Below are 56,533 nucleotides of genomic sequence, written 5' to 3' on the forward strand. Positions count from 1 at the left end.
CCAAAAATGAGCTATTACAGAGCGTACCTGGCATCGGAAAAATTGCGGCAGCCTCCATCATCAGTAACGTACCTGAGCTGGGCTACATCACCAACAAACAAGCGGCTTCATTAATCGGTGTCGCTCCTATTACTCGAGAAAGTGGCAGTTATAAGGGCAAACGAATGATCAAAGGCGGACGCATGCAAGTCAGGACGGTTTTGTACATGGCAATGATGTCTGCAATGCAATGTAACCCTGTTTTTAAACAGCACTATCAAAAGTTATTAGTCGCTGGCAAACCTAAAAAAGTAGCGATCATTGCTTGCGTCAGAAAGATGGTAGTTATCCTAAATTCTATGCTCAGAGACGGCTGCATGTGGGATGCAAACAACGCCAAAAATTAACTCTTGACGCCATAGTCTCTTGTTATATTTCAGTTCCATACAGCCACTGAAACACCAAACAACCTTTGAAAATAGTAAATAACATCAAAAGCTTAACGTCAGTTGAGCCAGATTTAGATACAAAAAAACAATTAATTTTGAAATCGAATCAAGCTTACCCATTGATTCTGATGATAAATATCAGAGAAATAAGCCATTAATGTTAACCCAATCGGAATAACTACCAAATGTGATTAAACGATAATATTTGTTAGTCATTGATATACATGATCAAACCAAGAGCTATCGGCAACCAGAAATCATCAACCAGCAAAACACTCACATTACCACTTAACTTTTAAATTTGTAGCACGTTGAATTTAAGAGAAACATAACGCCCTGTTAAGGTGTGAGCAACGCAATACCGATGCTACTGCATACCACCTTAATCACTTAAACCAACGCATAGTAAAAATGCCACGCGTTGCGAATCACTCTTAAACAGTTTGTTAAGCCTCTTATTCAGGAGACAAATAACCTCTCAGCAACTCTTCCAATTGCTCTTTTAAAACCTTTGATTTGGTTACTGTAAACTCATAAAAGTTTTGCTGCTTGTCATATACCTGATCAACGTGTTTCCCCTGTAAACCAGGCAACCTTGAGACATTCATAGCTCCTTGGTATTGGCGAACTTGTTTATCGATTTCTATAGCAAACTCTTCAATTTCTTTACTGACCGATGCATCCAGCCAAAGCTTTTCAGCCTCAAAACTATTACGAAACTCCTCCACAGCATCGTTGAATTCATTAAATTTGTTTTCATCAGCCGCCAAGAGGATTTTTCTCGAGCAACTCAACAAGTCTGCCAATTTAGAGTAAATTTTCTCAATCGCATCGATCTTTTTCTCATGATACTTAGACAGTTTAATTTGATACTCAATGGTGCCCTTTTCCAACTGACGTTTAATGCTTTCGGTCTCTGATGTAATCACTCGGTTCTGTTCTTTTATATCTTCAAAAGCAAGTTTAATAGCTGTTAATTCACCCGATTTTTTGAATAGAGCTACGCAATATACACAGACAACTGCAATCAAAAAGATAAAAAAATTGAGATATATGAGTTTATCGTTCGAATCTATAATTGCATTAGCTATAGCTTGTAATTCTTCGTATTTCATTATTTCTCCATTGAGGCTTAACGCCCGGTTAAGGGGCAACCAACGCTACTATCAACTTTCCGCACAACACCGTAGCCACAAAAACCAACGCATAGTAAAAATGCCACGCGTTGGTTGTCCCTCTTGAACCGTTTGTTATAAGTATTTTCTCTAGCGGTCCTTTCTTTTAAATAGTGACGTGATTCCTGCACCACCACCAACCGCAAGCGTTGACCCAAGTATGATTTTCACGAGTTCAAATTGCTTCAAGAGCATAGCGGTCATTAACAGAACGAATACCATACTGAGCAAACCAGACAAAACTAAAATCATACGTTTATGCTGCTTGTCTTCTAGCTCAAGATCTAACTGTTCTTGTTTTGCTTTGTTATCAACGTACTTCTCGGCAACAGAAAACCCTTTTTCGGCTACCATTTCCACTGTTTTTGCTATTTGCTCGATATGCTTCATTCGAGCATTTAACTGTTCAATATGCGCTGGCAAATCTTTTTCTATTTCTACAACATTGTTTTTACTCAAGTTACCTCCTTGTACTTATAACGCCCTGCTAAGGGGTGAGCAACGCAACTATCAACTCACCGCATAACACTGTAAACACTAAACCAAATGCATAACAAAAATGCTACGCGTTGCGAATCCCTCTTGAGCAGTTTGTTAGCCTACAAATGCCAATGAAAATGCTAAAATTATCCCTAGAACAATCAGAATTAGTTTCAGTGAAAAATTGTCTCTTAATGATTGATTCTTCTGTGCAGACTTATATAAATAATTATTCTGTAGGCTATCACTTTGATTTACATTGGAAAGCTCTTGTAAATTTCGTTCTCTTCTAGATTTGAGCTTATTTTCATATTCACACCATATCGAGTTATGAACTTCATGTAGCGTTTTATGGCTTTCTGGTTCTCCCCATTGTTCGATAAGCCATTTTATATCGGTCTTATTTAGAAGATTTAATTTTTTATAACCAAGACACTTATATGAAAATGGTAACGATTTAATTTTACCCCCCGGAATGGATTCAATTACGTTATAACCGGGTTCTTTTAAAACCTCAGAATAAGGAATAGAAAATGAGTCGATAGCAGCGAGCCAATATAGAAATGCAAGTTCTTCTTCATATGTGTTTTTTTGCTTTTTCTTTTCTCGTATTAAAGCTCGAATTGCTATAGCTGCCTCTTTAAAAGCTCCTGGTAACGGCAAATTTTCTACAGCTAAAGAAAGCCTTTTAACTGGTTCACCTCGTAGCTTCTTTATTCGAACAGCCCAAAAATCACCATTTTTCAAAGCTTCTCGATGTAGCAACCAAAAGTCCGTCGAAAAATATTCTGCCTCTGAGTCTGTTTCATTTTTATGCCAATTACTCATACGTTTCCTTGTTACTTTGTTGCTAATTTTTGTAGGCTAACGCCCGCTTAAGGGGCTGACAACGCTACTACCAACTTTCCGCATAACACCGTAACCACAAAAACCAACGCATAATAAAAATGCCACGCGTTGGAAGTCCCTCTTGAAGCGTTTGTTATGCTTTATTACTTATTGATTACATTGAACTTTTACAAAATTCATTTGTTCGCAGCAGTTTAACTCAAAATGACAAACCAGCCTACTTTCAGCAATCATTGTTGCCGATAAGATCCCAAACAAGTTGAAGCGAATTAGCCTGCGGAATCAAGGGGTCAACAACACCAAAGGAAGAGACCTTTCAGCAACAATCGAACCTTTTGCGTACACAATTTATCAGAGCAGAGCCGGAAAAAAAGCGCACAAACATCGATAAACTTGCGCTAACCAAACACGTTCAGCAAGCTAGATGCCAATTAAATCCCAAACATGCTGAAGCGAAATAGCCTGTGGAATCAAGGAGCAAACAACACCAAAGAAAGAGACCTTTCAGCAACAGTTGAATCTTTTGCGTACATAATTTATCAGGGCAAAGTTGGCCGAAAAAACAGAAGCCTCGTTCAACTTTCCATAGCCACAAAAAAGAACAATAAACTCATAATATCAATAAATTAGAATAGGAAAACTTCTAAATCAGACTGAGTTTTCCCATTAAAATTTATATATTGATTTTGCTGAGGTTCAATAAAGCATAACGCCGCGTTAAGGGGCAGCCAACGCTACTACCAACTTTCCGCATAACACCGTAACCACAAAAACCAACGCATAATAAAAATGCCACGCGTTGACTGTCCCTCTTGAACGCTTTGTTATAAGCAAATAACACATTGATTTAATTGATTTTCAATTGTTCTGCGCTATATAGAACCCATGCACTACTAAGAGCTTCAAAACCAATTTTCGGATAATAACCTTGTGCTTTCGGTGCTGACAGTAAAACCAATTTACAGCTTGGGCTCAGCTCTTCTTTGGTCACTAAGATTAGATATTTACCTATACCATTGGATTGAACACTTTCATCAACAGCTAAATCAGACAGATAGCAGCAATAATGGAAATCTGTCACTGAACGAGCAACACCGACAAGTTGATCGTTCAGCCATGCGGTCACAATTAAATTAGAGTTATCGAGCATACCCTGAATAGTTGACTCATTATCCAAAGGACGCCGCTCACCCAATGATGTTTTCTTCAGTAAACTCACGAATTGTTCAACTGAGATTGGATGGTTTACTTTGTACTCGATTTCCATTTTTCATCCTCTGGAGCTGAATTTGCTTATAACGCCGCATTAAGGGGCAACCAACGCTACTACCAACTTACCGCATAACACCGTAACCTCAAAAACCAACGCATAATAAAAGTGCCACGCGTTGGTTGTCCCTCTTAAATGCTTTGTTAGCTTACCTTTTCACACATTTCGTGCGATTTAATCATATTGACCGCTTTGTGTGATAAGCTATACTCCAATTAGACTTAAGACTGTGGAGAATAACCATGCATACATTAACAGCAAATGACGCTAAACGAAATTTTGGTGAATTGCTTCTTAATGCTCAACGCCAACCAATTAAGATCAGTAAAAACAGCAAAGACGCTGTTGTCGTGATGTCTATACATGACTACGAAGAGCTTGAAATGATGAAAACAGAATATCTTAAACATTGTTTCAACGCGGCTAAAGATGACTTGGCAAAAGGCAATGTCGTTGATGGTAAAGATTTTTTGAATGAGTTATAACAAACAATATGCACAATAAACAATATAAACTGAGTAGTTTGGCTCAAACTCATTTACGTAAAGTAAAAAATTATACCATCAACAATTTTTCCGAATTACAGTGGCAACGTTATAAAGAAACACTACTTTCTGGCTTTCAAATGCTCGCCGATAATCCTGATTTAGGACGAAGCTGCCATGAAATATATAGTAACGGCTTTTATTTTCCGATTGGAAAACACACTGCTTACTTCACAAAGGAAGAAAATTTCATCTTAATCGTAGCTGTATTGGGGCAATCTCAGTTACCGCAAAATCACCTGAAATAATTAACAATTATGGGCGATGCTTTCAATTGGTAAGCTAACGCCGCGTTAAGGGGTGAGCAACGCAACGACTAACCTTACCGCATTGCACTAAAAAACAATAAAATCAATGCATAACGAAAATGCCGCGCGTTGCGAATCCCTCTTGAACGCCTTGTTATAGCGTAGTTATTTGCTCTCTGTAGACAAAAAATGGGTTGCACAAAGTTTATTACCTGAAGGATCTCGTAAATAAGCCAAATAGAGCTTTCGGTCTCCACTGATTCGGATCCCTGGTGGATCCTCACAAGTAATGCCTCCATTCGCTATACCTGCTGCATGCCATGCATCAACTAATTCAGGACTACTAACTTTAAAACCAATCGTTATGCCATTACCATGAGTAGCTGGTTCACCATTTACTGGCTTCGTAATGCCTAAAGTACTTTCTTTATTACGATAGAAACAGCGGCCTTTCGCATCAATAAAACCATTCGAGTAACCAAGAACGGCCATAATGGCATCATAAAAAGCCTTTGATTTCTCTATATTATTTGAGCCGATCATTATATGACTAAACACAGTAATTCCCTTTCTTAAATGAAGTTATGACATACTCTGCAACATCGAATCATCTCTGTCTATGCCAAAATGAACAGTAAGCTATAACGCCGCGTTAAGGGGTGAGTAACGCAACGACCAACTAACCGCATTGCACTAAAAACTAATAAAATCAACGCATAATGAAAATGCTACGCGTTGCGAATCCCTCTTGAACGCTTTGTTATAGCGCATTAACTCCATATTTTTTCAAGTATATCTAACTCTGTTTGTAACTTTTTAACATGGTTATTTTTAATATCAAAGCGTTCTTTTTTCTTTTCATTGTAATCATTAGAAATTTTAACTGGACCATCGTGATTAATGTTTACTGAATTTAATTTTGAATCAAGAAAACATTTATGTTCATCAAAAATCACACGTAAACGATGAATATCAGATATTAATTTTTTACTATTTTGTGATGGTATAGAATCTAAGTTTAATGAATGAGTTTTTAATTCACTTAGTACATTATTTAAAGCTTCACAAGCATGAGAGTTTTGCATTCCCTTTAGATCAAGCGGATTTTGATATGAAGAATCCCAATTAATAAAATGATAGTCAAATTGACTCAACAGAGCTTTGCACTCCCAAATATGAGTTAAGTACTTGCCTGATTTTAACTGCTTTGCCCAAGTATCAATACCATATGCAGCAGCTGCTGCTGCGAAAATTGTACCAACTCCAGACAAGAAACTACCAAAGCTGCCTAAATCGGATAAGAGAGAGCTAAATGCCTCTCGATCGCTTACGAATAAAGACATTAACGTCATAATACCCATTGCAATAAATGCAGCAGTGAAAAATGAAAAACCATAAATAATAAATCTATACTTCACGCTAACTCCAATTTTACCCTGCGCTATAACGCTTATTACATTGAAACATGTCGTGTTTTCTTCAACGCTACCGCCACCTTTTGGGTTCAAAGGTTGAACAATCGTAGCATAATAACCATCTAATTCATCATGTTATACATCATCACATTGAGAAGCAGGTCTAAATAAACAGCAAAATGCCACTTAGTTATTGACAGCCCATAAAATCAACACCACTGTATATAAAAACAGCAAAGGATTGTCTTATGAAATCTCAATTTTTACTTAGCGTAAAGGAATATATGCAAGTCAGGTATTATGCTAACAAAACTATAGAATCTTATATACATTGGATAACGCAATATGTGGTCTTTCATAATAAAACTCACCCTAATCTATTAGGCTCTCGTGATGTCGAACGGTTTTTAACCTACTTAGCTGTTGAGAAAAAAGTAGCAACCAAAACACAATCATTAGCGTTGAATGCTCTGAGTTTTTTGTATAAAGAAATAATAAAAGAGCCATTGACACTGGAAATGAAATTCCAAAAATCTCAATTGGAAAGAAAGCTACCGATAGTCATGACGCGAGAAGAAATAAAACGCTTCTTCAATCATGTTGACCCTAAGTATCAGCTTCACATCAAACTACTTTATGGTTCAGGACTAAGATTGATGGAATGCGTTCGCTTGCGTATACAAGATATCGATTTTGATTATGGGGCATTAAGAATATGGCAGGGAAAAGGAGGAAAAAATCGAACAGTGACATTAGCCAAAGAATTACACCCTTTAATCAAGGAACAAATATCACTCGCAAAACGATACTACGATAAAGATATGGAAACGAAAGGTTATGGTGGCGTATGGTTGCCTAGCGCATTAAATAGTAAATATCCAACTGCACCATTCGAATTTCATTGGCATTACTTATTTCCATCTAACGCATTATCGGTTGATAAGGAAAGCAACTTATTACGTCGGCATCATATTAATGAAACCTCATTACAACGAACCGTAAAAAGAGCAGTAAAAGAAGCTGAAATTAAAAAATCGATTTCTTGTCATACACTAAGACACTCATTTGCGACCCATCTTCTCGAATCAGGAGCTGATATTAGAACGGTACAAGAGCAGCTTGGTCATTCTGACGTCTCAACGACACAAATTTATACCCATGTATTGGATAGAGGAGCAAACGGAGTATTGAGTCCTTTATCTCGCTTATAAAAAAGGAGAGCTTACAAGCTCTCCTTTCGATTAAACAGTTAAAACTCTATTACAGGGCAGCTTTCGCTTTCTCAACAAGAACAGAAAATGCTGCTTTGTCGAACACTGCGATATCTGCAAGGATCTTACGATCGATCTCGATAGATGCTTTCTTAAGACCATTGATGAAACGGCTGTAAGATAGACCATTTTGACGAGATGCAGCGTTAATACGCGCGATCCATAGCTGACGGAACTGGCGCTTTTTAGTGCGGCGGTCACGGTAAGCGTATTGACCTGCTTTAGTAACGGCTTGGAAAGCTACGCGGTAAACACGTGAACGTGCACCATAGTAACCTTTAGCTTGTTTTAGAACTTTCTTATGACGTGCACGAGCTTGTACACCACGTTTTACGCGAGGCATTATGTCTCTCCTAAACTAAACGATAAATAAACTAAAAAGAATTAAGCGTATGGCAACATGCGCATAACACCAGCCACTTCACATTTTGGAAGGATTGAGTTAGGGCGTAGTTGACGCTTGTTCTTAGTAGTACGCTTAGTCAGGATGTGACGTTTAGTAGCATGCTTGTACTTAATACCACCAGCTGTTTTCTTAAAACGCTTAGCAGCACCTTTGTTGGTTTTCATCTTAGGCATGATGAATAACTCCGCATTGTAGTAGTTTAATAACAATGTAATTAGGGCGAATAAAACCTAGCTTTTAAAGGCTAGATTTTATTACTTGTAATGCCGTTAATTACTTCTTTTTAGGGGCAAGCATCATGATCATCTGACGTGCTTCAATTCTGCTCGGGAAAGATTCTACTACCGCAATATCGGCGGTATCTTCTTTCAAACGATTCAAAACATCAACGCCGATTTCTTGGTGCGCCATCTCACGGCCACGAAAGCGAATAGTTACTTTCACTTTGTTGCCTTCTTCGAGGAAACCAGTCAGGTTGCGTAGTTTTACCTGATAGTCTCCAATATCAGTTCCAGGACGGAATTTAATTTCCTTAATCTGGACCTGTTTTTGCTTCTTCTTCTGCTCTTTAGCAGCTTTACTCTTTTCAAAGAGGAATTTGCCATAGTCCATCACACGACAAACTGGTGGCTCGGCGTTAGGGCTGATCTCTACAAGATCCATACCAGCTTCTACGGCCGCTTCTAGTGCTTCACTGATTGATACAACACCAACGGATTCACCATCTGCGCCAGTTAAACGAACTTCACGAACGCCACGAATTTCACCGTTTAAACGGTGCTGGTTTGGTTTGGCCGGCTGTTGGCCACGTCTTCCGCCTTTAATAGTTTATTCCTCCAGATTGAGCTGACGGCTAGAAACTTCGGCTTGGATGTGAGTGACGAAATCATCCAATTTAAATTTACCTAAGTCCTTGCCCTTTCGAGTACGTACTGCAATTTCACCGGCTTCCATTTCTTGGTCGCCACAAACGAGCATATACGGTACACGCTTTAAAGTATGTTCGCGGATTTTAAAGCCTATCTTCTCATTTCTCAAGTCCGCTTTCGCTCGAATGCCACATTTTTGTAGCTTTTGTACGACTTCTTGAGCGTAATCAGCCTGTTTATCGGTGATATTGACTACCACCGCTTGTTCAGGAGCTAACCACGTTGGGAAGAAACCAGCATATTCTTCGATGAGAATACCGATAAAACGTTCAAGAGAGCCTAAAATCGCACGATGAATCATAACCGGGACTAAGCGCTCATTACTTTCACCGACGTAAGTTGCACCTAAGCGTGATGGAAGATTGAAGTCCAATTGAACTGTGCCACATTGCCATGCTCTATCCAAGCAATCGTACAATGTGAATTCAATTTTAGGACCATAGAAAGCACCCTCACCTTCTTGAATCTCATAGGCAATGCCCATTGCTTCAAGCGAGTGTTTCAGAGCTTCTTCAGACTTATCCCAGATCTCGTCGCTGCCTACTCGTTTTTCAGGACGTGTAGATAGTTTAACCGCAATATTTTCAAAACCAAAGGTATTATACGTGTCGTACACCATTTGAATGCACGATGTTACTTCTTGCTGTATTTGATCTTCAGTACAGAAAATATGCGCATCATCTTGAGTGAATCCACGTACACGCATAATACCATGTAATGAACCTGAAGGTTCGTTACGATGACACGAACCAAATTCGGCCATGCGCAAGGGTAAATCACGATATGATTTCAAACCCTGATTAAAAATTTGTACGTGACCGGGGCAGTTCATCGGCTTAATCGCATATTCACGATTTTCTGATGATGTAGTAAACATTGCATCCGCGTATTTATCCCAGTGACCAGAACGCTCCCATAGAACGCGATCCATCATCAATGGACCTTTCACTTCTTGGTAGCCATACTCATTCAATTTATGACGAATAAATACTTCTAAATCACGGAAGATAGACCAGCCATTATGATGCCAGAAAACCATTCCCGGTGCTTCTTGCTGCATATGAAAGAGGTCAAGCTGCTTACCAATTTTACGATGATCACGCTTGGCCGCTTCTTCTAAACGAGTTAAATGTGCTTGTAGTGCTTTCTTATCATGAAAAGCCGTACCATAAACGCGTTGTAACATTTTGTTATCACTGTTACCACGCCAATACGCACCAGCAACACTGAGCAGTTTAAAATGCTGACAAAAACCCATATGAGGTACGTGTGGACCCCGACACATATCGATATATTCTTCGTGATGATAAAGACCAGGGCGATCATCACGAGCAACATTTTCGTCTAAGATTTCGATCTTATAAGGTTCACCACGAGACTCAAAAGTATCTCGTGCTTCCTGCCAACTGACTTTATGCTTAACAACCGCGTATTTGGTTTTAACCAAATCTTTCATCCGCTGTTCGATGCGTTCAAGATCTTCTTGTGAGAGTGAATGATCAAGATCGATATCGTAGTAAAAACCACTATCGATGGTTGGACCGATAGCCATTTTTGCTTGCGGATAAAGCTGCTTAAGAGCATGCCCTAATAAATGCGCGCAAGAGTGACGAACGATTTCTAATCCATCAGTCTCATCTTTAACAGTAATAATTTCAAGACTTGCATCATGTTCAATTAGATCACAAGCATCAACGCGTCGGCCATCGATACGGCCTGCGATGGTTGCTTTAGCAAGGCCAGGACCAATAGATCGAGCAACGTCCATGGTCGATACTGGATGGTCAAATTGACGCTGACTGCCGTCAGGAAGAGTAATAATAGGCATGAATAATCCTTACAGTGGTGTTGCACACCAAGCAACACATGTTTTTCTTTTGACTCTTAAAAATCAATACTTTACGTTGAAAGCTTAATATTTAAAACTGATTTGGTACAAATTTTGGTACAAATACGGATGTACCTGTTCTTTTGTACCGACGCATTCTAACGTATGCGACTTAGATCGCAATGTATTTCTTTTGATAAGTTCAACAGGATCTCAATGCCATATTAAAACATAAAGGCAAATTTTATCATAACTGATCGAACACTATTCTTTTGGCTGAATTAATGTAGCTATGTCAATTAGTGCTACTTTTAAAAGTCATGACGACAAACAGATAAACATGTAATTGCGCATAAAAGTTATATATACTTCGCAAAAATAGAACAGAATAAATAGTTAATAGTTGCGCGATATTCTCATAAGCCGTTAACTTGGCATCGACAGCTTTCGCTTGCACTGTCTGGAATTAGAAGTCCTCCAAATGGATGGCTTTTCTATAAAAACTAAACACCAAGTCTACGTAAGAAGTTTTCTCGCGCTCGCTCACTGTCAAACTCTCTGGTCAATGTTCGATGCCTACGCTCTTGTCTAGCCAGCTCATTTCTTCTTGATTTAGTCATCAAACCTGCTGCGGTCGCTGCGTCAACATAAGCGCGATCCATCTCTATCATTTTCTGATAGTCTGAATCCGTTAAGTTATCTTCAGCCCATTTTAAGAACTCCGCTCGCTCACGAATAGAAGGGCTTAAACTCACACGAATTGGCTGAGCTGAACGAACAGCCGATCGCATGCTTGTTAACGCACTCTGCACTTCTCCCGGAGTCTTTAAGCTTTCAAGATGCTTACGCATAATGGCTTTCATTCGCTCCGGTTGGCCGAGTAATGCTGCCTCAATTAATGCGCTATTAACTGGTGACATTTCTGTCTTGCCATAACGTTCTGGAGCTCTACGCTTACTTTCGAGACCAATATCATTGCTGTACCGGCGAATGTAACGGCGAATATCATTTCTATCTCGCCGAATGCCTTCTAATCGTACAACGTCAAACCCCAAACCCACATTATCAGCCGCACCTAAAACACCGCGTTTAGTGGTTCGATAAATAGAAATCGTATCGGCTAGTTTATCTATGTCTTTCTTAGTGATCGTACCTTGTTCGGCAAGAATTAATCCAAGTTCTGCAAAAGCTTTTACTGGCGCAAGCGCAGGCGGATCAATGGGAGATTTAACTCTTTGTCTATCAGCAACGTCTCTCGCCATTTGAATGTAGTTACCAAAGAAACCAAGTGCACCGGTTGCCATCATAGAGCTCCAAGCAAGGCTTGCAGATAGCGCAACCGCTTTTGCTGTATCATCGTTTGCTAATGCTTTTTCTATCTCATCTAAATTTGGAGATGGATCATCGTAACCAAAAATAGCCGCCCTTAAAGCATTAAGCCCTGCACCGGCTAATATTGCCCCACCAAAGAAATTCACCATAGGCATAAACGTTTTTACCCTAGCGGAATATTCCTTACCATCTTTAGTGTATTTCACCGTCTCGCCACCTTTGGTAACAGAATCAATAAAGGGCTTTAAATGGTTTATCCAAAACATACGAGACAACTGAGTGCCAAACTTTTGGTACTTAAATAAGAACTTACCGATCGGCGAGTCTACAAAGATAGGAGTTTGGTCGATTCGATAACTACCCTGAGTCGTGTTAACTATCTTGCGATAAAAGCGATTTGTCTCTGGCCCTTGGCCATTTTCAGCAATCAATGTATCAACATCAAAGCCATTTCGTTGATACCACGCCATCTCTTTGAGTGACTTCTTGCTATCAATTTGTTGATTCCATGCAGCCAAACTTTCACGAAGCATATTTTTTGCAATCACATGTGAATGAGTACGGATAAACAGTTCCATTGGCGTATAGCCGCCCCACTTCATCATATTGGTAGCAAACTTCTGCAAGCTTTCGTTTACCCCTGCCTGGGTTGCGTCTTGTTGGAGCATCAAGTAATCATCGATTAAGATCCCAACTTTTCGCGCGTCTTTGATATTTCCAGACAAATCTTTTAGCTCAGAAATCAATGCCTTGGTCGCTCTAACGGGACCGTAGGCCTGAAAGTTTAGCGCAGTACCACCAATAAGGTTCAGCAATGCCGTTGCCGGGTTACCTAACTGTAAGCCGGTAGCCAAGGTATTTAACGTTGCTGCTCCACGAATGTAGCTATCGTTTGGAACAAGGTTATAAATCCTGTCTTGAGTTGCCCTTAAATACTTAAGTGTATTTTGGTCTGTAATACTCTCAGCAGTGGTATCAATCAGATCTTGCCCCGTCACCGCTCTTTGACCTAACGACTGGATACGCGCAGTAGCTTCTGCCCATTTATCCTTATACTGCATAGCGGCATCCCAAGTATAATCATAAAAGAACGTTGGCAGCGCTACGCCACGAGCTTGCTCGGTACCCGCAAAGTAATCGTTATGGCTGTCTTTAGGTAGCTTGGCCTGCTCCTTACCGATGTACTCTGAGGCCTTTTGATAATCCACGCTATCAATCCGACCATCATCATAAAGTGCTTGGGCCATTGCTCGCCAAGTATCGTGATGATTTGCTGGGTCGGCTAAGGCTTGTTGAATTTCAGGACGCAGCTTACGTGGCCAGAAGTCTTTTGATAAAAACCCGATGTCTCGCCACTCTTTGGCAACAACGTCATAAACCTTAACGCCGACCTCTTTGTTGATCCGGCCAGTAACATCAGCAACCTGCTCCCACGTCTCCACCAATTCACGAGTCATGTTTGACAGTTTGGCTTTATCGGGTGTATTGCCACTCTCTTTAGCCCGCATGTAATCTTCAAACTCTTTATCGACAGCCTTTTTGTCGGCCTTGTTAAGCTTTCGATACTTGCTGAATGTAGGATCAATAATGGTATTAACGGTACCCATATGTTCGCGCGTTAAGTCATAAAAGTTATCAATAGCCTCTGCTACGGGTTTGGTTGCTTCGTTACGTCGTAACACATCACTAGCCGATTCCCACCATCCTCTTAGCTTGGCTAACTCTTTCCAACGAGGCGAAATTGCACCGGGATTGGTCACAAACGGCTGATCTAAGTTCGTAGAATCATCCATTCGTTTAGAAAACTTAATGCTCCCTGTATCATGCACCTCTGAAACATTATTGACACCACTGTCGTGCGTGGTTAATATTTCATCAGCTTCCGCAACTCTGCTAGTATTGTTATCGGGTTCTAGGGGAAGTAGGCGCGACCCAGAATCGTTGCCACCGGAAGCTAAAACATCTTTCTCGAAAGAGTGATCATAGTAAAATTTACCATCCGGCATCTCTCTTACATCAACAACTACATCGTGTACTTGACCTTCTAATTCGTATTTAATCCCAAAGTAATGATGAGCTTTAACATTAGCGTTTCCCTTGGCTTCGGGTTTGCTCCCAATATAAAGTGAATCTTCAATGATTCGATCTATATACTTCATTGATGAAAGCAAATGGTCGAACGCCTTTCTCGACGTGGTGTGTTTAACTCCTGTTCGTCCAACCATGATTTCAAGACCACTATCTTTGTTAATATAGATTCCGGCGCGACTAAATCCCTGCTGCTGGGCATAAAGGCGCTTTTCTTTCATTGTTGAGCCCTTAACTGGCTCCCCTTTAATGATTTCAGCATGCTCAGGAACTCGGCTTTTTTGAGAAAACAACGTTTGAGAGAGTCTGGTTTCAGTGTTTTTTGCCTCGGGCCTTGATTTGTCAGCCCACTGGTTGATTGACTTAATTCTATCGCTTAACGTATTGACGATGTTGTACATCTCAGCTTTGGTCATATCACCAGACGACATCAAGCCAACACGACGCAGCGCATGAGCTATCATCTCAACGATGTTATCAAACCAACGTTTAATGGCTGGCCGTTCTATTTCTGCAGCATGCGCCAGCACTTCTTCAACCTGATAAAGAGGCTCAAACCCTTTATAGTTTCTATCCACGGTATCCCAGAGTTCTTTGAGATGGGGTGAGTTTTTACCTCGCGCTATGCGCTCCATGATCTTCATGTATTCCATATCGCCAACTACCGCGCGAAGCCCGTGATGCACTAACACTTCATGGCGCAACTTTTGACGTAAATCTTTGGCGTTTTCAATGTTGTCAGCAACGACGACCACAAGCCGTCTTGCATCGCTATACAACGCGCTAACCACAGAGCCATCAAAGCTTGCGCCCATTATAGCCTCGGCTTCTGGTTGGGTTTTCACCACCTGAATTTTAACTCCAGCACCACCCTTGTAGTTTTTCAACCATTGATCGGCAGCGAGTTCAGCGCCTTTGACGGTCATTCCTTTTGCTGGCGCTTGCTGCAAAAAGCTCTCGCGGCTGTAAAGCAGGACACCATCACCGTCAGGTTTGTGCTTTAAGGTTTGGAAGAAGTGATCAAATGCTGGTTTAATCGTGTTTAATTCTGATTTGGTTGGATAGGCATAATCTAAGTCGGGATCTCTTCCATAACGAGACTGCCACTGCTCTTCCGAGAGAACATTAGCTAAATAATCGTTAGTAATATCCTTGCCCTTATTTTTATCTATCACATAAGATTCAAATGAACGCGCTAGCATCTCCACCATTGTTGACCAGTATGGCTTGCTTTTCATAGCGTCAAGCTTTGACGATCTGTCACGAATGCTTGTTGCGTCAATAGCGTCTCGCAGCAAGGAAAATGCTTCTGCCATTTCCTGTCGAATATCACCGCGCATATCGGATGGGCGACGCGCATCAGTGGCAAACTCGCTATAACGAATACCTGCATTTTTACCAAAATAGTTATCCAATGCATGGAACCACTCATGCGCCAGTGATCCTGATCCTTTGGTTTTGGTTAGATTTATGACAACACTGCCAGGCTCGTAATGCGCTTTCGCTTTACCGCTACCGCGAGCGCCAAATGCAAGGCCTAGTTTACCGTTAAGAGAGATGGCTTTAGGAGGAATATTAACCAATTCGGCCAAGTCCATGAGCGCATCATAAGCATCATTTAGCTCTGTTTGTCGCCTTGCACCTTCAACCCAGTTGCCAAATTGAACTCCGCGAAAACCGAAAGCATCAGAAAACTGCTCGGGAGAGACATCCCCTTTTCTGCGCTCAACGCCTTGCCGTTCACGGTTACTCTTATTTCGCTGCTCTTGTGATACTTTTTTTCGGATATCGCTAATTTTACTTTCTAGCGCCTCTCGGTTTGACTGCAAATACTCCCTCGCTGCATTACCACTATCAAATCCATCCTTTACTGTGACAACATTCTTACCAGCCTTAAGGCCAATAAAATACTCAGACTGACCATCCGGTGATCGGCGTCTATAAACATCGATATTGGCTTTTCTTTTCGAGGTTGTTGAGCTGTCGTGATCTGAGGTTAGCAATTCTTTTAGCGCCGCTACTGCCTCGGCCTCACTTTCAAAGCTCTTTCCCGTTATTTTTCGAGATGGAGGACCTACAATATCAAACAGCGTCTTTGGCGGATTGTATCTTTTGCCGTCGGCGAGAGAGTAACTTCCTGAGCGTATTGAATAGCTTGCCAACTTATCTATCTGCTCCGGCGTCAAGTCCTTTGCCAATTTCATGAGTGACTTGATATCATTTAAGGTGCTAGGGAGATCGGCTTGGGATAAATCGATGTCGCCATTAGCAATCATGCGCGACAAGTCTAAACCCGATTTCACGGCGCTAGACCATCGAGCCAGCTTGTGAGTATTCCTTGGTTTCGCTTGTGCCATTCGACTTCTGATTATGGATAAAGCCGCCACTGTTTCTGGGCTTACTCCCTCCTGGATCATTTTCTTTGCGTCCGGCTTTGGCCAGCTTTTAGAAAGTGGCTGAGATGTAATGTCCTCAGTGCTTTGGTTTTTCTCAAGGGCTCCACCTAGCGCCCCCATTATGTGCTTTTTTGCACCGTGAAGAACTTCGCCAAAGTCCTCAATTTTATTCGCTTTCGGAGATCTGCTTGATTCCTGTTTTAATTGCTCAGTTAATTGCTTTTTAATGGCATCTGTTTTTCTTTCTATTCCCTCAAAATCACGAACAGGCTTTTTGCCTTGCTCTCTAAGTTTCATGCTGTTGGGGCGATTAGAAAAGTTTGACTTACCGGCCTGTGGCTCAATACTGACATCGTCTTTGGAAAGCTTTCGATCTTGTTGAAACCGATTTTTAGTCGCCTCAAAATCCTTAGCTCTCAGCCTTTGCTTATCTCTTTCTTGCCGATCGCTTTCAAGTAGGAGTTGCCTAATATCAACGGCAGACTGATTAACATCAGATGGGCTAACTGGCTGTGCCTGAATAGGTTCCGAGCGCATTTCAAGATCATCCCTTAACGCAATACCTTGCTGCTCTCGAATTGCTTGCGCCTGTCTAGTTGGCTCATAGTCACGAGGCAAGCCATACTTATCTGCTATTTCTGCTGGTAACGTTTCTGGTTGTAATTCGGTTTGGATTTTCTGCTCTGTATGCTGACTAGACTCTGATTTAACAGACCGTTTTTTATTCGCTGCAAGCCTATCTTCAACAATGGCACTCACCGGATCGATATCCATTCGTCGAGCATTTTCAGCAAGATTAAAGTATTCAGCCTCAAGTTGATTCGCTCGTTCCTCGCTGATCGATTCGTCTTTCAACTCTGCTTCTATTTGCGCGGCTCTCTCTGGGTCAAGCGCTCTTGCAAGCTGAATAGTTTCTTGCAAATCATTTTGCTCGGGAAGCACACCCGATTCGACCAAGGACGATCGAGACTCATCAAACCTTGCTTTAATTTGCTCAGGAGCTGTCTGGCTGACGTTCTGATTAGAGATAGGGGCGTCAACACGCTCTTCTGAATTAAGCTCGGTTGTTTGATTATCCGATGGCGGCGTTTGGTCTAAAGGCGAATGTTGCTTACTTCCACGATAACCACCCACCGCGCCGATAGGAGCACCAACCATTCCACCAATGACACCGCCTTCTGCAGCGGCAGATTTAACACCCTGCCATGGATCGGTATCTGTTCCAGCAACGTCATTCAATGTGGTATTTATTGAATAAGCCTGACCACCAGACTCCATAGCCTCTGCAGCCATTTCACCAACCGCGCCTTTGATTGTCCCACCGGCTACTGATTTACCTAACTTGCCAGTGATGGCACCAAATAACATCTTATCGCCGAGTGCACCTGCCGCACTTGCCGCAATGGAGATAGGATTAGCCATCATTGACTGACTGGCGTGCTCTGCCGTTTCTTCTCTTGCAAGCTCCATTCTTTGCCTTGGTGATAGGTCTGCATATTTAGGATCGGTCATTATTCGATGCGCATTGTCACGAAAAGTATCTGAGTTTTCCGCTAGCCAGTTAAAATCCATATCCAAAACTGCTGCTTTTGCATCTAAAGCCCCGCCACCTAAAGAGCCAGCAAAGCCACCGCCTAAAGCCGCTGCTCCAGCAATATGCCCAACAGCTTTATCAGCCACTTGCTTTGCAGCTACTTCACTAAGGCCGCGCTTTATCATGTTATTAGTGATGGCTCGACCAAGTGTTACCCTTGCAGCCGCTCCTGCTGCTCCGCCAGGCAATACCGTGCCAGCAAGAGAGCCCAGACCCTGTGCAATCTTCATTGCCCACACGTCAATGTCGCTTGCACCATCACCAAGCGCAAGCCGGCCATTTTCATTTTCGGTAAATAGAGAGCGATTCAACGCGGCCTGACCATCAGGCGTCATGCTATCGATTAAGCTTTCTGATACCGACTGAGAAATGTCACGCAAACCTGCGCCAAGTCCTATGGTTTGATACCCAAGCTCACCAACACCTGCGAACATACTTGCGGCACCGCTACCCACAGCCTTTACCGCGTCCATAAAGGATACATCAAGGTTTTCTGACTCTTGCTTTTGTATGTATTTCTGTGGATTGAAGTTTTCAGGTAAAAAGCGCTTTGGCTTTTGCGTTGGCTGGCTCATATCTACTTGAGCGTTGACGGTCGCATTGGGCAGCAGGCCTTGTCCGAGCATTTGTTTGTCTTGCATCTTTTTCTCCGGGCAACAAAAAAGCCCCACCCAAAAGGGTGAGGCTTTGCATCATGGGTAAATAATACCCTATTTTGAGGCGAATTCTAGAATGGTCTTGGTACAACCTTACCCGTTTCTAGGTTTGCTCGGTTTGCCCCAAATTGAGAGGCTTTCTCCGCAATTGCCTGAGGTAAATCTCTAATGGCATCCGGCGTTCTCTCTAGATATTCGTTACGCCTTGCCTGACTAACAGCCTTCGCTTGCTCGTCAGAATCAAGCCCCCTTTCTGCAGCCGCCTTACGAACCTGCTCAACGGTCATGCCCTTGGTCGAGCGCAAGAACTCCTCTAGTTCTGAGGCTCGCTTTTCCTGCGTTACGTCTTGGTATATCTGCTCAATAGTTTCTATCGGCACGCCATCCAGTGGCATTACCTCACTTAGCTCAGAAAGAAAGGCTTTCTTGTTTTCATCGTTCGCCCATTGCTGTACTGGGTTAACAGCTTGATCCTGCGTGGTATTGAGCTGGTTATTGCTGGCGCTTCCCGATGAGTAACGCTGAGTAATTCGCTCACGAATGCCGTTGTATTGCTGCTGCAGCTCTGCGGTTAACTCGCCAGCCTCAAGCGCTTTTGCCTCGGCTTTATCTATCTCCAATAAAGCCTTTCTCATTTCAGCGTCCATTTGATTTAAGCCATTATCACCAGATCCAAAGCGCTGCTGATAAGCATTGGTAAATGTCGCCATCTTGGCGTACTTCATCTGCCCCATCAGATCTTGCATGGCATGTTCAAGCGGGATCACTTTTACAAAATCATCTTGGGCAGATGAGCGATTTTCCGTTACGGGCTTTCGAGCCCACTTGCCATCGCCATAATCGACATCAATAGACATGACAATGCCGGGCTGATCGCCTGGAATGTCTGGGCTGATATCTTGAGCAAGATGAACGCCACCCAGTTTCGCATTTTTAATCACTCTACCGTCTGCTGATTTTGTTCCTATCACCTGCTTTACGTTGGGTTCATAGAAAGCACCGACCGCCTCAACTGCCTTCGGATCGCTAAAAAAACCCTGTATCCCGTCTGCATTTTGCATCCCTTCCTCAATCACTTCTCTGGCTTTTTGAAGCTTAGGGTCAAGATATCGGCGGGGATCGTAAGCAGAGCCTTTGATCTCCGGTGAATCAAATAAAGAGAAATCATCGCCACCATTTGCCAAGTCTTGCCATTTTGCTTGAATTAATGGCATGTTTTCACTAATGAAGGCGGCTCTTTTTTCGTTCTCAAGCCTGAACTTATGTAGGCTTGTGCTTGCCTCTTTTAAGCCCATATTGGCAAAATGGACCTCTTGGTTTCTTTTTTCTTGTTGAGTGGCTAGCTTTTGCTGATCATCATACGCCCTCAAGCTATGTTCATACTGACCTTGCGCTCTCTGCTCTTGAGACTCGCGCAATTGCATTTGCTGATCGATACTTTTAAGCCCAACTTCATGACTCTCTTTGCGCATGCGTGCGTCTTCTTCACGAAGGCCCATCGCCCTTTGTCGATTGTAATAGCCATCCGCTGCTTCAAAGCCACGAATAAAACCATCGGCAATACCTCTGGTATCTAACGCCATTAGAAAAGCCCTCCTAACACTAAGCCAACGCCAGCTCCCACCGCAGCACCAACAGGTCCACCTGCCATCATGCCTATCCCCGCACCAGTAGCAGCATTACCCAATGCTTGTTGCTTGTGCGCCTGCTTTAGTTGCTGGTTCGTTTGATTTCGGCGTTCTTCATTATTCGCCGCATCTTTCAAGCCCATTAATGCATTGTTTTTCGTGCCTTGCGCCAGACTTAATAAGCTGTAGTTACTCATTGGTTCATCCCCATGCCAGAGCCTGATAGCACCTGCATGCTTCGTTCTCGTTCGTAGTCACGCAGGCCATTTTTTGCAGCCACAGTACCAAGCGCGGCTTTAGCATTGTTAACACCGCCATTAACATCACTTAAACCATAACGTGCCATACGATTAGCGTTACCCAGTTCTGCAGCTTGAATACTTGATTGCATGTTCTGATCGACTCGACCAAGCTGCTCTTTCAGTAAAGAGCCATCTTGCATTTTGGTCATCAGCTCTTTTTGTTTGGGGTAAAAACGATTCAACCAGTCGTCATATTGCTCTCTTTGGATGCGTGCGTAAGTGCTTGATGAGTAACTCATGATTACCTCGGCGTATTTCTATTGAGTGTGTCATTGGTTAATGCAGACGATACTTGAGGCTGACTTCTTCGCCACTCGTCATAACCTCTCAAACCAGCGCCGCCTACCGCGCCAACAAATTGCTGATTAGCACTGCGCCGGTTAAACGAATTGTAGGCATCGTTAGCGGCTTTGTTTTGGCTTAAGCTGGCCACATCTGCAAGTCCTGCCATTGCCGTGGCTTGCTGCCCCATACCGATAGCGGCTACATCCGACAAACCAGCAATGTATTTATCTTGCTGACTAGACTGCGCTCGGTTTACGGTATCCGCCTGTCCTAGCGCTTGATCTTGAGTGATATCGCTCATCGCTTGTTTGAACTTACCGCTACTCGGATCAACGCCAGCCGCAGCCATACCGCTAGCCGCTTCACCTCTGGATTGGCTAAAAGCTTGGTTGTAACTTAAATCTGCTGAAGCCTTCGCTTTATCCATATTGTTTTTATTGTTCAAGCCATCAACACGCTGAATGAAGTTATCCTCAAAGGGCTTGAGTTCATTTTGATACAAAGCCCACTGCTTACTGGCTATCTCTGCCTGAGCAATTTCTTGGGGTGTTTCTTTCACTTTGTCTTTCTTGCCGCCCATTCAAATCACCTTTTCCCAGCGGTCAATATGGCCGCTTTCTGTCTTTTGAAAGTCATGCGCAACCAGCACGCTATGAAGTTTTTTCACTGCCGTCCATAACAACAACTTTTTAGCACCACTCTGTTTGGTCAGGCGCTCGATCAGGGGTAAATAAATATCAGCTGAACCTTTATTAAAGCTGTAAGCAAACAGAATACATACGACCATTTCCCCCTCAATAAAGGTTGGCTCTAATACAAAAAAGCCATCATCAACCAGAAACAAAGAAGCCCTACCAGATAGCAGGGCTTCATCAACTTGGTTAGCAAACTCGTGATCATTTCGCTGCTCGGTTTGCTCGATGATCGGCAACAGACGATCGCGCCATTTTGAATAGGGTTGATTAGTTAAAAGAGGCCCCCCTTCGAAATAATTGCACAACTGAATCAGAAATTGCCTTGATAGAGCTACCATTTGCGTTATGCCCCGCATTTATTTCTATCGCTAGTGAAAATGATTGGCCTGGTTCCACTTCAATAATGACAGGAGGGGCATTGAACTCCCGAGTCCCCGTCGCATAAAGTTTGCCACTTATTGACAAATCTGCAGTAGACATAGCCAATACCGAACCATTAAAAATAACTCTACATCTCCCTATAGTCGATGCTTGAGTGGAAGAGCCAGAAGAAACACTAACCGAGAATAACGCTGGGATCATAACTAGACTCGCTCTATCACCAAGATTATTTTTCCCTGATATAGAGCCTATTCTGGTCCAGCGTCCATTGAAGCCCTGTACTACGGATTTTGAAAGACGTACAGGAGCTGCCCCCACGATATCACCAATAATTTTGTCTGCTTGTACCGTTCCTTTAAACGTTCCGCTAGCCCCATCAAGATGGCCTCTTATCGTACAATTTTCAGCAATAGTGACATTTTGGGCAAGAACGTTGTTTATGTAGCCACCGTTGGCTTGAAGATGATTAGTTTGCAGTAACCCATTACTATGAATGAAGGTTCGATAGCCACTGTATGGTCCCCCTGTTCCAAACCCTGCATCACCACCTCTCACCTGACCACCGTTAATTTTAGGCGATGAAATCGCTACGCCAGCTCGAACAAAATCAGCAGTAATTTTTTGGGCTTGAAGTATCTGAATGGTCGCGTTCTCGATCATAGCTTTCGGAATGACTACTCTTCCCTTATCAATCGCGAAAGTAGGGGTAATACTTGCGTTAGGGTTTTTCGGGTCAAAGACAAAAAACTGACTAGCGCTCACCGCGACTTGGCTAGTCCCATCACTCTTCGCAAGAATACCAATGCCAGCTGTTATCTGACCAGCTTGAGCCTTTACTGACCACATGGCTTTAAAAGCCGAAGTACCATCTTTATTTATCTGCGCTATTGTATTGGTGTTCGTCTGAACGGCGGATTTGGTGCCTTTCAATTCAGATTGCACCGTATTAATCTGCTGAGAGAACGAGCGATTGGTTTCTGATATTGCCCGTGAATTTGACTGTACAGCTGAACTCACTTCGCCTACTCGAGACTCTACTGTCGATATTTTTTGCGATAAACCTAAATTGATATCGGAAACGACTCTCTGAGTCTCACGGATCTCCGACTTATTTTTATTGGCTTCAACAGAAACGTTTTTTATGGCTTCATTTATTTGAGCTTGTTCGCTTAGCCTTTCTTTAGTCTCTTCATTAAGCGATTCATCAACGAGGTTGATCTCTTTTTCCAAATACTTGATTAACACAGACTCACGCATTTGCTCGCCAATCTCATCAATCACATCGCTAATATTTGAGCTCGTTTTGGCAAACGCAGGCGTACTATGTGCGCCTTGAATATTGTTTACGTTAACAAATCGAACCCAATAATAAAAACCACTTCCTAGAGGCACTATATCGCTAAAAACATTCGCGTTAACAGTAGCAATCAGAGTTGCATCAGCAAGTACATTTTCGGAGCTTCTGAACACTTCAGCGTGAGCATGGCCTGCATAATTAGGATTCTCCCATTTCACTAAAATAGAGCCAAATCCACCATATGCTGAAACGCCTTGAGGTTGAGTGGGTCTTAATACTCCATGGTTGCTGCCACCATGATCTGGTTTAGCGATTTCGGGAATAACTTTACCACCCGTTCCCCTTCGCAAGGTCAAAACGCCTAGCTTGGCTAGGTCTCGGTACGTTACGGCTTTACTTCCACCATCACCACGTTGTCCAGTCAATAGCTCCATGTTTTCTGTAAGGCTGGATTGATCTCTTCCCGCTCTAAATCCGGAACGACTCATTAGCTCAGCTCCAACATCGTGCTAGCCATCATGATCCTCTCTATACGAGAACGACCACCGACTTGAACGCTAACTTTGCTACCCCTGATTGCTGGCAATCTAAATAGCTCATCTTCAAGATCGCCTTCATTCAAAGAGAGGATTGTCTCTCCATCAACAAACACATCAATAGAAACTTTTTCAAGATCATCAGCAACGATTCTTATCGATGAAAATACCGAGTGCTTGGGAACAACAAATGTTTTGCTTTGCCATTTATATAAGAGTGGTTCAGAGCCTGACTTCCACGCATACAGCGTTTTATCTTTAGCGATAAACAGTTTATCCGATTCTAGATCGGCATAAGCCGCATGCCATGTGTTACTAATCTGGGTGAAATGACCACCAGTCAAATCAAATACAAATCCACCACCATCATAAAGGGCGATATATTGACATTCATTAGCCCAAGCCCTAATCGTTTCAGGCTTAAAGGATTGCCATATTTCACGAGTAATGATCTGTTCGGTGATGAGCATTGCGCCATCTTGAGTCACAGATACCAAACCGTCAGGTGAGGCATAAACCGCAGCACCATTGATTGCCACCATCGACTCTGCTGATACGCACGCTTGTTCACTATTTAACTTAGTAGCGGTAATGGCCGAAGGCGTTACACCGGTGAATAGATAAGGATTACCTTTGGTACCAACTACCAAAGCGTTGCCAATTGCAACACACGAGACAATCTCAAATTCCGACGTTAGGCCATACGCTTTAGGCCACGCATACGGTAAATATGCTTCCGAAAAACAAACTTCATTACCAGCAAAGCCAGCGCATATCCCATTAGCCATTACACAAAGTCCCTGCATCTTCTCATCTGGCAAATCGTAGTCCCACGTTTCTAGGATGGGACCATTAGCATCCTTTGTGCTGTCTTTGTATGTTTGCTGAGAAATAGGCAACTCCGCTACCATGACATATTCAGCGTTACCAGAGTTCGTAACTGAACGATATAAGCGAGTATGTGTAATATTGTGCGTGTTCACCGTAAGTTGTGATAACTGAATAGTGACCGTCGATCCGGGCTTCTCGATTAAAGCCGCTTTACTGGGTTCACCGGGCTTACCCTCTTCACCAAACCGAGTCACAAAAGTCTGAATGTAGACTCTATCTTCATCATCATAACTGTCGTGCTCACCTTCTGGCGGCACTTCTCCTGTTGAGTCATCAATGTTAGTGACGATAGGTGGTGAATTAGGCGCTGGAACGCCTAAATCGTACCAAGCTTGCGGATTGATCCCGTTAGAGCCCGTAATGATATCTTTCGAGGATACCTTAGGTTTACCTTGCCCTGACCAATAAATCCGTCCCCATTCATCTTGAGCCATAGGATTCCTGATCACACTAACTACACGAGACCATTGCAGCCAATTATCGTGATATTTGAAGAGCGTTACTGGCCTTTGGGGGAGAGAGGCTATTAGTAAATCAGATTTTAATGGTTCGACAACTCCACGCTCAAATTGACAGTCTATTGCAATTGTTGCCGCTTCATTGGGTAATAAATGCGGCATAAGACGAGGGATTTCACCACGCATCATGGAAATATCTATAAGCATATATTGAAACCAAAATTAGATGCCATAACCGCTATCATCATGATAGAGCCCGCTCACTCGCTTTAAGTCGGGCCGCTTTTTGATAGTCAGAGTCTGATTTTCCGGTTAACGCCATCTGAAATGCTTGGTAATGAGATTGAGCCTTGGCTTGCTGTGACTCTTGCTGTCCCTCTTTTGAATAAGCACGATAAGTCATGTAATGAAAAAGCAATGCTTCATAAACTTCTGGTATTGGCACTGGTTCATCAATATTCGTTATTCTCAACTTCTCTGCATATTCAAACTCAAGGGAAATAGGGATAGTCGGCTTGGGGAATACAAAGAAAGAGGTTTCATCTAACTCATTTCGTGTCCAGTTTGTCGGTTGCTCATCCTCCATCATTCGCCAGCGCTCATAGTTCTGATTGAGCCGATCAATATCAATATATTGTAATGAGTAACCACCACAATGGTTTACAGAGAGAAGCTTATAAGCTTGCTCTGGCAACACCACTCGCACTTGACCTGGCGTTAAATTGATTTCGGTTATCTTCCTTGCCAGATCGGGACGAACCATGATTAATGCAGATAACCCATCATTGAGGCTAGATAAATGATACTCCTTACTCCAAAACTTAAATTTAGTATCGATAACTTCCTCTGCCACTCGATTGATTAGATCCATTGCTTTCATTAGAAGAACTCTCTCTTTCGGTTACGACGATTAGGGATAGTCTCAACTAGAGCCGATTCCATTCGCCAGCGTTTCGCGTGATTTATCGCTTCAACAAAATTGGTCTCGTGATACAGGCTCAACTTAGCAACGTCTTTCGGCGCACCTGGGCATGAACAAATCAGGGCTGCTGCACCGTGGCAAATCGCATGAAGCCAATCGGTAAATAGTTGCTCAGGCAAAAACTTAGTATCGAGGGTAGGCTCAACGATAGAGGTGATCATTACGTTTCGATAGTCTGATAAGAACCTTAACTCATCGAGCGACACGAGGTGATAATCCGTCGCTGACTCTAACGACTCGCCATTTGACGTTACGCTGATAATATCGCACGCCTTAATGCCGCCATCAGTGTTCCTGCTCTCAGCCAATTTGCTAACGGCTTTCACTATCTGGCGGTCGAAGACATAATCAAGATCACGAACCGAAACCAAGATCCGCGTATCACGACAAAAGCGGATTGCTGCATTAATTAATGCTTCCTTCGCGACCAGTGGAATATCGACCGGAACCAGCTTTCTTAAATGAGGAATAAAATCGGATACGGGAACTTGTTTCATGGCTTACCCTTTTAGTTCAGCGCGAACACGCTTACGATAATCATCAGCACTTTCACCAGATTGCTGGCCCTTGATATCAAGACCGGCAGCAACGATGTGAGTATGGATTTTTGCAGCGGCCAGTTTAGAAATATCAACGTCTTCACCACCAATATTGACTAAGAACGAAGCTTGCTCAGCTTCTAGCTTTGCTTGCTTCTTGAGTTCTTCTTCAAGCGCTGCTTTTTTGGCTTCGGCTTCTTCATGCTCTTTAAGCTTGCCGTCGAGCTCATCAACATGCACAAAGGTATTTTCAAAGCGCAGTAGGATAGCCGCCGCTTCTTCGGTAACTTCAATGGGCTTTAAGCGCGGGAACACTTGGCGACTACCAGTGATGGTGTCTCGCTTGCGCTCTTTGGGCCCGATATAAACAATCTGAACTTTTGACATGGTTTCTCTCCAAAACAAAAAGGCGGACTATGCCGCCTTTCCTTTGACTGGGTTGGTTAGTAACCTTCGGCTAGGTATTCCACACCCAGCGTTACTGTGCCATTTGCGGTGCCGCCTTTAATGACCAACGATAAAGGCTGCTTGCTTTCTGTGTATTCCGTTGGAATGAGAATGCTCTCAGCCTTTGCGGCCGATAGAGCCACGCCAGCTTTAACTACTTTACTACCGACTTTAATATCAGCAGTAACGCCTGCGCCAACGCCGGACGTGATCACGCGAAAGCCGGTGATCTTCATACCAATTTCCAGCTCAATCACTTGAACCTCATCATTGGCAGTAATCGCAGCGAGAGCGACATTAACTTGAGCCAGTGAAACATTGCCATGCGTACCAACATAAATGCGGTCACGCATGCTTGGGGCTTGATGAATTGCCATAGTGTTTACTCCACAGGGGGGACATGCGCCCCATCAATTAAAAGCCAAGCTTAACCGCAGTATCGAGAACGATGATACCGTGATCATTCACGCGACCTGTTTTGTCAGCGAAACGGATTTTCTTAACACCGTTCATCCAGCCAATCGTAATTTCGGTCCGGTTCTGCGCATCCGTTTTTTCTTCGACAATCGAGAAAGAGTTGCCGGATTGAGTTTTACCCCAAGCTGTTGCTAAAGCCTGACCACCCATCAGCATGGCACGATCAACCGTAGTACCGGCTTCTTTTTCAGACACCGTTGCCAACTTGTCGTTATTCGACACTTTGACTTTCGAACCTTGATTGAATCGGATCGGCATCCCTTTGTACTTACGCACAAGAATATTGCCCATCATCGCGCACTCACCAGCAAAGACCGGATGTTTAAAGTTGCGACCGCGATTTAGCGCAGAGGCAACCAATTGCTGCCAATCTTTATAGCTTGATGTTTTCTTCCAACTATCCCATTGGCGCGGTGTTATGTTCAGGAGATAGAAAGGCTCATCACCGGCAAGCTCATCAGCCTGAAAACGAATGGGTTGCAGCGGGTTTGCCATCTCTTCAATAAACAAGTTGAGGTTATCAACTGACTCCATTGAGAACACATCCGCTTCGTCCAGATCTTCAAAGCGAGTAGCATCACCACCAAAGAAGTGTCGATCATGGGTTGGCGGTAGTACGTCATTGACCATGATTTCAGCAAACTCTTCATGCGACTCTTGCGGCACGATGCTATCGATAGCAAAGTAATCACCACGAGCGCCAGCGGCATGAATGATAGAAACTTGGTCTTGCAGGTTGTTGAAGTAAGGGCCGAGCAATGTACGGGCAGTCTTACGTAAATCATGCGTTGTGCGCTGCTGAGACATTTTGCCACCGGCATCAACTTGGTGACGCCCTTGGTTAATGCCAAGCTCAAAGTTGGTAAAGTCCAACGACTCACCGCGCCCTGCGATTTTCTTATCGCCCATGGTAGGACGCTTGTTCAAGTGGTGAACAATCTGCATATCTACCGTATCGCCACCGCCTTTCGACAAGTCAGTCACACGCACAATAGGAGCATGAGCACTGGTTTGCTTCTCCATGCCCTTTTTATCAGGCACGGCAGATTTTGGGATTTCTTCCGTCAGCATATTCACGAAAGAACGAGCGCGAAGGGTTGAGGTAAATAGACCAACCTCTTGGATCTTGCGCGCTTGTTGCTTAGTAATGGTTGTCATTTTCTAAACTCCAGACATAAAAAACCCCGCTCTTTCGAACGGGGTAATGGGTTGCGGCGTCTACACGCCAGCCATATCAAGTAATGCTTCAATTTCTGCCTGACTTTTCCCTTGCATCATCGCCATCAAACTTTCTGCATCAGCGTTTGCTAACTGCTCAAGCTCAGAGGGTTGATGCTTACTGGTAGAACCAATGGCACTAGGTGAAGATGGGAGAGTACTTTTAGCCTTACTCTCCACCTCTTCGGCTTTAGCTTTAATGTCTTGTTCGCTCAGCTCTGGGGCTTTATCCGGAGTTGGCGGTAGCATTGCAGCCTTGGTCAGACTCACCACTTCAGCAAAACGCTCTGCCAGTGGTTTGTCTGCCCATTGCGGATCGGCACGTAACTGATCATCAATCTCTACCGCTTTGTTCCAGCTTTCACCACCTTGATCGCGCCATGCGGATAAATCGGCATTTTGCTCAATCACATCAACAACGGGGCTAATGACTGGCTCAGTAGGCTCTTGGCTTGCTGCTTGGTTTGCGCTTGTTTTTGCGACAATGACCTTCAAGATCTTGCCAATCTCTGGGTAATCATCCATCAATGCTTCAAGCTGCTCATCAGAGACAGATAAGTTTTCCGGCAAGTCCTCAGGTTCAACACCGAGCTTTTCCAACTGCTTGTTACGAAGCTCAAGTAAACGTTGAGATTGCTCCCAATCGCTCTGCTTTTTCTGCATCGTTTCAAGCTGCTCTTTGAGCTGCTGCTTTTCTTGGCGCTCACGCTCTAACACATCATAAGGAATAACGTGCTCACCATCTTTTGCAGCAACACCCTTTGGCTTTTGCTCTTCTTGCTGTTCCTGCTGCTCTTCATCCTGTGCGGTTGCCGAGTCCGCAGCATCACTATCGGCTGAGTCAGTATCAGAGCGACCATCAGAGCCTTCGTCGTCTAACTCAATATCGTCATCGTCATGCTCTGAATCGTCATCCAAAACACCATCGATGGAATCAAGCAGCGCTTCCAGCTCTTCAGGGGTTTCATTGCCAGTTAAATTATCTAGATTGATTGTCATTCGTGCTTTCTCCTGTGTAGACGTATCGCTGTCTGTGCGGTTAAACACTCTCGAAAGAATGCTTAACGACAGAAACAAAAAAGCCCCGACCAGTTAAGGGCGAGGCTTCACATCATGGACAAAATCTACTCTACTTTTCGGCGGCGTTCAATTACAACGTCAGCGCATCCAATTGCTGTTCAATCATAGTGGCCCATTGATTACGAATTTGCTGCAACTCTTGGTCCATTCGTTCGATCTCTTGCAGTAGCTTGCCTGTTTCCGCTTGCGTTTTCGCGTCACGATAACGCGCTGAGTTAGCCGCGGCCTGCTCTTTTTCTGCTACTGCCATGGATTTTTGCACTTCTGCTTCTAGCTTCTGCACTTTCGCCTCCATCTCACGCATAGCCAGCTGCATTTGCGCCTCTTGTTGCTGCTGTTGCGCCTCCATCGCGGCAATTTCTTCTTCGCTCATTTCATCTTGCGGTTTCTGAATACCAATTGCGTCACGTACTCTGTCAATGAACTCTGCTTTGTTTGGAATATCGGTAAGCTCAGCGACGAGATCGATAACAGCGACTTGCACTTCCGGTGGCATCTGTGCCGTGATTTGCATCATTCGATCGGCAAGCTGCTGCTTGTATGCTGCAGTTTGCTGCACTGGCGCAAGGGCAATGTGCGTTCTTAGTTTTGCAATGTCGTTCGTTAACCCTTCTTCGGTCTCTTGATTGACAATGACTTGCTTACGTTTGCGCGGATCATCTCGATTAATGGTGATCGGCACATTGCGTTTACCTTTCATGTCTTCAATGAGATAGCTAAGAATAAGCTCACCCAGTAACTGACACGAGTAACGGTAATTGTCGTTAATCTCAGCAAGCGTTGTTGCACCCTGCTCCACCAAGTTAGCAATAGCAACGCCAGACTGACTGGTTTGGCCTTGGCCAAGGAATGCAGCATAAACGCCCATGGTGTCTTGTATGAGCTTCATCGACTCTTGCATGACATTAAACTGCTGCTGAGCAATATTAAAATCTTGCTCAACTCTAAAAGCCTCAGCAACCGATTTGTTGTTTTTACGGTCTGGGTTTAGCTCGATATAGCCATCCGCTCGTTCAACTTCATCTAGCACCTTTTCACGGCTCATGTTCGTTGCATCTTTGTCAGCGATAACGCGCTTAGCTTGCAAAAGCCAGGTGAGTTTAATGCGTCTAAAGTTAACTTCATCTTGAGCGGGTATGGCGCGAGCGACGAGGCCGTAAGGCTCACCATTGGCATCTTTGCGATAACCAAAGAACGGGACGATGGGAAATAAGCCTTGCGGTGCATCGCAATCTTTATCGCCTAAGTGATGTGGGCCTGCATACCAACTTTCAATGATCCGGCTTACTTGAGCCATACGAACGTTCGCTTTGCCCATTGCTGCCGCCGTGGCATGAAGCAGATTGTTTTTATCAAACTCAATCACGCGCCCATTTTGCAACTCTATTACTGCTTTTCGTTCCATTGTGCGGTAATAAATTACCTGCAGTCGGATACGCTTACGGTTTTGAGAGAGCCATTCTGTTTGCTGGCGACTGTACCCTTTAAACTCTTCATAAGCATTGACAAGATTAGCGTCCATCCCCTCAATGAGATTGGTCTCGACAAACCCATGCCAGCCGTTCGCGGCATTTTTAATGATGTCTTTTTTATCTGGGACTATCGTCATTAGCTCATCAACATCAATCCAGCGACAGCGCATTACCCAGCGAGCATCTGACCAGTCCGATTCTTTTGATAGCCAGTCCCAATAGATTTCATCGCGAGGTATGTTTTTGATTTTGTATTTGGGACCAAAGAGATTTTCATTGCGGTACACTTCAACCGCGCCAAAACCGCATTTGATTTGTGATGCATAAGCTTCTGATCTTGCTTTATCTAACTTGGCTAACCGACACACATCCTTGAACTGTTCGTTAATAGCCTCAGCCAATTCATCAAACTCTTTACTCGGGTCGTCAGCAAGGACAAGCAGATCTGTCCTCGTCTTGGCTTCCATCCCCAAAACCCCATCGACAGTTGGCGCGATTAAGTTGTGCATAGTCATTGGTTGATTGCGTTCTTTAAGTACTGCAACGACTTGCGGCGCTAGCTGATCGCCATCGTAGTACGCGCACGCTTTGTTTGCATTGGTTCGCCAGTTCGGCTGAGCATCAATATCCGACATAATATTGAGTAGCTTTTGTTGTTCGATTTTTTTCATTAGTGCGCCATCCAGTGTTTAGATTTGTCGCGTTGAATTGGGGTGTCTTGGTAAGTGGCGGGCATTCTTGCTCGCATCTCTTGAGCAATGGCATAGCTCATGACCTGATCGTCAAAGCAGCCTTCTTGAGCGCCCATTGAGCCATTTTTTTGATAGACGTAGGTGGTAATTTCACTGATTGTGCCAATCCAGCGGATCCCGGACTGACGATTGCGAAGTAGGGTTTTTAATCCCTCGGTTAAAATTGGCTTGCTGTACTTGGTTGTGAGCCAGCCAAGCTTGACGGTTTCATCTTCATTCGCTCTATCAATATATTGCTCAGAGTAAATACGGCTGATTTTGTAGTGCTTTTTAAACTCAAGGATAAAGGCATGGCCGTGATTGTTTCGCTCTGGACCTGCATAAGCCCAGTTGTAAAGCTTACCGATGTGCGCTGCAAGCTGTGCAAAAAGCTCGACATCGAGATACCCGTACCAATGGGCCACTTGCTCGCCAGTGCTTCGCTTAACAACGTCAAGACTGCAGCGGTCACCGTGCTCAAGGCCTTCTGCAATATCGATACCCATCGCATAATCTTCATCCTTATCGGGCAGCTCCCAAACCAGCAGCATGTTCATGACTGAGTTTTGCCCTTGTTCGTCCATGGTCTCTGGCTTATTAGCCTTAACCATGTTGCCCGTTACTGGCTCGATATCGTAGATGATGATTGGATTCATCGTATCGCCTTCGGCTTGCATGGTATGAAGTGAATCGAAGACTCTTCGACCAGACGTTAAGAAAGCTTCAAGCGGCGTAGACGGAAATTCTTGCTTCATCTCATCACGCTGCTCGGCCTCTTTCAACACGTACCACTGGCGCTGCTCATCATCGATGACGCAATTCATAGCGTCCTCGACAGCATCAAAGTACTCTCGCTGAGTTTTGCTCATAACAAGCCCAGACTCAGGAACCTTGGCGCGATACTTTGGATCTTGCCACCACGCGAAGAAATGAAACTTCCAATCCAACTGTGTCAGTGGCTTTTCACTGCGACTCATCTCAAGCGACTTCATCGTCATCGTGTAAAAGTCGCCGCCCACGCCCTCTGCAGTAGACTCAATAAAAGCGATACAGCCAGGGTGAACCGCGTTAAGCGTACCGGTACGAACCTCTTTCGCTTTCGCGGGGTATTTAGCACAAATTTTGCCATGCTCTGAAACGTGTAAACGATGAACCGTACCAGAACGAAAGGACGTAGCAACTTGAATGCTAGAGCCATGCTCAAAGACAATGAAACCACCCGTTGTTCCTGAGCGTCGGCTTTTGACTTTGAATCGCGTCTTAAGCCAAGCTGGCAAGTTATCAAACGGCACCTCAATCTTGGTTCGATAAATCTCACCGGACGCGGATTGATCTTGTGCGATGATCCCGCATTTGAGGTTGTTATTAAAAAGCGCTTCATCAAGCAGATAAATATCAATCGCTGTCGAGAAACCAAGTTGCCGTGCTTTTAAAATGATGTTGAGATACCACATCATCTCAAAGAGAAGTCGCTGAGCAGGCCGAAGTCGGAAGCGAACTAACTGCCCTTGCTCATTCTCGATCATGTAGAGATTATCGAGACGCCACCATTTATCTCTGAGCTTTTCTTCTATCTCGAGACGTTCCGCGTCTGAAACATCTTCAAACTGATGTGTCATTGCTGTTTGCTCATCAAACCATCGCTGCCCATGGCGCGAATATCATCAAGAATTTGTGACACCGGTGTATCATCGCCTTTACCCTCATTGCTTATCTTGTCAGCCTCAAGGCCAAGTTTGCGAGCGGCATTCTCGACGCGTTTTGTGTCAGCGACGATATGAGGAACTTTAACCGTATCTATCCGTAATCCTGAAAGCGTACGGGTGATAGATTCAATCCGACTTGTCAGTGATGCCATTCCGCTGTCGATACGCGCATAAGCCTCATACAACGAAACCCTATCCTTTACTGAGCTGGCGTTTTTGATATCACTCATACATTGAGCCAGTGCTTCCGCTCCCGACTGCAAACGAACGCGGCACAGCTCCAGCTCATCTTGTAAATCAGCAATAGCGGCTGCATCGAACTTTTCCAGCTCTTCTTCTTTGAAGTACTTAGCGTAAATGCCATGCTTTCTTGCTCTCGCATTGCCTGGCTCTGCTGAATTACTGGGATTTGGATTGCCAGCGTTACCGACTGATATTTTATGGCCTGGGCGAAAACGACCGCTTTCATCCCGTTCACCCAATCCCATGTCATGTTCGTTAGCATTCTTTTGAGGTTGCAACGGTGTGTCATTTTGTTTGTGACCATTTTTCCGCGTCACTTTTTTCTGATCTGCTTTTTGCGCATATTGCGCACTTCTGATTTGCGCAGAGTGTTTCCTTGCGTTTTGCGCAGTGCGCTGCGCAGTTTCATCGTGCGCAGTCTTGCGTACTTTGATGTAGCGACGTGCGGAGTTGTAATTGAGCCCTTGAGTTTCGCACCACTCTTTTGCCGATATGCCAGTTCTCGCGTGGGCAACTTCGAATTTCTTTTGTAATAGTTCCCAGTTGTTTGACATGTCACTCTCTTAGTTCTTTCTTGGCTGCTCGTTAGAGAGCTCTCCTTCTACTACCCAATCTCCTATAACCGGACGATGGGTAGTTGGAATGCAGATACGCTCACCCGATGAGAGTCTTACCCGGGCTGATTGGCCGTTATAGCCAATAACAGCGTTAACTTTGCCTGTGCGCTTTGCTTTCATCAGTTTTGTAGCTCTCGTGTTAAACATAATCGGAGCCACTACCCGAATGGCTCCTGTTATGTATATTCTTGTGCGCCAATATCATTCAGCCTGGTTTGTTCTTGAGGGTTCTCCACTTGAGATACTCATCAGCTTGAGCGGCGCACTCGCTGAGCGCTGATTTCAGTCTCGGAATATCTTCAGTAACGACGTCTGGCCATGTCCCAATCACTTGCGGCTTGTAGCATGGAAGGATTAATCCTTCGGGCGGGAGAATGTATTCAGTAACCACTATAGGGTCTGGTTTAATAGGGCTCGCGCAAGCGTTCAGTAACAGTGGGAGGGACAACGCAGCGACTATCCGCCATCTCGCCCCTAAGGTGTGTGATTTCATTACGTAGGCTCTCTTTTTCTTGCGCATTTCGCTGCGCTCTTTCAGTGAGTAGTTGACTCATGCGCTCGCGATCGTCACTTATTTGCTGATTGATTGTGCGCTGCACGTGAAAATTCGCTCTTGCGATCGCGGCTCTTTCACTGAGCATGATGATTTCCGCTCGTTGTGCTTTGAGCTGTATCCACATAGACACAAGGATTACCCCGAAAATGCCGGTGATGATGAGGTTAGTGCGCATTGAGCTGTTCGATGATTTCACTATCAAGTGGAAGCTGACCCAGCCTTATGAGCGCATCGTTAATCGATATCTGCCCAAGACAAAGTTGGGTCACGATTTCTCTACGAGTCACAATTCCTCGACAGTTCCACTGCGGATCGCGGCAATTGCGGAGCTCACCGTTGATTCGCACATAGACCCAGCGATTAGGCTCCATGCAGGCATTTGGATAGTCAGCGTTCTGCAGGAAGCGATACATCGTGCTATGGCTAAATGCGCCAGTGCCGAGGTTGTAAGACATATCCAGTGAAGCGAGGTGAACATTGGCGGGTAAGCGTTGGGGAATTTTCTCAAGTGGGGCGTTGTGTTTGTTGAGAGATTGAATAAACATCACCTGACAATGCTCATCCGTAAACTCGTCACCGGGTTTGATATTAAGCGTTTCGCCCCAGCAAGCGGTCCACACTCCCCCGCTATCTTGGTATGCAATGCGGTTGTAACCCTCAAAACCGCCCGTTATACCGATCGCAGCAGCGATTAACGCCGTAGTCAGCTTGTTATAACGCATTGGCGAGTCGCTTAGTGACGCGAATACGATAGAGCGTAACCACAATACCGAGAGCGCCCATAACGATACCGGCTATCGTAGCGATATCAGAGCCGTAGAGTGTGTAATCACCCGCTAATATTTGTGAAATGCTGGAATTTAACAAAGATTGCGCACTTTGCGCAGATTTAGCAGCACTGACTCCGACCGTCGTTCCAGTGCCAGTAGCGATAGCAATCGTGGCTTTATCTAGTGACATTGTCACCCCCAAATGACAGGCATAAAAAAACCCCGCCGAGTGGGCGAGGTTGTGCATCTTGTAAACATTTTGCCTGATTTTTGGGTTCAGTCAATGACGGCTTGTTTATGAAAAAACAGTTAAACTATCCTTATATGGAATAACCATTATAATAAATAGCAATGGCATAGGGTATAATCGCGATATAGTGAAATAACACTACCACCCCATCTAGTATGATAGAAAATGGTGTAACTAATATTTTACCAACTTTCACTGCAGTTGAATCTGGTATTAAACTTTGGATTTTCACATACAATGGTGTATCTAGCATTTTAAATGGAAGCTCACCATCAACTTCATATAGTTCACTTTCAAAATAAAAGTCTCTTGGTATTAAACGCCATCCCGTGCTTTCTACTCCTGATATCAATCCTGTGTGATCATAATATTGTATAATCCCTAAGCGCTCTAACTTACTGGTTAACTCACTATCAACGTGAGTAGGTACCTGAGTCATCCCACTAAGAGAAAGCTTCCCCTTTAAAAGGCTATTTTCATCTAACACGAGAGATGCTAAATTGAATCTAATATCTATAAATTCTTTCGTTTCAAGGTATGAGCTCATCAGCTCATTCGAGTTTATAATATAACTGTGCTTTCCCCCGAGAAGAATCAACCTTGAGTAATCATCATCAATATAAACGCCTTTAATCGTTTCTTGATAATATTTATCGCCCCACAATCTATTATAGTTTGAATTATTAATAGATGATTGACTAGCGCAACCAATAGTAAAGAATATTAAAGCTATTATTATTATAATCTTCTTAAATAAATACATTCTTGCTCCATAAAATTTTTATCGTATCATTTCTACTGATTGTTTAGACAATTAAGCCTCCCCTCATCAACAAGAGCAATCATCTACTGACATTCATTCTTTTTTTCATAAAAACAACTCTAGCCATGTAAGTCACGACAATGATGTTTACAACGAAAATGCTCACTCCCAGCATGCTTGGACGCACAACCATTTCATATACTTCGAAAGGCAGATAAATCGCACCACTCAACAAAGCAAACCATTCAGTCCAAACATACGATTTCCATAAACCATAAGCTTCTACAAAACGAATGAAAGAGTATGCTAACGCACCTAAAGAGATAAGCTTAATATTGGTATTAGAGAGATCGCTCACTGCCGTAATGAAAATACTTGGGAGATGACTCGCTGGATTTAGGTGAGCATGCCTAACTATGGATTCTGCTAATTCTTGCAAGTTATCGCCAACAAGAAAATGTAAGCCAATAGCTACAACTAGAGAGAGTAGACCTTTGCCCCCTTCTAAAATTGCCACGGCTTTAAGGCCGACCATGGATTTCATAATAATCCCTTTAAATCTACAAAGAAAAAAACACTAGTATCACCCAAATTGGCCACAGTAAAAATGAGCGCTTTTCCTGAACATTTACACATAGTTCAGACCCATTTTATTTCAATCCATTGATAATAATGGATTCAAGCATAAACAACATACAAATGCACTTGATCTATAACACCGTAAACAATTAATTCAGTTAGGTCCGCAGATACTACACGTTGCAAATCTCACTTTTTAACAGTTTGTTATGTGATTGTTGCACCAGAATTGTCATCAATTACCAGCTAGAATCTTATGCGCCCTGTTAACTATTATAAAAAGGACATCCCATGAAAACGCTTATTTATGAAACCCTTGTCAACCTTGCAAGCCAGGAACCGGAACAACATGCGCAAATACGACAAAACCTTTACGATCAGTTAGGCTTACCTTTTGAAAAACAACTTACTTTATATTCTCAGGCTCTTGGACCTGCTGGCTCAGGAAAACTTGAAAATGAGCAAGCAATGAGCAACGCCGTAGAAAGCGTAATCCAATTGTTTGAAACTTCTAAAGACTAAAGGCCTTCCAGTTGCAATACGGCTCATTCGCTTCGGGCCGTTTTAATTTCCACCTCACCGTATGACACTGAAACCAGCGCACAATAACAGTGATACGCGTGGGAATTATGCATTCACTCAAAGATTTCATAATAACGCTCAACGTTTACCGTCACCTTGCCCCAATTAGAAGCTTTAACTCTTTTCTGATGATGCTCGAAAGCAGCTTTATCAGTAAACTCTTCGTAAACGTCAAAACGAAGAGGATTTTCTGAATTTTCAGTGACACTAAACGTGATGCAACCAGCCTCTTCTAGAGTAAGACGCTTATGGTTTACCAACTCATTTTTTACCAATTCAAGATCCGATTCAGGAACTAAAATAAAGCCTTTTAATGTTACTTTTGACATTAATTTCCTCATGACGCATAACGCCCGCATTAAGGGGCAGCTAACGCTACTACCAAGCTCCCGAATACCACCGTAATCACTAAAACCAACGCATAGTAAAAATACCACGCGTTGGCTGTCCCTCTTGGAGCGTTCGTATACGCCTTGCCTTCGAAGCCATTTAATACCATAATTAGGTACTTCTTGGTACTTTTGGGGATAAATTTATGGCTAAGAACACAAGTATTACCCTTGGTGAACACTTTGATGGCTTTATTACAAACCAAATTCAAAGTGGGCGTTATGGCTCTGCAAGTGAAGTTATTCGCTCAGCTTTGCGTTTACTCGAAAACCAAGAGACTAAACTGCAGACTCTCCGTCAACTACTGGTTGAAGGTGAACAAAGTGGTGACGCTGATTATGACCTTGATAGTTTCATCAATGAACTTGATAGTGAAACTAATCGATGAAACCATTTAATCTTACAACTGCAGCCAAAACTGATTTACGTGATATCGCTTTATTTACTCAACGCCGTTGGGGCAAAGAGCAGCGAAACATCTACTTAAAGCAATTTGACGATTCATTTTGGCTTTTGGCTGAAAATCCCGACATCGGCAAATCATGTGATGAAATTCGAGATGGTTACCGTAAATTTCCTCAAGGTAGCCATGTGATTTTTTATCAGCAAACGGGCAGCCAACAGATTAGAGTCGTCCGTATTTTACATAAGAGTATGGATGTTAACCCGATCTTTGGCGCATAACGCAACGTTAAGGGGCAGACAACGCCACTACCAACTTTCAGCATAACATCGTAACCACAAATGCCAACTCATAGTAAAAATGCCGCGCGTTGGCTGTCCCTCTTGAAGCGCTTGTATGATTCACATTGCTACCCATGTAGCGTTACGCTACAATCATTCAAAACTTACAAGAGGATTATATCATGTCAACTGCAAGCATACGTCTTGATCAAGAACTCGTCGATAAAGCAGCTATAATGGCTAAAGCCCTGAATCGTACCACGCCTAAACAAATTGAGCATTGGGCTAAAATTGGAGAAATGATGGAAGACAATCCAGATCTACCCTATGAATTTGTGAGACAAGCCATTATTGCGAAAGCTGAAAAAGAAGCTGGCAAACTTGAGGCTTACAACTTTGGCTAAAATAACACAGGTTCTTCAGACTCCATCTTTCAAAAAAACAGTCAAAAAACTGCACCAAAATCAAAAGGTGGATCTCGATAATGCCGTCAAAGCACTGATCGAGAATCCGCTTTTAGGTGAACAAAAGAAAGGCGATTTATCCTTTCTTAGAGTCTATAAATTTAAGATGGTAAAACAATTGACCCTACTAGGTTACAGTTATCAAGATGGCACGGTTACCCTTGAATTGATAGCACTCGGTTCACACGAAAACTTCTATCGTGATGTTAAGTTGTTTTACTGAATCTGAATGAATCGTAACGCCCATTAAATAGCCCGAAACCCACTACTACTAAGCTCAATCAAAAAACGCAACCTACACTAATAGTGGTAACGGCACGAAATGATAGTGATAGCGCTATCATCAACCGCATAGACTAACCTATTCGTATCATCTATTCGTCGCGACCAGAAACCAGATAAATTTTCTTTTAGTGATTCAGGTTTACCTATGCCATCGAAAGGCGAACGCTTAACGTCCGTGATGAGTTTATTTATACGTTTAAGTGTTTTCTTGTCTTGCGTCTGCCAATAAACATAATCATTCCAAGATTCATCAGTCCAAGATAATAAACGACTACTCATCAATTAAATCTCTTTGACTCACCTTACTCGCTTTAAATTGAGCGATTGAACGATGTAAGTGCTCAGCATTTGCCGGAGAACGAAGTAAATGAACCGTTTCCATTAAGCTATTGTAATAATCCAGTGACATAACAACGGCATCTTCAGCATCACGACGTGTGATCACGGTTGTATCCGCGTCATTAACGACAGCATCTAAAACACTCTTTAGGCTATTTCGAGCTTCCGTAAAAGATACAATTCTCATAAAACCTCCACATGTACACTTAATAAGACAAGTATATGACTAAAAAATCAACTTGTACAGTCAGTGGTACATGCGAACTTTTATAAACAACTAACACTTGGTCAAGGTGTGAATAAGGTAACCATTGCAACCATAAACTGCTGTAACCACAAAAAGAAACGCATGGCATAAATACCATGCGTTTCTTTTTATAATTGAGGCATGTCATACGTTAGTGATTTTATCAAAGCCCATGTAAATAGCTGAAAAAGCCAAGACAGCGTAAACTAACAGAAATGAGAAAATAAAAATCACACTTTTTAGAGCACTGCTTCTGGTGTCGCAAAAAGCTTCACATGCCTCCTTAAATGAAAATATCATGTACGTAAAGGCAGATAAACTTAGAAGAACCATAACTGATTTAATAACAATCTCATTGGAATCTGGGCTACCTAACCCTTTACTTATTAAACCTGCCGCCAAAAACATTGCAACTGGAGCTACCAGCCTTTTTATAGCTTTATCAACAATATTTAGTGTTTCTGTCAAACCTATCTCTCCAATCATATAACCCCCTGTTAAGGTGTGAGTAAAACAATGCCGAAGCTCCCGAATACCACCTTAATCACTAAAACCAACGCATAGTAAAAATGCCACACATTGACTGTCTACACTGAGGCATTTTTTATAAATCATTTAGCGTAATATAAACTACCTGTTTTGGATTTCCGACCTTAGTGCAGTCCTCATCAATTTGATCAGCTAACTCATCGCCATAGTTATCACGAATATAGGAAAGCACCTCTGAGCGACTAAATGTTGAGGCTCCTTTAGATTCACCATAGTAAACTTTTCCATAGTCAAACTTTACACACCCATGTTTTTGCAAAAGAGGTTTAATTTCTTCTTTTAGTAACTTTTCTTGATGAAAAAGGGTTTTAATCTGACGTTTTAATTCAATTAACTTGTTAGCTAACTGCTCGATTTCTTTATTGTCACCCATAACCTAACCATCTGTTGATTAAAATGTAATTCCGGATTACTCATAACACTCATTGTTCTGACGGCAGTATTAGTCCCTCCAGAATGCCGACTTTAATCTATCACTTCAATTTAAAATAAATAGTGATGCATTTCGAAAGTTATGCAATTTAATGACTAAAACATCCCCTAAAGCACCGTCCTTTCTGCCATCAGTCTGTTTTCTAGCGCATCTGCTGCATTTAGCTCGCACTGACAATAAAACGAAACAAGATCGGTGATCACCGGCTGATAGGTTCTAGTAAAATCTTGCTCAGTGATACGTGCTCCCATCTGTCTAAACTCTGAGTAAATGCGCTCTCGCGTTGGTTTAAAATAACCAATCCCATCACACGCATCACATCCCTTGTTGGCGCTAATGCCAGTCCCACCGCATTTTGGGCAATTCAGGGACTGACTTGCTTTTAGCTCTGCATAGGATAAAAGCTGCTGCTTTTCTTTTTCGATATCATCAAGATGCCTATCTATCATGTACTGCAACTTAGCGTTACCTGAACGCTCCATAGATTTAATGCGCTCGCGCCATGTTGAAATAAGCTTTTGAGAGCGTTTTGCCCTTCCCCCATATTGCTTATGCAAGGAACGTAATTTAACGCGCTGAGAATGAAGCGGTTTTTGCATTACTAGGCAATAAACGATATGCGCAACAATTGAAGCGTGAGCAACGTGCTCTTGCTTTACCTTATCGAGAATATGCGCAGACAAGGTTTTCTCTGCAGCAAGGTCGTTAAGATAACGCGCTTCAATAATCACCCGTCCTACAGGATACCCATGCAGCTCTGTTGATATCGCCCCAAGTATCACATCTGGCGTTAACCGTGTTTGTCCTGATTTTCTTTCGATGAATATTGGCTTGGGGGAGTGTAACTTGCTCAACAATTCCACGGCATAATTCATAGATCACCTGTCATATACTCAATAATTACTTGTTTTGCTTGCTCAGCACCCTTCGGAAATACGGTGAGATACCCTTGCTTGATGAGTTTTTCGCTCATTACCTTTTGTGCGTCAGAGATAGTTGAACGGTAGGGCTCTGGCGCTTTCATTTCGATGCGCAAGCCGTGATAACCACATCTGGCCACATCAAATACATAATCGGCATAACCGGAAGTGCCGCCCATCTCGATAAAGTCTTTGCGCGCTTTTGGGCCTCTCTTCCCCTCATTGGGAATGTGAGTGAGATAGTCAGCAATCATAATGTCGTCGATCACCGTATTTTGCGCCCACTGATAAAACGCTCGACACTCAGCGGTTTCTATCTCGCGCACTTTACGCTTAGCCTTATCACCAACCATCGTGACATGCTTTCCGGCTATCTTCTCAATATCATAAGGATTCATGAAAATGCCAAAAGCCCCTGTTCAATCATGCTCTCTTGAGTCTCTTCCATCGCCCTTAGCTTGTCTGCGGCATAAGCCTCCCTACCTCGTCGATCAATCTCGGCATGACAATCAGAGCAAGCGTAAACCACCATGTTGTCACCGGCTTTAATTCCCATACCTCGGCGAACACCAATATGCGCAGCCACTGTAGTTTCAGGATTGAAGTTACAAATACCCACTAAGCGCAAAGTGCATGGCTTACCTCGCGCCGACTGCATGATTTTTTGACTACGAACAAGTGTCATACATACCCCAACATCTGATTAACTACGTTTTCCATCTCTGCTTCACTGCCGAGATAACCGCCTGGTCTTACAATCTGATTCCAAATCACATTGAACGAGGCACGGTAAAGCTCGTTAAATTCGTGATCATCCATGTTGGCAAAGCTGATGGATTTCGGTTCTTTGCGAATAGCACCGTTTGGCAGCATGATCACCGAATAAAACCCAGCCTCCACAACGACCCAACGTCGATAAGCAAGAAAACTTTTCTCCGTCGCATAGCTAGATCTTTTTTCTCTCAACTTAGTCGTGAATGCTTTTTGGCATTCCTCAAGCACGTCTTCGTAACCCAGTAGCTCAGATAAGAAGCCGGTATAGTTATCCAGCAGCTTGTTTTCGCTTGGGCATAACGTGCCACCTATTGGCTCCCAGTAGTCAAAACCTAGCTTGAGTAGCGCCATGTATTTACGATGAAACTGCGGATTTCGAACCTTATTAGGTAGCTTGGGAAACTCAATCACATCACCAACTCGGTAGCGTTTTATTATTTCATCATCTTCTGGTGAGAGAGGGGCCAATCCTCCCGTTTTGCTTCGAACAAGAGATAGGCTCATTCGTCATCTTCCCGATCGTTACGCTGAGACTCACCAGAAATGCAATACAGCGTATATGCAGAAACACATGCGCAAACATAAGAGCCTATTGCTTTCCACCCGTCAGACAGTTGAGCGTTGCTAAGCAAGAATCCGGTTGCAATAGCAACAATCGACACAATAAAAAACATCGATAACAAACGAGACTTAATCATACTTCCACCCCGATCTTCTCTACGACTTTCCAGAGCGTCTGTGCCGGAACTAAACGATAGCGCCAGACCTGTTTTTTGTTCACCACTTGCAAGTTTTTCTGCTTCACCAAACCATGTTTTGAGGGACTGACTTCTCGAAGCCTTGCAGAAATGGCGGCTTGGGTATCTCTGTCTGGATAGTGCGCGTGGATCATCTCTTCAATCTCACGCAGCGTATGCCAGCTGCCACTATCAACCATGACGGCGACGACTCGACCAAACTGTGAGGAACTGAAATTGATCCGCTCAGCGTACTTGCTACGCTTCCACTGCTCTAAACTCATGCTACCCGCCCCTTTTTCATGCTCGCCTTCCAGTGCTGAAAAAGATGTTTAGATACATGGCGATCTTTGTCGATTTCATAACACCAGTTCAGCCAGTGATTAACCACGGCTCTGGTTGGCAACAGCTGATAACGGTAAATCCGTATATCGTGACTTTTGGCAAGCTCAAGCAGTGTGTTGACGTGTTTACTTGGCGCACCGTTTTTGGTCCATTCTCGAACCGCTCCGTAAGACACATTGCAAACTCGCGAAATGTGGAAGATGGCGTCTCCCCGCTCCATCGGCATCAATCGAATAAGTGAATTTATTGCACTCGCTTTCAGCTCGTTTCGCATGAGCCGATATTCGTCATCGGTAAAATTAATGGTCATTGGTCGTTACCTTTAAAATCAAAACGTTGGTTTTTTTCCTTGCTCAATCAGCTGCTGCCGAAACCGCTCCGAGGGACTAAGTTTTGGCCAGCGTTCGAGTCGAGGTGGTTTTTTAGGTGGCGAGTTCTGCTCTGCCATCGTTGGGGCGATTGGCACAAGGCGTTCAATCCAATCCACTTCAAAGCCTTGCCAGCCTCGTTCAGCGCAAAGGCCGAGTACATCATCGACGCTCATGCCGAGTCGTTGGTGTGCTTTGAAGAGTTTTGATGCCAGTCGGTTGATCACGGTTTGAGTGATAGGCGCTCGTTTTTTGTCGCGCATGATTTTCCAGTCACGGAAGACTTGATCGCTCGGAGGTGATGGCCAGCAAGAAAAATCGAATTCTGTTTTTTTTGGTTTACTTTTTTCTTTACTGATCTTGATACTCTGATCACTGGTATTCTTATATGCGGGATTTTTTTCCCTACCTAGTGGGGATTTTTCTCCCGACCTAGTAGGGATATTTTTCCCGCCTTGGTCGGGATTATTTTCCCCATCTCCTTCATGTTTATTCCACTGTTTTCCTTTGTCTGTTATTCGAACAAGAGGGCGATTTTGATGAGTGATACGTTCAATTAAGCCTGCCTTTTCAAGTGCGGCCATATGTCTTTTCACCGTATCAGGCTTATCCGTCAGGATAGGAAGTTCACAAATAACTTTATCTTTGCCTGACCACCAAAATGCCTCCCCATTAATGACCGTACATTTCCCCCACGTGGGGAGATCATGTAAGTAGCTAAATAGAATGGCCTGCTGAACATTCAGCCCCCATTCCATCGCTTTAGCTTGATTAATAAATAGGGAAAAGCGCATTAGTGCACTCCTTCAACTTTCCTCGAAAAATCAAAGGGATTATCAGTCCCCGACCCTAGCATTTGTTCAGCCATTCTTGCGCGGATCTGATCGCGGCGTTCGCCAGAATAAATAGCGGCTTGCTCAACGACTAATTCCACAAAATCGCTATGATTAAGAGCAGGCTTTCTCGCCTGCCCTGTAGTGTTATTGCTCATGTTGATATTTAACCCCGCGATCGTGTGATGAAGAGATGTGAATGACGGTATAATCACCATTCACGGTATATGGTTTGTGGTTTTCGAGTTGTTCGAAGAAATCCAGCCGTTCACCTCCCATTTTTTCCCATGCACTCATTACCCGATCTTTTAAATCAGGCTCACTGTTTAAAAGTGCGATCACCGCCTCGATCACCAACACATTACAAAGCACCGCTTTCTGAGCGCTGACTTCATTAGCTATCGCGGAAAGAAACGCACTCTCACCATAAGTAAAACGTGTCTTAATTTGTGCAACCCGCACTTTGTCAAACGGCAGTCCTTCCATGCCGACCATGCGGTTTATCTTTAAGTTCTCGATTTTTTCTAGGATGTTGGTCACTTTCATTGGTCGTTACCTTTTGATAGGGGCCGTCTAGCGGCTTGCTTGTAGTTAAACTATTTTTATGTTTTGGGTTGGGGAATACGTCATCGAATGAACAATGTGCACCGAGTTGGTTTAGGGCATTAACAATCTTCCAGCACTGATTGAAATCCGGAGTCCTTCTATTTGACTCATAGTGATAAACGGCACCTGGCTCAGTTCCAATCATTTCAGCTAGGTCATTAACAGAGATATTTACCTTTTTTCTTATCTCTCTAATTTGCTGCATTTTTCCACCTCCGGTAGCACCAAACCAACAATATACATTATGTACACAAAACCATCAACATAATGTACATAGTGTGCGTTGCCTGTTTTTGTACATTTTGTATATTTAAGAGTATGAAAATGAATTGGACAGATCTGGTAAAAGCCAGAATTAAAGAAGTGGGGATAACCCAAGAAAAATTGGCCGAGTTAGTTGAAGTAACTCCTGGTGGGATAGGTCATTGGCTAAATAAAAGGCGCGAGCCTTCCTTAGAACAGATCGCAAAAATACTAAAAGCATTAAAGCTCGATTCATTAACTTTACACTCTGACGGTACTTTAGAATATCCCGATCAAGTAATAGCCAACGTGTCTAAGGTAGAGATTCAACCTGTATATAAGGCATGCTTTCCTGTACTTAGCTCAGTTCAGGCCGGTGCATGGACAGAAGCTTGTGAACCTTACATCTTGGCAGATATTAGTGAGTGGCATGAAACTACCGAGAGAACCAGCGAGCGCTGTTTTTGGTTAAAGGTGGAAGGCGACTCAATGACATCTGCAACGGGAGTTAGTTTCCCCGAAGGGACGTTAGTATTAGTCGATACTGAGCGCGATCACGAGAATGGCTCTTTAGTGGTAGCGAAGCTAGAAGATGTCAACGAAGCTACTTTCAAGAAGCTAGTCCTTGATGCTGGGCAGCGCTTTCTAAAACCCTTAAATACCAACTACCCTATCATGTCAGTGAATGGAAACTGCCGCATCATCGGTGTGGTTGTGGATGCTAAGTTAAAACTATTTTAAATAGCTCTCAGTTTTATCGATTAAGAATCAACTCGATCCAGCCTTACTTCGTTGAGTATTCGAGAGACTGCTAGCAAGTTTCTGCCCCAAAACGTGTTTAGTCGAGCGTCGCAAATGAGCGAATAGAAGATCTTTGGTCTTTATATTGAGAAGCACTGCAATTGAACATTTACCATGATTCCATTGCTCAGCTTTTTGTCGCATTGGCGACGGCAACCAAAAAGGGGCTGTCGCTTGCCCCTCTCTGGACTCTCCCAGCGCCCCTAAAATCACGATTAATCCTCAAATAATCAATTGATGTGAACATAAACGGCGACATAGGATATGCATGGCCTAACCCGCCTTTCATTTTATCGATGAAATGAATTGCTCATCAGTTATCTATTTTCAGGTGTGATAAAAGGGGGAAGGGTGTCGCCTGTTGGTTTTTTTTCAATGCTGCAAGTTGCAAGAGACGACCCCACTTTTCACTTTCAAGTAATCTATTCGCCGCTAACTTTAAGCGCTTGCTGATAGAGGACCCACTGCTGTTCAACGGTTTCACGGAAGGCTTTGTCTTGTTCTATAGGATGGATATCGAAATCCTTAAGCGTGCCTTGGTACAAGGTTTCACTGCCATTCACTTCTGCGCGTAAAGCGTTCGCAAACATCTGCTCTGATCCTTCAAGTTGACCTAATAACGCTAAGGCGTATGCCTTGTTGCCAATATAGATACCAGAGGCGTGCTCGCGAATCGCCAATTCAAATTTTTCTAAGGCTTGATTGAGGAGTATGTTAGCACCGTTAAACTCACTTTTCTGAATCAGTGGCTTACTCTGGCATAGCAAGGTAAACCCAACTTGATTAAAAGCCGTGGCAACATACTCTCGCAAAGCCGGCGTTTGGTCGTCACCAACGTAAGCGATTAAGTCATTGTAGGTTTGGATGGCTTGCTCAGACTGATTTAGCTGGCCTTGCCTAACGCCTTTGTTGAGCATGGCCTTCACAACCCGCTCTTGCAAAGCCGGCGTTTGGTCGTCACCAACGTAAGCGATTAAGTCATTGTAGGTTTGGATTTCTTGCTCAGACTGATTTAGCTGGCCTTGGGCTAGGCCTTTAGCAAATAACGCTCTGCAGGCGAAATCTTTCAATCTTGGATCAGTATTAGATCCGATATAAGTCAATACCTTTTCAAAAACTAAAAGTGAAAAACCGTAGTTTTTGTCATTAAAATCTTCACGTGCTTTATCAAAAATAGTTTGCACATGAATAAGCTTTCCTTGGATTTCTTGTTGCCCGTGGAGCTCGTCAAACTTAGTCGAATGCTTTTTTAGCTCGTCTTTGAATTTTTGTTCTTGTGCTTCAAGAAGACTCCAACTTTGTGTTTTGATGTAGTTCTGCGCTTCTTTTTGTGCTTCTGCAACCGCACGATTTTTAGCCGTAAAACCTAAAAAGATAGCAGCAACTGTAATGATAGCGCCAAAAACACTCAGGATGAGACCCCACATATTGGTATTCCAACTAACGTCGCCAATCCTACGGTCATAAGACGCCAGTTCTTTAGCTTGGTTTTCAGTCTGTGCGGTTAGCTTTTCTTTCACTTCAACAAGCTGAACTTGCAGCCTATTTAGCTCTGCCTCGACATTTTTTAAATCGCTTCTGCTTACACTCTGTAGCTGTAACGTCGCTTCAAGTTTTGCGCTTTTAGCTTGCAGCTCGATAAACTGACTAATCAGCCACGTTTGGTCTACTACTGTTTGAGATTGTATTGCGGCTTGATTAGCTGCATCAGAAGCAAAACATGTTGAGGGGCTGAACAAACCGATAGAGAACGTCAAAAATAAAATTAGATAGCGCAAGACGAGCATCCTTGTCCGACTACTGATACATTGAAAAAGCGTTAAACGCGCAAAATACGCTGCCCCAATATACAGTCGTTAGGTTTCTTTAAGTCATTGAATTATATAGTTGGTGCATTGACTAAAACAAGCAGTTTTTAGTCTCTAAAAAACCAATAGGTAATAATGGGGTCACACATTAACGCGGTAAGTTGGGCTTTCTTATCATTATTGTCGGGAGGCGTGTTTTCGCTACTTACCCGACCAACGTAGTTTAAAAAGTAGCATTAAAGATCCGCTTTTGGCACTGAGCCGTCCTTTCGGAATGGTTTACTGTATAGTTTGAAGGAATATAATCTTATTCCTAATCCAATGAATTGATGCGAAATATACCAGATTTTCCTACATTGCAAGGATTTACTTCTGTACTTTGGAAACAAGATAGCTCATACCATGGAGCATCAATAATGGTTGGTGCTGGTTTTAGCCGTTGTTCATCAACAACGGTAGATCCAAGTAGGAAGTTGCCACTATGGTTTGATTTTTCGAGAACGTTATAACAAGAGCTTGGAACTCAAGGGAATACAAATCCACTTCGTCAGGGCAACCGCATGAGTTGCTTTCTTGTTAAGAAAATAGCTGTAAAATGTTACACCTAATGTATCAAAGCCTGTTTTTAGCAATCATCGCTTTTAGGGTTTGTTTGATAATTAACCAGTCAAGTGGTTTTTGATACACAGAATAAGTTATCAGGATGTTGATATTAACAATGTGATAACTCATGCGGTCACCCTGTCCACTTCGTATAGCAGAAGAATATACTGCTTATTTCTGTAGACAAGCACTAAAAAAGAGATTAATGATGCCTCTTAGGAGTCCGGAAAACTGCATAGCGAGCTACTTCGTCTTCCTTGGACTGAAGTTCTAACTACATGGAGAACTCTAATCAGGAATGCACCGATTTTAGGGGATTTTTACACTTTCATTCTTTGTTTCCCCAAAGGATTCATAGATGTTTGATTGTCCGACAATTAAACAAGCACAATTGTAAGTGGATGATTTTCCTGCAGAAACCCAACATCACCTAATACTCAATCTCCCTAGAAATCAAGAAGATAAAAGAATCATGTCTTTTGATGGATAAATTTTATGATATATTACGTCTTTCAATTTCTGCAGTTGCACAAACAATGAATCAGTTCCTAAATCATAATCACACATTAAGATATTTTTTTGAAAAAAATCTGGATGAGTTAGATGTAAACTCAGCTAGTGAGTTAGTTGATTTAGACTCTATCGATTACGTTTTGCGTAAGTGTTTAACGATTGAAGAGATGAGAGAAGCTGGTAGTTTCTTTACTGGTCAGCAACTAGCAACAGAAGTTCTTAGTAATTTTCAAACTAGAATAAATTTTGATTCAATTGTCCTCGACCCAACGTGTGGGGCTGGAAACTTATTGATCGAGTGTTCTAGATTTTTAGATGTAGAAGAAACCTTATCAATCACTATTGAACGGTGGGGTAGAGTACTCTGTGGTTATGATATTCATGAATCTTTTATTGAAGCTGCCAAATTAAGAATTGTAATTGAAGCGCTAAGACGAGGAGTTCGGCGTGATTGTTCTATAGATGATGCTCTAGCTTGTCTTGATAATATTAAGGCCAAAGATGTTTTAAATATAAAGTCAGATGATTTAATGGGTGTTACTCATGTTATAGCTAACCCACCTTTTACTGCATGGGAATCTCCTAAGACTAATTACTGGAAAAGAGGGAAAGTCAATTCTGCGGGTGTTGTAATGGATCATCTATTGCGAACTTTACCACCTTTGTGCGAAATTCACGCGATACTTCCAGATGTACTCCGTTCCGGAAGTCGTTATCAAGGATTTCGCAATTTCGTGTCGTCAAAGATGAAAGGTGACTGCAATATTTGGGGTAGATTTAGCTCCAAAGCAGATGTTGATGTATTTTTGTTGAAAGGGATTTATTCAGAAAACGATAATAAAGTTTCTTGGTTTGATGAAACTGAGAAACAAGTGGGCAGAAAACTGGGGGATGACTTTGACGTGTGCATTGGTCCTTTGGTTGGATATCGTGATCCGAAAGAAGGACCAGAGCACCCATACGTACATCCGAAAAATGCACCCATTTGGGAAACATTAAGGCAATTACCTGAAAAGAGAAAGTTTTCAGGTAGAGTTATTACTGGTCCGTTCGTCGTTGTTAAGCGAACTTCTAGTCCAACAGATCGCTATAGAGCCTCTGCAACAATCATAATGATTAAAGAACCAATTGCTGTTGAGAATCATATGATTGTTATTAAACCGCGAGATAATACGCTTCGTAGTTGCCAACGTCTCATGAGAATATTGAGAGCAGAGGCAACTAACGAATTTCTAAACCAACGTATTCGGTTAAGGCATCTTACAGTGGGTGTGGTTAAAGAAATTCCTCTTGATTAAAATATAAGTTAGGCATGCCTTTTTAAATATGCTTTATTTTCGGCAGCATTTCTTACTAGATTTTGAAAAGTTTCTATCATTACTAAAAGTTCATCCTCTAGCTCTTGATGTGTTTCTTCTAAATCCTCATCACCTAGCCTGTCTCCATGAGCTATTGCGTTGCGACATTTCAACAGTTTGGAATTAATGAAGTTCTCTTTTAATTCAAAAACGGTTGTATCTAAGCCAAGCTGGCTGAGTATGTTGAAAACAACCTCGTACTTTAAATTTGATTCAGTATCTATAACCACACTTTCGTTTACATCAAATTTTACATCTTGTTGTTGAGTCAAATAATCGAATACTTGCTTCTGCGAAGTAAAACGCTTAATCGAAAATCCTTCTTTAAATTTTTCACCAAGACTCATTTGAATAAAATTATCAGTCATTTGACTGTAACTAGGAGCAATATTTTTTAAATACGTCAAATAAACTTGAGAACAGAATTTTACATGACCTTCCCAATGAGCATACAACATTGCAATTGATGCCCTCATTAAAACCCTTTTTTCATGGTTTCTTCTGGATCCAACTAACAACTTCAGAGTTGTGAACTCCTTCTTTCTCCAAGCAAGGTCTTTATCCAGTTGATCTTCAAGCTCTTCTAAAGACCTTACCTTCATTTAAACAATTCCTTGCCTAGTTCAGCCATGAGGGACATTCTCTCTATAGGTCGAGTTCTCTTCTCTAAAACATGAATGAATCGCTGGTGTTCAGTAAGTGCTTTTGATTTCTCATGTATGAGTTTAATGATGTCTGCATCAGACTTGCGTGCTGTTTGAACTACATTTGAGACACCTACAGTAAGAGCTTCGTAGACTGGTAGGGATATTGCGCCTTCATAACGCCCTTTATCATGGTTATACTTTTTAAATGTATCGTCTTCTAACGCTTTATTGAATAAATCAAACGTACGATCAAATACATCTTTCTCTGTGGTATAATCAAATCCAGAATCCGATCTGAATAAGCGTGTCATCTCGGCGTTTAAGTATGGGGCAACGTCACTATGTTCTTTTTTTGTTTGCTCATTAGAATGACGTTGAATCACGAAGCGTAGTGCTAACTCTTGGTTATAACATTCTTCATTTTGTTTATCAGAAAGTGGGGTTGCAGCAACAAAATTGTGATTTTTTGAAAGCTCTTTAAGCCATGTATAGCTTTTGTCATTAAGCATAAGTAGCATACAGTTACGAACCTCTTGGTCTGATAACTGTGAGCCACCCGTATTCAATCGTTGAAACAACTCAAATTTTGTATCACCTTCACTTTCTCGTTTAATGATTTTGATATCGAGCTTTTCTCTTTTAAAAACACGCTTAATGTCAGCATCAATTTCTGATGAGCGATCATGGAGGTTTTCCCATACTTTTCCTTCTAAAGCTGGTAAATATTTAGTCGCTAAGAGCTTTAATGGTGTTATGACATCACCATTTTGATCTTTCAGTTTTCCCATAAAAGATAAAATAGTAGATATACGTTGTAAGCCATCTACAACGTCCCAAACGCCATCATTTCTTTGAGCGACAAAAATAGATGGCAGTGGAATCCCAAGAATTATAGATTCGATTAGCTTACTTTTTTGTTCTTCTGACCATCGGTATACGCGTTGAAATTCAGGGTGAATATCTATTTCACCATCATCATATAGGTTAACCAGTTCACCTATAGACATAGGGTAAGAGTCCGTATGAACTTGCATTCGAGCTGCATTTATTTCTTTTTGTAATTGAGAGGTCATATATCAATCCACTTTAATAATTTTGGTGTATGGGAACAAGGAAGACGATTTTATTTGAATAATTAAATTATCAATCCTTTTGTGTTCAATATTAAGCGCCATCTCTCGCAAAGAAACGCTTTCGTAACTGATAAGAATACATCAATGGCAACCATTCAGATAGCTGTTGATACCGCATACGTGACAAGAAAAGAATTTCTGCGCCGCACATACTAATAGGGCCAGATCTTGCCTTATACTTGAAGTAATCTATTGATTACTAATCTAGCAAGGTCACTGACTGATTTTTGTCCAAGAACGAACCAGCGATCGTAGCCAGCTCAAGTTTTATCCAAATTTAAACTCCACCTAAAACCGCCATATTCAGGCGGTTTTTTATTAACTCCATTTTGCAAAATCGATCACATTTTAAATCAAAACAAAAATAAATGTACAATTTGTATTGATAGGACCGTGTACGTTTTGTATATTTAATTCATCCCAAGGCAAACCGCCTTAGCTCTTTAACAATTTGGACCATGAACGATAACTACCCTCTTTGGCAAACATGAGGGTAGAGGTCAGCCCAAGCTCCACGAATGGGCGACACAAATTTCGTGAAATAGACTTATGCGCCTCTATCGGCGACCGGATGTTAGCCCCTATAGATAACGGGTAAAAAAGCTTGGAAGAACCAAGTTGCTAACAGTGCTGGAATGGCTTAACCGAGAGGATGACCCGATAAGCGCATAACCCCGCCTAGTTTCGGCGGTGAGGTAGAAACACAAATCGGCTTTGGTAACAGAGCCAATTTGAAAGCTCTTTAATGTTCGGACAGTGGACTAAGGAAAAGCCGAAAAGCCTAATGAAACTGCGTTAAAGAGCTTTCAAATCACAAGGAGGATTTATGCAGGAGCATCGATTCATTTTTAGTAAGCCAAAGCCGTTCATAGCTTATCGTCATTTTGACAGATTGGTGGCCGATATTAGCGGCTTAATGAAATCACAATCCCCTGCCGATATGTTACGCCTAACTCTCTGCTTAGTTGCGAACAACGGACAAATCACCATAGCTGGCTTTGCGGGTTTCTTAAAGCTTGCTGAACACCACAACATAGGCGTTCATTTGCAACTGCCTGCCGTAGTTGATGCATATAACTTACGCGGCATTCCAGAGCATGATCATAACATCACGTTCACTGTATTGGGCATTGAAGTGCTTTCTGGTTCGGCAGAGAAAATTATTGAGCTGGTTACTGCACAGAAAGGAAAAATGAGCTTTATGAATTTCTCCAGCGACATTACTCAACAAACCATGTCGCCAGATTCTTTTAAGCATTGGCTAAAGTATGAAGTTTCTAATTTAGCGCTCACAGACGCAACTTTGCGCCCCGCTCAAGTAGACGTTGATGAGTTGTCTCTTCCTCAATTAGCTCGAAGCGTTCTAGATATTTTTGATACCTATTCTTAATGCTTTCTGACACCCAAATGGTTATACGCGCATTAGCTTAATCGGATAAAGCAGTCCCCCGCCTTTGAAACAATTGCAAGTGCTTCAATAAGTATGCTAGCTGCAAGGGATACACGGAGAGTTTCTGGTTCGAATCCAGAGTGCGCGATCCCCTTTATCTAACCACTAACCTACCTATACCAAAAACCCCGCATAAGCGGGGCTATCGGGGAGCGGATAACGACCAAGAAACCCACTCCAACCGCCTAGGCGGTTTGAAGGTAACGACCAATGAACACTGTCCACTGGCGATTAGAGCAACGACCAAGAAGCCCCAACGCAAAGGAGAATAACATCGTGAAAACTCTAAATCTAGTACCCGAAGAGCAAGAACAAGCACTCAATCATTTCATTGATGACGGCTTAGCCAGACTTAAATCTAACCGTGAGTTTTGTGGACTCTCGTTAAGTGGTTTTGTGGATTGGATGTACGAGCAAGATCTTCCCCGAAAAATGATGTATGGGCTTACTCGTAACATCCTAACCGTCCAGTTCGAACCCATGATGAGTAGCCATAAGCTCATTGCACTTGAAACGTACCAAGAGCATTTCAACGAACTGCTTGAGAAGTACATAGAAATCAATAAGCAAAAAGTTATCCATACCTACCGTGAAAAAATCAACGACCAAATCACAGAGCAACAAATCGCTCAGTTTGAGCTACGTCAGATAGCTAATTTAAATTGAAGGTAAAGACCAATGAATGACTTACAAGTTTCGCAGGAAAACCACGGCGTTTCTGTTCGCCCAGACTCATGGATGAACGGCGATACACTCACCCATTTATGCCGATTGGCAGAAATGATGGCCAGCTCAAAAGTGACCGTTCCTAGACACTTGGCTGGCAACGTTGGCGACTGCCTTGCTGTATCAATGCAGGCCATGCAATGGGGAATGAACCCATACGCGGTGGCGCAAAAAACGCATATTGTGCATGGAAATTTAGGTTACGAAGGCCAGCTAGTAAATGCCGTGGTGACCTCTATTGCCCCGACTGAAGATCGCCTAGAGTTCGAGTTTTTCGGGCCATGGGAAAACGTTATTGGCAAATTTAACGTTGTCGATGGGCCAAATGGCAAATACACCAAGCCTTCTTGGAGCGAAAAAGATGAAGATGGTATTGGTGTTAAAGTCTACGCAACAATCAAAGGTGAAAGTAAACCAAGAAGTATTGATGTACTTCTAAAGCAATGCTGGCCTAGAAACTCTACGCAATGGGCTACTGACCCACAGCAACAAATCACTTATGTTGCCGTTAAAAAATGGGCAAGACGCTACTGCCCTGACGTCATTCTCGGTGTTTATACGCCTGACGAGCTAGAACCCGTTGATAGCAGGCCGACTGAGCGTGATGTTACCCCTGAAAAACAACCATCATTTTACTCACAGGAAGATTTCGACAAAAACTTCCCAAAATGGAAATCCATGATCGAGGCGGGACGCAATACGCCTGAACGCATCATTTCAATGGTGGAATCAAAAGCCATTCTTACCGATGAGATGAAGCAACAAATCCAACAAGTTGTGGGAGAGTAACCATGCAAGTCACTAATATCCAATTTCATAACGTTCAACAAGGCACCGATGCCTGGCATGCTCTTCGTGACACTGTTGATTTCACTGCATCAG

The 56,533-nt window shown here is 42.9% G+C and carries 66 protein-coding genes (1 of these 66 cut by a window edge); 15 read left to right on the plus strand and 51 right to left on the minus strand.

The annotated features are described in order from the left end of the window. On the plus strand, window positions 1–386 hold a 386-nt coding region (locus tag AACS00_RS09970; protein ID WP_146205770.1), incomplete at its 5' end, for a transposase. A 497-nt stretch (window positions 387–883) separates the two neighbouring features. On the opposite strand, the gene AACS00_RS09975 is transcribed toward AACS00_RS09970, so the two are convergent. From AACS00_RS09975 to AACS00_RS09990, 4 genes are all read right to left on the minus strand, one after another. Then, window positions 884–1,543: a hypothetical protein gene (locus AACS00_RS09975; RefSeq protein WP_110167285.1), complete on the minus strand. Its 660-nt coding sequence runs from the start codon at window positions 1,541–1,543 to the stop codon at window positions 884–886. Window positions 1,544–1,693: 150 nt separating this feature from the next. Then, window positions 1,694–2,062 carry a hypothetical protein gene (locus AACS00_RS09980; RefSeq protein WP_110167286.1) on the minus strand — a complete coding sequence of 123 codons (369 nt, stop codon included), beginning with the start codon at window positions 2,060–2,062 and terminating at the stop codon, window positions 1,694–1,696. A 135-nt stretch (window positions 2,063–2,197) separates the two neighbouring features. Beyond that, window positions 2,198–2,911: a hypothetical protein gene (locus AACS00_RS09985; protein WP_110167287.1), complete on the minus strand. Its 714-nt coding sequence runs from the start codon at window positions 2,909–2,911 to the stop codon at window positions 2,198–2,200. An 868-nt stretch (window positions 2,912–3,779) separates the two neighbouring features. Continuing rightward, entirely contained in the window at window positions 3,780–4,199 is a 420-nt protein-coding gene (locus tag AACS00_RS09990) for a GNAT family N-acetyltransferase (protein ID WP_110167289.1), read from the minus strand. Window positions 4,200–4,444: 245 nt separating this feature from the next. On the opposite strand from AACS00_RS09990, the gene AACS00_RS09995 reads away from it, so the two are divergent. After that, window positions 4,445–4,687 carry a type II toxin-antitoxin system Phd/YefM family antitoxin gene (locus AACS00_RS09995; RefSeq protein ID WP_045572526.1) on the plus strand — a complete coding sequence of 81 codons (243 nt, stop codon included), beginning with the start codon at window positions 4,445–4,447 and terminating at the stop codon, window positions 4,685–4,687. Between the two features lie 8 nt (window positions 4,688–4,695). Further along, complete coding sequence (locus AACS00_RS10000) at window positions 4,696–4,995, plus strand: type II toxin-antitoxin system RelE/ParE family toxin (protein ID WP_039428516.1); 300 nt, start codon at window positions 4,696–4,698, stop codon at window positions 4,993–4,995. 165 nt (window positions 4,996–5,160) lie between these two features. Here the strand turns inward: AACS00_RS10000 and AACS00_RS10005 are convergent, their stop codons facing one another. Then, entirely contained in the window at window positions 5,161–5,553 is a 393-nt protein-coding gene (locus tag AACS00_RS10005) for a VOC family protein (protein WP_040905355.1), read from the minus strand. 212 nt (window positions 5,554–5,765) lie between these two features. Next, a complete protein-coding gene (locus AACS00_RS10010) occupies window positions 5,766–6,503 on the minus strand; it encodes a hypothetical protein (RefSeq protein ID WP_146205771.1) in 738 nt (245 codons plus the stop codon). Between the two features lie 155 nt (window positions 6,504–6,658). Here AACS00_RS10010 and AACS00_RS10015 point away from each other — a divergent pair, with 155 nt between their 5' ends. Beyond that, on the plus strand, window positions 6,659–7,621 hold the full coding sequence (locus AACS00_RS10015; protein WP_072670628.1) for an integron integrase: 963 nt from the start codon (window positions 6,659–6,661) through the stop codon (window positions 7,619–7,621). A 49-nt stretch (window positions 7,622–7,670) separates the two neighbouring features. Here AACS00_RS10015 and rplT read toward each other — a convergent pair whose 3' ends face one another. The 27 genes from rplT to AACS00_RS10145 all read right to left on the minus strand — a co-directional run bounded on the left by rplT (window position 7,671) and on the right by AACS00_RS10145 (window position 37,778). Beyond that, complete coding sequence (rplT, locus tag AACS00_RS10020; RefSeq protein WP_004397165.1) at window positions 7,671–8,024, minus strand: 50S ribosomal protein L20; 354 nt, start codon at window positions 8,022–8,024, stop codon at window positions 7,671–7,673. A 41-nt stretch (window positions 8,025–8,065) separates the two neighbouring features. Beyond that, entirely contained in the window at window positions 8,066–8,260 is a 195-nt protein-coding gene (rpmI, locus tag AACS00_RS10025; RefSeq protein ID WP_004397162.1) for a 50S ribosomal protein L35, read from the minus strand. Window positions 8,261–8,360: 100 nt separating this feature from the next. Then, entirely contained in the window at window positions 8,361–8,912 is a 552-nt protein-coding gene (infC, locus tag AACS00_RS10030; RefSeq protein WP_072670629.1) for a translation initiation factor IF-3, read from the minus strand. 3 nt (window positions 8,913–8,915) lie between these two features. Further along, window positions 8,916–10,844 carry a threonine--tRNA ligase gene (gene thrS, locus AACS00_RS10035; RefSeq protein ID WP_072670630.1) on the minus strand — a complete coding sequence of 643 codons (1,929 nt, stop codon included), beginning with the start codon at window positions 10,842–10,844 and terminating at the stop codon, window positions 8,916–8,918. A gap of 503 nt (window positions 10,845–11,347) precedes the next feature. Further along, window positions 11,348–18,895 (minus strand): LPD5 domain-containing protein, encoded by a 7,548-nt coding sequence (locus AACS00_RS10040; RefSeq protein WP_110167291.1) that lies wholly within the window; start codon window positions 18,893–18,895, stop codon window positions 11,348–11,350. A gap of 86 nt (window positions 18,896–18,981) precedes the next feature. Beyond that, entirely contained in the window at window positions 18,982–20,493 is a 1,512-nt protein-coding gene (locus AACS00_RS10045; RefSeq protein WP_110167292.1) for a hypothetical protein, read from the minus strand. Further along, a complete protein-coding gene (locus AACS00_RS10050; protein ID WP_110167293.1) occupies window positions 20,493–20,735 on the minus strand; it encodes a bacteriocin in 243 nt (80 codons plus the stop codon). The genes AACS00_RS10045 and AACS00_RS10050 overlap by 1 nt, the downstream gene beginning before the upstream one ends. Continuing rightward, a complete protein-coding gene (locus AACS00_RS10055) occupies window positions 20,732–21,079 on the minus strand; it encodes a hypothetical protein (protein ID WP_110167294.1) in 348 nt (115 codons plus the stop codon). The genes AACS00_RS10050 and AACS00_RS10055 overlap by 4 nt, the downstream gene beginning before the upstream one ends. A gap of 2 nt (window positions 21,080–21,081) precedes the next feature. Beyond that, window positions 21,082–21,705 carry a hypothetical protein gene (locus AACS00_RS10060; protein WP_110167295.1) on the minus strand — a complete coding sequence of 208 codons (624 nt, stop codon included), beginning with the start codon at window positions 21,703–21,705 and terminating at the stop codon, window positions 21,082–21,084. Further along, entirely contained in the window at window positions 21,706–22,056 is a 351-nt protein-coding gene (locus AACS00_RS10065) for a hypothetical protein (RefSeq protein WP_258306854.1), read from the minus strand. A 31-nt stretch (window positions 22,057–22,087) separates the two neighbouring features. After that, window positions 22,088–23,986, minus strand: coding sequence for a phage tail tip fiber protein (locus AACS00_RS10070; protein WP_110167296.1), 1,899 nt, complete (start codon window positions 23,984–23,986; stop codon window positions 22,088–22,090). Beyond that, window positions 23,986–25,590 carry a hypothetical protein gene (locus tag AACS00_RS10075; protein ID WP_110167297.1) on the minus strand — a complete coding sequence of 535 codons (1,605 nt, stop codon included), beginning with the start codon at window positions 25,588–25,590 and terminating at the stop codon, window positions 23,986–23,988. The genes AACS00_RS10070 and AACS00_RS10075 overlap by 1 nt, the downstream gene beginning before the upstream one ends. A 37-nt stretch (window positions 25,591–25,627) precedes the next feature. Continuing rightward, on the minus strand, window positions 25,628–26,263 hold the full coding sequence (locus tag AACS00_RS10080) for a phage adaptor protein (protein ID WP_110167298.1): 636 nt from the start codon (window positions 26,261–26,263) through the stop codon (window positions 25,628–25,630). Then, the gene (locus AACS00_RS10085) at window positions 26,263–26,862 is read right to left on the minus strand and encodes a hypothetical protein (protein WP_110167299.1); all 600 of its coding nucleotides are present in this window, start codon (window positions 26,860–26,862) and stop codon (window positions 26,263–26,265) included. The genes AACS00_RS10080 and AACS00_RS10085 overlap by 1 nt, the downstream gene beginning before the upstream one ends. 3 nt (window positions 26,863–26,865) lie before the next feature. Then, on the minus strand, window positions 26,866–27,291 hold the full coding sequence (locus AACS00_RS10090) for a hypothetical protein (protein WP_110167300.1): 426 nt from the start codon (window positions 27,289–27,291) through the stop codon (window positions 26,866–26,868). Window positions 27,292–27,347: 56 nt separating this feature from the next. Then, the gene (locus tag AACS00_RS10095; protein WP_110167301.1) at window positions 27,348–27,728 is read right to left on the minus strand and encodes a hypothetical protein; all 381 of its coding nucleotides are present in this window, start codon (window positions 27,726–27,728) and stop codon (window positions 27,348–27,350) included. Between the two features lie 37 nt (window positions 27,729–27,765). After that, window positions 27,766–28,986 (minus strand): phage capsid family protein, encoded by a 1,221-nt coding sequence (locus AACS00_RS10100; RefSeq protein WP_110167302.1) that lies wholly within the window; start codon window positions 28,984–28,986, stop codon window positions 27,766–27,768. Window positions 28,987–29,046: 60 nt separating this feature from the next. Further along, the gene (locus AACS00_RS10105; protein ID WP_110167303.1) at window positions 29,047–30,045 is read right to left on the minus strand and encodes a hypothetical protein; all 999 of its coding nucleotides are present in this window, start codon (window positions 30,043–30,045) and stop codon (window positions 29,047–29,049) included. Between the two features lie 151 nt (window positions 30,046–30,196). Continuing rightward, window positions 30,197–32,269, minus strand: coding sequence for a portal protein (locus AACS00_RS10110; RefSeq protein WP_110167304.1), 2,073 nt, complete (start codon window positions 32,267–32,269; stop codon window positions 30,197–30,199). Further along, on the minus strand, window positions 32,269–33,948 hold the full coding sequence (locus tag AACS00_RS10115; RefSeq protein WP_110167305.1) for a terminase: 1,680 nt from the start codon (window positions 33,946–33,948) through the stop codon (window positions 32,269–32,271). The genes AACS00_RS10110 and AACS00_RS10115 overlap by 1 nt, the downstream gene beginning before the upstream one ends. Continuing rightward, on the minus strand, window positions 33,945–34,832 hold the full coding sequence (locus AACS00_RS10120) for a terminase (RefSeq protein ID WP_110167306.1): 888 nt from the start codon (window positions 34,830–34,832) through the stop codon (window positions 33,945–33,947). Before AACS00_RS10120 ends, AACS00_RS10115 begins: the two co-directional genes overlap by 4 nt. A gap of 268 nt (window positions 34,833–35,100) precedes the next feature. Continuing rightward, complete coding sequence (lysC, locus tag AACS00_RS16755) at window positions 35,101–35,415, minus strand: Rz1-like lysis system protein LysC (protein WP_445285991.1); 315 nt, start codon at window positions 35,413–35,415, stop codon at window positions 35,101–35,103. Beyond that, a complete protein-coding gene (locus AACS00_RS10125; RefSeq protein ID WP_146205772.1) occupies window positions 35,300–35,581 on the minus strand; it encodes a hypothetical protein in 282 nt (93 codons plus the stop codon). Before AACS00_RS10125 ends, lysC begins: the two co-directional genes overlap by 116 nt. Window positions 35,582–35,615: 34 nt before the next feature. Next, window positions 35,616–36,173, minus strand: a complete 558-nt coding sequence (locus AACS00_RS10130; RefSeq protein ID WP_110167309.1) for a glycoside hydrolase family protein — start codon at window positions 36,171–36,173, stop codon at window positions 35,616–35,618. After that, window positions 36,163–36,411, minus strand: a complete 249-nt coding sequence (locus AACS00_RS10135) for a hypothetical protein (protein WP_110167310.1) — start codon at window positions 36,409–36,411, stop codon at window positions 36,163–36,165. Before AACS00_RS10135 ends, AACS00_RS10130 begins: the two co-directional genes overlap by 11 nt. A 130-nt stretch (window positions 36,412–36,541) precedes the next feature. Further along, on the minus strand, window positions 36,542–37,234 hold the full coding sequence (locus tag AACS00_RS10140; RefSeq protein ID WP_110167311.1) for a hypothetical protein: 693 nt from the start codon (window positions 37,232–37,234) through the stop codon (window positions 36,542–36,544). A gap of 79 nt (window positions 37,235–37,313) precedes the next feature. Next, window positions 37,314–37,778, minus strand: coding sequence for a DUF2127 domain-containing protein (locus AACS00_RS10145; RefSeq protein WP_110167312.1), 465 nt, complete (start codon window positions 37,776–37,778; stop codon window positions 37,314–37,316). A 326-nt stretch (window positions 37,779–38,104) separates the two neighbouring features. Here AACS00_RS10145 and AACS00_RS10150 point away from each other — a divergent pair, with 326 nt between their 5' ends. After that, entirely contained in the window at window positions 38,105–38,335 is a 231-nt protein-coding gene (locus AACS00_RS10150) for a PAS factor family protein (protein WP_110167313.1), read from the plus strand. Window positions 38,336–38,448: 113 nt separating this feature from the next. Here AACS00_RS10150 and AACS00_RS10155 read toward each other — a convergent pair whose 3' ends face one another. Next, window positions 38,449–38,724: a putative quinol monooxygenase gene (locus AACS00_RS10155; protein ID WP_110167314.1), complete on the minus strand. Its 276-nt coding sequence runs from the start codon at window positions 38,722–38,724 to the stop codon at window positions 38,449–38,451. Between the two features lie 206 nt (window positions 38,725–38,930). Between AACS00_RS10155 and AACS00_RS10160 the strand changes: the two genes are divergently transcribed. The 4 genes from AACS00_RS10160 to AACS00_RS10175 all read left to right on the plus strand — a co-directional run bounded on the left by AACS00_RS10160 (window position 38,931) and on the right by AACS00_RS10175 (window position 40,156). Continuing rightward, the gene (locus AACS00_RS10160; RefSeq protein ID WP_002044787.1) at window positions 38,931–39,173 is read left to right on the plus strand and encodes a type II toxin-antitoxin system ParD family antitoxin; all 243 of its coding nucleotides are present in this window, start codon (window positions 38,931–38,933) and stop codon (window positions 39,171–39,173) included. Further along, window positions 39,170–39,469: a type II toxin-antitoxin system RelE/ParE family toxin gene (locus tag AACS00_RS10165; protein WP_000802131.1), complete on the plus strand. Its 300-nt coding sequence runs from the start codon at window positions 39,170–39,172 to the stop codon at window positions 39,467–39,469. Before AACS00_RS10160 ends, AACS00_RS10165 begins: the two co-directional genes overlap by 4 nt. A 182-nt stretch (window positions 39,470–39,651) precedes the next feature. Beyond that, window positions 39,652–39,873, plus strand: coding sequence for a TA system antitoxin ParD family protein (locus tag AACS00_RS10170; RefSeq protein ID WP_105977314.1), 222 nt, complete (start codon window positions 39,652–39,654; stop codon window positions 39,871–39,873). Next, window positions 39,866–40,156 carry a type II toxin-antitoxin system RelE/ParE family toxin gene (locus tag AACS00_RS10175; RefSeq protein ID WP_105977313.1) on the plus strand — a complete coding sequence of 97 codons (291 nt, stop codon included), beginning with the start codon at window positions 39,866–39,868 and terminating at the stop codon, window positions 40,154–40,156. Before AACS00_RS10170 ends, AACS00_RS10175 begins: the two co-directional genes overlap by 8 nt. 77 nt (window positions 40,157–40,233) lie before the next feature. Here the strand turns inward: AACS00_RS10175 and AACS00_RS10180 are convergent, their stop codons facing one another. The 14 genes from AACS00_RS10180 to AACS00_RS10245 all read right to left on the minus strand — a co-directional run bounded on the left by AACS00_RS10180 (window position 40,234) and on the right by AACS00_RS10245 (window position 46,574). Beyond that, window positions 40,234–40,497: a Txe/YoeB family addiction module toxin gene (locus AACS00_RS10180; RefSeq protein WP_110167316.1), complete on the minus strand. Its 264-nt coding sequence runs from the start codon at window positions 40,495–40,497 to the stop codon at window positions 40,234–40,236. Further along, window positions 40,490–40,744, minus strand: a complete 255-nt coding sequence (locus AACS00_RS10185) for a type II toxin-antitoxin system Phd/YefM family antitoxin (protein WP_110167317.1) — start codon at window positions 40,742–40,744, stop codon at window positions 40,490–40,492. The genes AACS00_RS10180 and AACS00_RS10185 overlap by 8 nt, the downstream gene beginning before the upstream one ends. A 204-nt stretch (window positions 40,745–40,948) precedes the next feature. Continuing rightward, entirely contained in the window at window positions 40,949–41,290 is a 342-nt protein-coding gene (locus AACS00_RS10190; protein WP_254618174.1) for a hypothetical protein, read from the minus strand. Window positions 41,291–41,408: 118 nt separating this feature from the next. Continuing rightward, window positions 41,409–41,726: a hypothetical protein gene (locus AACS00_RS10195; protein ID WP_110167319.1), complete on the minus strand. Its 318-nt coding sequence runs from the start codon at window positions 41,724–41,726 to the stop codon at window positions 41,409–41,411. A 167-nt stretch (window positions 41,727–41,893) separates the two neighbouring features. Further along, window positions 41,894–42,661 (minus strand): TIGR02642 family protein, encoded by a 768-nt coding sequence (locus AACS00_RS10200; protein WP_110167320.1) that lies wholly within the window; start codon window positions 42,659–42,661, stop codon window positions 41,894–41,896. Further along, complete coding sequence (locus AACS00_RS10205) at window positions 42,658–43,104, minus strand: VRR-NUC domain-containing protein (RefSeq protein WP_110167321.1); 447 nt, start codon at window positions 43,102–43,104, stop codon at window positions 42,658–42,660. Before AACS00_RS10205 ends, AACS00_RS10200 begins: the two co-directional genes overlap by 4 nt. Then, window positions 43,101–43,391, minus strand: coding sequence for a nuclease domain-containing protein (locus AACS00_RS10210; RefSeq protein WP_110167322.1), 291 nt, complete (start codon window positions 43,389–43,391; stop codon window positions 43,101–43,103). Before AACS00_RS10210 ends, AACS00_RS10205 begins: the two co-directional genes overlap by 4 nt. Then, window positions 43,388–43,984 (minus strand): DUF1367 family protein, encoded by a 597-nt coding sequence (locus tag AACS00_RS10215; protein WP_110167323.1) that lies wholly within the window; start codon window positions 43,982–43,984, stop codon window positions 43,388–43,390. The genes AACS00_RS10210 and AACS00_RS10215 overlap by 4 nt, the downstream gene beginning before the upstream one ends. Before the next feature lie 190 nt (window positions 43,985–44,174). Further along, window positions 44,175–44,501, minus strand: coding sequence for a hypothetical protein (locus AACS00_RS10220; protein WP_110167325.1), 327 nt, complete (start codon window positions 44,499–44,501; stop codon window positions 44,175–44,177). Continuing rightward, on the minus strand, window positions 44,498–44,872 hold the full coding sequence (locus AACS00_RS10225) for a hypothetical protein (protein WP_110167326.1): 375 nt from the start codon (window positions 44,870–44,872) through the stop codon (window positions 44,498–44,500). The genes AACS00_RS10220 and AACS00_RS10225 overlap by 4 nt, the downstream gene beginning before the upstream one ends. Window positions 44,873–44,890: 18 nt before the next feature. After that, window positions 44,891–45,724 (minus strand): hypothetical protein, encoded by an 834-nt coding sequence (locus tag AACS00_RS10230; protein WP_110167327.1) that lies wholly within the window; start codon window positions 45,722–45,724, stop codon window positions 44,891–44,893. After that, entirely contained in the window at window positions 45,724–45,921 is a 198-nt protein-coding gene (locus AACS00_RS10235) for a hypothetical protein (RefSeq protein WP_110167328.1), read from the minus strand. The genes AACS00_RS10230 and AACS00_RS10235 overlap by 1 nt, the downstream gene beginning before the upstream one ends. After that, on the minus strand, window positions 45,911–46,309 hold the full coding sequence (locus AACS00_RS10240; RefSeq protein ID WP_181397543.1) for a hypothetical protein: 399 nt from the start codon (window positions 46,307–46,309) through the stop codon (window positions 45,911–45,913). Before AACS00_RS10240 ends, AACS00_RS10235 begins: the two co-directional genes overlap by 11 nt. Next, window positions 46,230–46,574 carry a helix-turn-helix transcriptional regulator gene (locus AACS00_RS10245; protein ID WP_110167330.1) on the minus strand — a complete coding sequence of 115 codons (345 nt, stop codon included), beginning with the start codon at window positions 46,572–46,574 and terminating at the stop codon, window positions 46,230–46,232. Before AACS00_RS10245 ends, AACS00_RS10240 begins: the two co-directional genes overlap by 80 nt. Window positions 46,575–46,693: 119 nt before the next feature. Here AACS00_RS10245 and AACS00_RS10250 point away from each other — a divergent pair, with 119 nt between their 5' ends. After that, window positions 46,694–47,353, plus strand: a complete 660-nt coding sequence (locus tag AACS00_RS10250) for a LexA family protein (RefSeq protein WP_309048869.1) — start codon at window positions 46,694–46,696, stop codon at window positions 47,351–47,353. Between the two features lie 482 nt (window positions 47,354–47,835). Here the strand turns inward: AACS00_RS10250 and AACS00_RS10255 are convergent, their stop codons facing one another. Beyond that, window positions 47,836–49,191 (minus strand): hypothetical protein, encoded by a 1,356-nt coding sequence (locus AACS00_RS10255; protein ID WP_110167333.1) that lies wholly within the window; start codon window positions 49,189–49,191, stop codon window positions 47,836–47,838. 1,115 nt (window positions 49,192–50,306) lie between these two features. On the opposite strand from AACS00_RS10255, the gene AACS00_RS10260 reads away from it, so the two are divergent. Further along, window positions 50,307–51,635 carry an N-6 DNA methylase gene (locus AACS00_RS10260; RefSeq protein ID WP_219968414.1) on the plus strand — a complete coding sequence of 443 codons (1,329 nt, stop codon included), beginning with the start codon at window positions 50,307–50,309 and terminating at the stop codon, window positions 51,633–51,635. 8 nt (window positions 51,636–51,643) lie between these two features. Here the strand turns inward: AACS00_RS10260 and AACS00_RS10265 are convergent, their stop codons facing one another. Beyond that, complete coding sequence (locus tag AACS00_RS10265; protein ID WP_110167334.1) at window positions 51,644–52,297, minus strand: MAE_28990/MAE_18760 family HEPN-like nuclease; 654 nt, start codon at window positions 52,295–52,297, stop codon at window positions 51,644–51,646. Then, entirely contained in the window at window positions 52,294–53,415 is a 1,122-nt protein-coding gene (locus tag AACS00_RS10270) for a GmrSD restriction endonuclease domain-containing protein (RefSeq protein ID WP_110167335.1), read from the minus strand. Before AACS00_RS10270 ends, AACS00_RS10265 begins: the two co-directional genes overlap by 4 nt. Window positions 53,416–54,301: 886 nt before the next feature. Between AACS00_RS10270 and AACS00_RS10275 the strand changes: the two genes are divergently transcribed. The 4 genes from AACS00_RS10275 to AACS00_RS10290 form a co-directional block, all read left to right on the plus strand. After that, the gene (locus AACS00_RS10275; protein ID WP_110167336.1) at window positions 54,302–54,865 is read left to right on the plus strand and encodes a hypothetical protein; all 564 of its coding nucleotides are present in this window, start codon (window positions 54,302–54,304) and stop codon (window positions 54,863–54,865) included. Between the two features lie 336 nt (window positions 54,866–55,201). Then, the gene (locus AACS00_RS10280) at window positions 55,202–55,591 is read left to right on the plus strand and encodes a hypothetical protein (RefSeq protein ID WP_110167337.1); all 390 of its coding nucleotides are present in this window, start codon (window positions 55,202–55,204) and stop codon (window positions 55,589–55,591) included. A gap of 12 nt (window positions 55,592–55,603) precedes the next feature. After that, entirely contained in the window at window positions 55,604–56,440 is an 837-nt protein-coding gene (locus AACS00_RS10285; RefSeq protein WP_110167338.1) for a RecT family recombinase, read from the plus strand. A 2-nt stretch (window positions 56,441–56,442) separates the two neighbouring features. After that, window positions 56,443–56,533: the beginning of a lambda-exonuclease family protein gene (locus AACS00_RS10290; protein WP_110167339.1), read on the plus strand. Its footprint extends 1,673 nt past the window's final position; 91 of the gene's 1,764 nt are visible here — the first part of the coding sequence; the start codon lies at window positions 56,443–56,445; its stop codon lies off the right edge, out of view.

Source organism: Vibrio sp. 11986-1-5 (assembly GCF_963878025.1).
Taxonomy (GTDB): domain Bacteria; phylum Pseudomonadota; class Gammaproteobacteria; order Enterobacterales; family Vibrionaceae; genus Vibrio; species Vibrio injensis.

Bases quoted from the DNA above. Each gene is read 5' to 3' on its own strand.
- AACS00_RS10220 (WP_110167325.1), bottom strand. From the start codon at position 44,501: ATGAGTTTAGAGCAGTGGAAGCGTAGCAAGTACGCTGAGCGGATCAAT.
- AACS00_RS10135 (WP_110167310.1), bottom strand. From the start codon at position 36,411: ATGTCACTAGATAAAGCCACGATTGCTATCGCTACTGGCACTGGAACG.
- thrS (WP_072670630.1), bottom strand. From the start codon at position 10,844: ATGCCTATTATTACTCTTCCTGACGGCAGTCAGCGTCAATTTGACCAT.
- AACS00_RS09985 (WP_110167287.1), bottom strand. From the start codon at position 2,911: ATGAGTAATTGGCATAAAAATGAAACAGACTCAGAGGCAGAATATTTT.
- AACS00_RS10040 (WP_110167291.1), bottom strand. From the start codon at position 18,895: ATGCAAGACAAACAAATGCTCGGACAAGGCCTGCTGCCCAATGCGACC.
- AACS00_RS10270 (WP_110167335.1), bottom strand. From the start codon at position 53,415: ATGACCTCTCAATTACAAAAAGAAATAAATGCAGCTCGAATGCAAGTT.
- AACS00_RS10000 (WP_039428516.1), top strand. From the start codon at position 4,696: ATGCACAATAAACAATATAAACTGAGTAGTTTGGCTCAAACTCATTTA.
- AACS00_RS10235 (WP_110167328.1), bottom strand. From the start codon at position 45,921: ATGAGCAATAACACTACAGGGCAGGCGAGAAAGCCTGCTCTTAATCAT.
- AACS00_RS10230 (WP_110167327.1), bottom strand. From the start codon at position 45,724: ATGCGCTTTTCCCTATTTATTAATCAAGCTAAAGCGATGGAATGGGGG.
- AACS00_RS10115 (WP_110167305.1), bottom strand. From the start codon at position 33,948: ATGACACATCAGTTTGAAGATGTTTCAGACGCGGAACGTCTCGAGATA.
- AACS00_RS10155 (WP_110167314.1), bottom strand. From the start codon at position 38,724: ATGTCAAAAGTAACATTAAAAGGCTTTATTTTAGTTCCTGAATCGGAT.
- AACS00_RS10180 (WP_110167316.1), bottom strand. From the start codon at position 40,497: ATGAGTAGTCGTTTATTATCTTGGACTGATGAATCTTGGAATGATTAT.
- AACS00_RS10170 (WP_105977314.1), top strand. From the start codon at position 39,652: ATGTCAACTGCAAGCATACGTCTTGATCAAGAACTCGTCGATAAAGCA.
- AACS00_RS10105 (WP_110167303.1), bottom strand. From the start codon at position 30,045: ATGACAATCAATCTAGATAATTTAACTGGCAATGAAACCCCTGAAGAG.
- AACS00_RS10120 (WP_110167306.1), bottom strand. From the start codon at position 34,832: ATGTCAAACAACTGGGAACTATTACAAAAGAAATTCGAAGTTGCCCAC.
- AACS00_RS10200 (WP_110167320.1), bottom strand. From the start codon at position 42,661: ATGAATTATGCCGTGGAATTGTTGAGCAAGTTACACTCCCCCAAGCCA.
- rpmI (WP_004397162.1), bottom strand. From the start codon at position 8,260: ATGCCTAAGATGAAAACCAACAAAGGTGCTGCTAAGCGTTTTAAGAAA.
- AACS00_RS10150 (WP_110167313.1), top strand. From the start codon at position 38,105: ATGAAAACGCTTATTTATGAAACCCTTGTCAACCTTGCAAGCCAGGAA.
- AACS00_RS10085 (WP_110167299.1), bottom strand. From the start codon at position 26,862: ATGAAACAAGTTCCCGTATCCGATTTTATTCCTCATTTAAGAAAGCTG.
- AACS00_RS10240 (WP_181397543.1), bottom strand. From the start codon at position 46,309: ATGAAAGTGACCAACATCCTAGAAAAAATCGAGAACTTAAAGATAAAC.
- rplT (WP_004397165.1), bottom strand. From the start codon at position 8,024: ATGCCTCGCGTAAAACGTGGTGTACAAGCTCGTGCACGTCATAAGAAA.
- AACS00_RS09990 (WP_110167289.1), bottom strand. From the start codon at position 4,199: ATGGAAATCGAGTACAAAGTAAACCATCCAATCTCAGTTGAACAATTC.
- AACS00_RS09995 (WP_045572526.1), top strand. From the start codon at position 4,445: ATGCATACATTAACAGCAAATGACGCTAAACGAAATTTTGGTGAATTG.
- AACS00_RS10045 (WP_110167292.1), bottom strand. From the start codon at position 20,493: ATGGCGTTAGATACCAGAGGTATTGCCGATGGTTTTATTCGTGGCTTT.
- AACS00_RS10145 (WP_110167312.1), bottom strand. From the start codon at position 37,778: ATGAAATCCATGGTCGGCCTTAAAGCCGTGGCAATTTTAGAAGGGGGC.
- AACS00_RS10210 (WP_110167322.1), bottom strand. From the start codon at position 43,391: ATGACACTTGTTCGTAGTCAAAAAATCATGCAGTCGGCGCGAGGTAAG.
- AACS00_RS10130 (WP_110167309.1), bottom strand. From the start codon at position 36,173: ATGCGTTATAACAAGCTGACTACGGCGTTAATCGCTGCTGCGATCGGT.
- AACS00_RS10195 (WP_110167319.1), bottom strand. From the start codon at position 41,726: ATGGGTGACAATAAAGAAATCGAGCAGTTAGCTAACAAGTTAATTGAA.
- lysC (WP_445285991.1), bottom strand. From the start codon at position 35,415: ATGCGCAAGAAAAAGAGAGCCTACGTAATGAAATCACACACCTTAGGG.
- AACS00_RS10110 (WP_110167304.1), bottom strand. From the start codon at position 32,269: ATGAAAAAAATCGAACAACAAAAGCTACTCAATATTATGTCGGATATT.
- AACS00_RS10100 (WP_110167302.1), bottom strand. From the start codon at position 28,986: ATGACAACCATTACTAAGCAACAAGCGCGCAAGATCCAAGAGGTTGGT.
- AACS00_RS10245 (WP_110167330.1), bottom strand. From the start codon at position 46,574: ATGCAGCAAATTAGAGAGATAAGAAAAAAGGTAAATATCTCTGTTAAT.
- AACS00_RS10060 (WP_110167295.1), bottom strand. From the start codon at position 21,705: ATGGGCGGCAAGAAAGACAAAGTGAAAGAAACACCCCAAGAAATTGCT.
- AACS00_RS10140 (WP_110167311.1), bottom strand. From the start codon at position 37,234: ATGTATTTATTTAAGAAGATTATAATAATAATAGCTTTAATATTCTTT.
- AACS00_RS10055 (WP_110167294.1), bottom strand. From the start codon at position 21,079: ATGAGTTACTCATCAAGCACTTACGCACGCATCCAAAGAGAGCAATAT.
- AACS00_RS10095 (WP_110167301.1), bottom strand. From the start codon at position 27,728: ATGGCAATTCATCAAGCCCCAAGCATGCGTGACCGCATTTATGTTGGT.
- AACS00_RS10250 (WP_309048869.1), top strand. From the start codon at position 46,694: ATGAATTGGACAGATCTGGTAAAAGCCAGAATTAAAGAAGTGGGGATA.
- AACS00_RS10165 (WP_000802131.1), top strand. From the start codon at position 39,170: ATGAAACCATTTAATCTTACAACTGCAGCCAAAACTGATTTACGTGAT.
- AACS00_RS10275 (WP_110167336.1), top strand. From the start codon at position 54,302: ATGCAGGAGCATCGATTCATTTTTAGTAAGCCAAAGCCGTTCATAGCT.
- AACS00_RS10050 (WP_110167293.1), bottom strand. From the start codon at position 20,735: ATGAGTAACTACAGCTTATTAAGTCTGGCGCAAGGCACGAAAAACAAT.
- AACS00_RS10015 (WP_072670628.1), top strand. From the start codon at position 6,659: ATGAAATCTCAATTTTTACTTAGCGTAAAGGAATATATGCAAGTCAGG.
- AACS00_RS10090 (WP_110167300.1), bottom strand. From the start codon at position 27,291: ATGTCAAAAGTTCAGATTGTTTATATCGGGCCCAAAGAGCGCAAGCGA.
- AACS00_RS10265 (WP_110167334.1), bottom strand. From the start codon at position 52,297: ATGAAGGTAAGGTCTTTAGAAGAGCTTGAAGATCAACTGGATAAAGAC.
- AACS00_RS10285 (WP_110167338.1), top strand. From the start codon at position 55,604: ATGAATGACTTACAAGTTTCGCAGGAAAACCACGGCGTTTCTGTTCGC.
- AACS00_RS10205 (WP_110167321.1), bottom strand. From the start codon at position 43,104: ATGAATCCTTATGATATTGAGAAGATAGCCGGAAAGCATGTCACGATG.
- AACS00_RS09975 (WP_110167285.1), bottom strand. From the start codon at position 1,543: ATGAAATACGAAGAATTACAAGCTATAGCTAATGCAATTATAGATTCG.
- AACS00_RS10080 (WP_110167298.1), bottom strand. From the start codon at position 26,263: ATGAAAGCAATGGATCTAATCAATCGAGTGGCAGAGGAAGTTATCGAT.
- AACS00_RS10225 (WP_110167326.1), bottom strand. From the start codon at position 44,872: ATGACCATTAATTTTACCGATGACGAATATCGGCTCATGCGAAACGAG.
- AACS00_RS10260 (WP_219968414.1), top strand. From the start codon at position 50,307: ATGGATAAATTTTATGATATATTACGTCTTTCAATTTCTGCAGTTGCA.
- AACS00_RS10075 (WP_110167297.1), bottom strand. From the start codon at position 25,590: ATGCTTATAGATATTTCCATGATGCGTGGTGAAATCCCTCGTCTTATG.
- AACS00_RS10185 (WP_110167317.1), bottom strand. From the start codon at position 40,744: ATGAGAATTGTATCTTTTACGGAAGCTCGAAATAGCCTAAAGAGTGTT.
- AACS00_RS10215 (WP_110167323.1), bottom strand. From the start codon at position 43,984: ATGAGCCTATCTCTTGTTCGAAGCAAAACGGGAGGATTGGCCCCTCTC.
- AACS00_RS10070 (WP_110167296.1), bottom strand. From the start codon at position 23,986: ATGAGTCGTTCCGGATTTAGAGCGGGAAGAGATCAATCCAGCCTTACA.
- AACS00_RS10160 (WP_002044787.1), top strand. From the start codon at position 38,931: ATGGCTAAGAACACAAGTATTACCCTTGGTGAACACTTTGATGGCTTT.
- AACS00_RS10190 (WP_254618174.1), bottom strand. From the start codon at position 41,290: ATGATTGGAGAGATAGGTTTGACAGAAACACTAAATATTGTTGATAAA.